Below are 57,157 nucleotides of genomic sequence, written 5' to 3'. Positions count from 1 at the left end.
GACATCGGCCTTGACTCGGATGAGGTTGGTATCGACGCAGTCGATCGTCGCCTCGATCACGGTGGTGAGATTGGGCATGGGTCGGAGAGGGCGCCGATTCGCGCGACGTCGTTTTGATGTGGCGCTCATCATACGCCAACGCGTTTGGCCGACCGCCCGGCATGGCCGGGTGGCGGATTGCCCGGCGCGTGGCACTGAAGTCCGCGCGCAGCCGGAGCCTGCTACCGGCGGCCCGGCGTTATTTGCGTTCGGGTGCGCCGGCCGCCGCTTCCCGATACGCGCTCGGTGTCTGCCCGGCCCAGCGCCGGAACGCGCGCGTGAAATTCGCCGGGTCGGTGAACTGCAGCCGCTCGGCGATCGTCTTCAGGTCGAGATCCGACGCCGCGAGCAACTGCTTCGCGTCGCGACACCGTGCTTCGTCGAGCAACTGCCGATAGCTCGACCCGGCTTCCTCGAGCCGGCGCCGCAGCGTGCGCGTCGATACGAGCAGCGCATCGGCGAGCGTGTCCGGCCCAGGGTAATCGCCTGCTGCATGCGCCAACTCCGCGCGCACGCGTTCCACCAGATCGCCTTCCTCCTGGCGTACTTGCGCATACTCACGCTCTACCTGCACGAGCGCTTGCCGGTGCGCGACTTCGTCGGCGAGCGGCAGCGGCCAGTCGAGCACGTCGCGCGCGATCCACAGCGCGTTGGCGGCACAGCCGAATTCGACCGGCGGCAACTGGTCGCGATAGCGTGCGAAATAGGGCGGCTCCGGCCACGCGAATTGCAGCGCGATCGGCGGCGACGCGCGCCCGGCCCATTGCGAGATGTTCTGCGCGAGCCCGGTCAGCACGAACTCGAACATCACGTGATGCTGCAGCACGGGGCTCGCCTGCACGCCGTGCAGTTCGAGCGTCGAGCCGCGCTCGTCTTCTTCATAGGTCAGGCGATATTGGCGGTTGCGCATCCGGAAGTAGCGCTGCGTGACGGACAGCGCCTCGCGGATGTCCCGCGCGGTCAGTGTCGCGTAGCCGAGAAAGCCGTGCACGGTCGGCTTCAGCAGCAGCCCGAACGCGAGCCCGATGCCCGGATCGCCGCCGATCTCGATCGCATTGAGCACGAGCCGCCCCCATTGCGACGGCGCGACGCGCGCGTCCGGTTCGGCCAGTACCGCATCGCGCAGGCCCGTGCCGGCGCGCACGGCGGCCAGGTCGACCCCGCGTGCGGCAAGCGCCTGCAGCAGCAGGCGTGTATAGGCGACCGGAATCGTCGGCCGGCGCAGCCCGAGGCGATCCTTGGCGAGCGGGGAAGTCATGTCGTTTTGGCCGGAAATGACAAGCATTATGGCTGTTTGCCCCCTCACGTTCAAGGCGGCGCGCGCCTACGATGTCACGCATCGCTTATTGGCACGCTCATCATGACCACGACCTTTCCCCACCTGCTCGCACCGCTCGATCTCGGCTTCACGACGCTGAAGAACCGCGTGCTGATGGGCTCGATGCACACGGGCCTCGAGGACAGCCGCAAGACGCTGCCGCGACTCGCCGAATATTTCGCCGAACGCGCACGCGGCGGTGTCGGCCTGATCGTGACGGGCGGTTTCGCGCCGAACGTGGCCGGCTGGACCAAGCCGTTCGGCGGCACGCTGATGACGTCGGCCGCCGCGCGGCGGCATCGCGAGATCACGGACGCCGTGCACGCGGAGGACGGCAAGATCGCGCTGCAGATCCTGCATACCGGCCGCTACGGCTATCACCCGTTCGCGGTCGCGCCGTCAAAGATCAAGTCGCCGATCTCGCCGTTTGCGCCGCATGAGCTGAGCGCGCGCGGTGTCGAGCGGCAGATCCGCGCGTTCGTGCGTTGCGCGAAGCTCGCGCGTGAAGCCGGGTATGACGGCGTCGAGATCATGGGCTCCGAAGGCTACCTGATCAACCAGTTCATCTCGATGCATACGAACAAGCGCACCGACCAGTGGGGCGGATCGCACGAGAACCGCATCCGGCTGCCGATCGAGATCATCGAGCGCACGCGCGAAGCGGTCGGCCGCGATTTCATCCTGATCTACCGGCTGTCGATGCTCGACCTGATTCCCGACGGCAGCGACTGGAGCGAAACCGTGCAGCTCGCGAAGGCCGTCGAGCGCGCGGGCGCGACCATCATCAACACGGGGATCGGCTGGCACGAGGCGCGCGTGCCGACGATCGCGACGTCGGTGCCGCGCGGCGCGTTCGCGTGGGTGACGAAGAAGATGAAGGGCGAGGTCGGTATTCCGCTCGTGACCACCAACCGGATCAACCGTCCCGAAGTGGCCGAGCAGATCCTCGCGGACGGCTGCGCGGACATGGTGTCGATGGCGCGCCCGCTGCTCGCGGATGCCGAGTTCGTGGTCAAGGCCGCGCAGGGCCGTGCCGACGAGATCAACACCTGTATCGGCTGTAACCAGGCGTGCCTCGATCACGCGTTCAAGAACAAGGTCGCGTCGTGCCTGCTGAATCCGCGCGCGTGCCACGAGACGGAGCTGAAATACACGCCCGCACCGCAGCCGAAGCGCATCGCGGTGGTCGGCGCGGGGCCGGCCGGGCTCGCGTGCTCGACCGTGCTCGCGCAGCGCGGCCATCAGGTCGACCTGTTCGACGGCGCGGCGGAGATCGGCGGCCAGTTCAACATGGCGAAGCGGATTCCGGGCAAGGAGGAGTTTCACGAGGCGCTGAGTTACTTCGGCCGCCAGGTCGAGCTGACCGGCGTGAACCTGCACCTGAACCGCCGCGTCGACGCGAGCGAGCTGATCGCGGGCGGCTACGACGAGATCGTGCTCGCGACCGGCGTCGCGCCGCGCGACCCCAAGATTCCGGGGCAGGACGGGCCGAATGTGCTCAGCTATATCGACGTGCTCGCGGGCAGGCAGCCGGTCGGACGGCGTGTCGCGGTGGTCGGCGCGGGCGGGATCGGCTTCGATGTCGCCGAGTATCTGGTGCAGGACGGCGAATCGCCTGCGCTCGATCTGGAAGAGTGGAAGGCCGAATGGGGCGTGACCGACCCGGCCGCGACGCGTGGCGGCGTGACGCGTGCGCAGGTCACGGCGCCCGCGCGTGAAGTGACGCTGCTGCAGCGCAAGGCTGCGCCGCTCGGCAAGGGGCTCGGCAAGACCACCGGCTGGATTCACCGCGCGACGCTGAAGATGAAGCAGGTGAAGATGATCGGCGGCGTGAACTACGAGCTGATCGATGCGCGCGGGCTGCACGTGTCGTACGGCGAGCAGCGCACCGATCACGAGCTGATCGAAGCCGACACGATCGTGCTCTGCACGGGGCAGGAGCCGCAGCGCGCGCTGCTCGCACCGCTGCAGGCGGCCGGGCGTTCGGTGCACCTGATCGGCGGCGCGGATCTGGCCGCCGAACTCGACGCGAAGCGCGCGATCGATCAGGGCGCGCGGCTCGCGGCGCGGCTCTGATTGCTCGATGGCGCGGCTGCGCGTGGCCGCGATGGCATGCGCTTTCCCGGGATTCGGCGCTTGCGCCGGCGCGGCCTGACCGGAAGGCCGCGCCGGCCGCCGGGGTCAGTCGATCTCGACGCGCTGTGTCTCTGTCTCTTCCGCTTCGAGCATCGCCTTGACGATCAGATAGACGGCAGGCAGATCGTCGTCGTCGCGCTTCCAGTCGACGGCTTCCTCGATGTCCGCCGCGACCATTCGGCTGTCGCGCAGCCGGATGAATGCATCGACGACGGTCGGATCGTTGCGGTTCAGGAAACCGGCGTTCGAGAACGCAAGCTCCTCGACATTCAACAGCGCCTGCCAGCTCATCGTGCGGACCGCGGCCGGATGGCTGCGCCGCCGCAGGCCGAGCGCCCGCTGCGCGGGGGCGCCGACGACGCGTTGAAGATCGACGACCGCCTGCCGCGCGGCGCGCTCGAAGTGGATCGGGTTGAAACCGGGTTGCTCGGGATCGAATGCGGATGACTGGAACATGGTCGCCTCACAAAAATCCGTCCGTCGATGGGTGACGGAATTCGGGTCAAATGGTGCAAAAAGCACTGTAAATATATACAGTGTTGGAGGCGGTTTCAAGTCCCGAATGAAGAATCTTGCAGCAGGGCCGGGCGGCCCTGGCGAAGGCGACCGAAGCCGGCAATCGGGCGCCGTCCGGCAAGCCGTCCCCGCCGCCGTGGCGAATCAGGCCGCCGTCGTTGGCTTATACCGATGCCGCAATCGTCTCCCGCAGCCACCGATGCGCCGGATCGCGATGCACGCGCTCGTGCCACAGCATCGACATTTCATAGCCGGGCACGTCGACCGGCGCTTCCACGACGCGCAGCGCGGGCACGTCGCGCACCAGCCGCTCGGGCAGCATCGCGACGAGATCGGTGCTGGCGACGGCCGACATCACGAACAGGAAATGCGGCACGGACAGCACGACGCGCCGCGTGGCGCCCACTTTCGCGAGCGCTTCGTCCGTCACGCCAAAGAAGCCGCCGCCATCGGGCGACACGATCACGTGTTCGAGCGCGCCGAACTGCGCGAGCGTCGGGCGCCGCTTCAGCTTCGGATGCCCGGCGCGGCCGATCAGCACGTAGCGCTCGACGAACAGCGGCAGGCGCCGCATGCCGGCCGGCGAACCCTCGGTCGTATGGAATGCCAGATCGATGCCGCTGCGCTCCGCATCCTGCTCGATGCGCGGCGGTACGAGCTCGACGACGGCCAGCCGCGTACCGGGTGCGGCCGAACGCAGCGTGTTCAGCGCGGGCAGCACGATCGTCGATTCGCCGTAGTCGGTCGCGGCCACGCGCCACGTGTTCGTCGCGGTCGCGGGATCGAACGGCGTGGCGGGAGTCACCGCGCGTTCGATCGCTTCGATTGCGTCCCGCAACGGCTCGCGCAGCGCTTCCGCGCGCGCGGTGGGCCGCATCCCGCGCGGCCCCGGCAATAGCAGCGGATCGCCGAACAGGTCGCGCAGTTTCTGCAACTGCACGCTCACCGACGGCTGCGACATGTTCAGCTTCTCGGCCGCGCGCGTGACGTTGTGCTCGGCGAGCAGCACGTCCAGCGTGACGAGCAGGTTCAGATCGAGTCGTCTGAGATTATTCATGGCTATACCTGGAATATCAGGAATTCATTTCAAATATACCGTCGGCGGCGTCATCCTGCAGTCATTCAATCAACGGAGCGACGAACATGAATGTGCTGATCGTTTATGCCCATCCGGAACCGCGTTCGCTGAACGGCGCGCTGCGCGACTTTGCCGTCGAGCATCTCGAAGCGGCGGGTCACGACGTGCGGGTGACGGACCTGTATGCGATGAACTGGAAGGCGGCGTTCGACGCGAACGACGTGACCGATCGCGCGCCCGACGCGCGTTTCGATCCGTCGCTCGACTCGAAGCACGCGTTCGCGACGGGCACGCAAAGCGAAGACATCGCGCGCGAGCAGGACAAGCTGAGGTGGGCCGATGCGGTGATCCTGCAGTTTCCGCTGTGGTGGTTCTCGATGCCGGCGATCATGAAGGGCTGGGTCGAGCGTGTGTATGCGTACGGTTTTGCCTACGGTGTCGGCGAGCATTCCGACAGGCATTGGGGCAATCGTTATGGCGAAGGGTCGTTCGCCGGCAAGCGCGCGATGCTGATCGTCACGGCGGGCGGATGGGAGTCGCACTACAGCCCGCGCGGTATCAACGGGCCGATCGACGACGTGCTGTTTCCGATTCAGCACGGGATGCTGTATTACCCGGGTTTCGACGTGCTGCCGCCGTTCGTGATCTACCGGACGGGAAAGATGAACGAAGCGCGCTTCGACGAAACGCGCGCGGCGCTCGGCAGGCGTCTCGACGATCTGTGGACCACGCAGCCGATTCCGTTCCGGCGGCAGAACGCGGGCGACTACGAGATTCCGGCGTTGACGCTGAAGGCCGGGATCGCGCCGGAGAAGGTCGGATTCGGCGCGCACATGGAATGACTTCCGGCGGTCGGCCCGGACGATGCGCCCGCCGTTCGCGGGCGCGTCTTCGGTCCGGACGCATGAGATGCCGCGGATCGCGCCGCGGCGATGCCGACGCTCACGCTGGCGGCAGCGAGAAGGTGAAGGTCGAGCCGCGATCCGTGTTGTTGGTCGCCCATACGCGTCCGCAGTGCGATTCGATGATCGACTGGCAGATCGACAGGCCGATACCCATGCCGGCCGGCTTCGTCGTGAAGAACGCGTCGAACAGCCGGTCGATGTCTTCGTCGCGAATGCCGGTTCCGGAATCCCGCAGCGCGACCGCGACGTGGCCGTTTTGTTCCAGATGCGACGTGACGACGAGGTGGCGCACGCCATCGGGCAGGCCGGCCATCGCCTGTATTGCGTTCACGAGCAGGTTCATCAACACCTGTTGAAGCTGGATCCGGTTGCCCGAGATCGGCGGGAGGCCGGCCGCGAGGTCGACGCGCAACGCGATGCCGTGATGCGCCAATTCCCCGTTGAGCAACGCGACGGTTTCCTCGACGACGTCGTTCAATGCCAGCTCGTCGCGCTGCACGGCGGCGGAGCGCGACGTCAGGTCGCGAACCCGCTGCACGATACTGGCGGCACGCATGCTGCTGGAAATCACGCCGTCGAGGCAGGCACGCACTTCGTCGAGCTCGGGCGGATCGCGCGCGATCCAGCGCTGGGCGGTCTGCCCGAAGGTCAGTATTGCCGACAGTGGCTGGCCGACCTCATGCGCGATGGACGAGCTGAGCGCACCCAACATCGTTGCGCGCGCAACGCGCTCGAGTTCGGCACGGGTCGAGCGAATCTGGTCCTCGGCCTGTCGCGCGGCACTGACGTCCATCACCGCGCCGACGTACTGCGCGCTTTGCTGCGCGTCGTCGAGCGGATGGGCGACCAGGTGGGCATGCTTGACGGTTCCGTCGGGCATCAGCAATCGTGCATGGAAATCGAGGCAGCCTCTCGATCGGGTGGCGGCCGTCAGCGCGACCTGGAAGGCGCCGGCGTCTTCGGGATGCAGGCGGGCCGCGAACAGCGCGATGGAGGGCGTGGTCGCGGTGTCGTACTCGAGAATCCGGAATGTCTCCGCCGACCACGAAACGGCGGCGGTCGCGATATTCCAGCCGAAGCTGCCGGTGCGGCTCAGGCGTTGCACTTCGGCGAGGAATTCCTCCTCGCTGCGGCGCAGCGCCTGCTCGGCCAGTTTGCGCTGCGTGATGTCCGTGTTGCTTTCGAGGATGCCGCGCAGTTCGCCGACGGCATCGACCTGCATGGACCATCGGCTCGCGAGGACGAGTATCTTGCCGTCGCGGCTCGTATGCACGAGCTCGCCTTCCCAGTGACCGGTGCCCTTCAGGATGGCGTCGATCTCATCGAGCGGCACGGGGAAGACCGTCTTGAGCAGCGTGTGCGCATGCCGGCCGATCGCGTCGGCGCTTTTCCATCCGTACAGGGTTTCCGCAGCGCGATTCCAGTACTTGATCGTATCGTTTTCGTCGCGCACGAAGATGCTGTCGTTCGTGAGGTCCAGCAGGCGGGCCTGTTCGTGCTGGATGTGCCCGAGGACACGGATATGCCGGATCATCGCGCAGACGATGAGCGTCGTGACCAGGAACGTTGCAAGCGCGACGATGTCTTGTGTCCGGCTGACCGTCAGCGCGAAATAGGGCACCGTGAAATAGTAGTCCAGGAGGGCGCCGCCAAGCACCGCAAACAGGACGGACGACAGCAACGAGCCGAATATCGCGAGGACGACGATCACCAGCCGCAACACGAGGCTGGCGGTCGGATACTCGACATGCCACGCGAGGCATGCCCACGTGGCAGCGGCCACGGCGACGCTGCCGCCGGCGCAGAACAGGACGGCGTACATGAACTGCGCGGGCGTGACGGGCTGCCACTTCAGATACGGACGGACGCCGGACAGGACGCCACGCAATAGCGTCGCGCGAGAAGCGGGCTGGATGGTTGAGCGCATGGCAAGCGAAAGGTGGCGACCTCGGGTACGCGATTGCGGGCGGTGCTTGTTCTGTGAAGTGGGTGATCCGGGTGCGGCGCGGCGAATCGTTCGATCGGTATCCCGATCGCACGCGCGAACGGCGACCGGCCGCGGTGGAGACCGGGCCAGTCAGTTTCGCGGCGCGTGCGCTGCGGGTTGACGGGCAACGGGCAAAGTGCGACCGATTTCCGTGCCGGCACGACACGAGAGAAGTTGCCACGATGCGCCTGAATAGTCCTGAATTTGCCGCTAATTCTTCTTCGCTGGCGGGCAGGCGTCGCTGCACCGCGGCGTCGGGCGCGGATGCGGTGTGGCGGAAAGCGCAGTCTTCGTGGAGTGGGCGGCGGGGCGTCTGGATCAGGCAGGCTTGCCGGAGGCAAAGCCTTGAAACGTATTAAGGGCTGCACCGATACGTGCGCCGCGAACGCCGGCGCAATCGCATCGGAATCCCGTGGTACTTCGTCCGCCTCGGTCGAGACGATGCACCGCGAATTCCACGGCTTGTCGGTCGTTCACCGATCGTCTTCCCGAATCGAAGACGGATGCCGGCAAAGCGCCCGTACCTCGAGCTCCATATACGGAAACAGCGGCAGCTGGCTGAGCAGGTCATGCAATTGCCGCGCGCTTTCGACATCGAAAATCGTGACGGGCTGGGGCGAGCGTGTGTATGCGTACGGTTTTGCTTATGGTGTCGGCGAGTATTCGGATACGCGCTGGGGTAAACCGCAATGGCGAAGGTTCGATAGCCGGCACGCGCGCGATCATGACCGATCGACGCGCCGTTCGATGCGAAGGCGCCCCGGCGGCTCGAAGTAGGTGCCGAAACGCACGAGCCCGGTGTTCTTCAGGTGGCACGTCATCTCGAAGCTGACCAGGATGCCGGGATCGCGGTTGTCGACGATCGCGACGTCGATCGAGCGAATGCGCGGCTCGTACTTCAGCAGCGTCGCCTCCATCTGCTGTTTGAGCAGGTGCGCGGATGCGGGCAGTGCCTTGTAGATGTTCGTGAGATCGGGTAGCCCGTAGTCGGGCAGGTGCTTGAGCGCACCGGCCCGCGTATTGAGAATGCGGCGTAGGTTTTGCTGCACGCTCAGGCATTCGAGCGTCCGGTCGTCGTAGGCGCCGATCGGTTCTCCGCCGATCTGGCCGAGCAGCATGTCGTAGAGGGAGGGGCCGGCGGTCATCGGTTGTTCCATTGTGCGGTGCTGGTTTCGGCGGCCGTCGGCGCATCGACGAAGTCGATCGTCAACGTTCCTTCGGTAGCGGTCGACAGCAGGATCTTTCCTGGCGTAATGCCCGTTGCCATCCGTCCAAGCAGCTCGCGGGACACGACCGGCAGCACGCGCTGGTTCAGGAACGCGTCGACGCTGCGTGCGCCAGATTCACGCGATACGCAGTGCCGCGCGATCGATTCGATCAGATCGTCCGTGCACGCCAATGTCACAGTGTGTTGCCGATGCAGGCGTTCGGCGATCTTGTTCAGCTTGATCCGCACGATAGACGCGAGCGCCGCAGCGCCGAGCGGTCGGTAGACAAGCGTCTGAAAGCGTGCGAGCAATGCGGGCTGGAAGTGCGCGACCAACGGAGGATGAACGGCTTCGCGTAGTGCTGCGTGTGAGATCGCAGGATCCTCGGTCGTTGCGTCGTCGATTTGCGTGCTGCCGAGATTGGAAGTCATCACGATCACGCAGTTGCGGAAATCGATCTCGCGTCCCTCGCCGTCGCGCATCGTGCCGCGGTCGAACACTTGATAGAAAATGTCGAGCACGTCGCGATGCGCTTTCTCCACTTCGTCCAGCAGCACGACGCTGTACGGACGCTGACGCACGGCTTCGGTCAGCACACCGCCGCGTCCGTAACCCACGTAGCCGGGCGGCGAGCCCTTGAGTTGCGATACCGTATGCGCTTCCTGGTACTCCGACAGGTTGATCGTCGTCAATGCAGCTTCGCCGCCGAACAGCAGGTCGGCGAGTGCCAGCGCGGTTTCGGTCTTGCCGACGCCTGACGGCCCGGCGAGCAGGAACACGCCCAGCGGTGCGTGCTCGTTCTTCAGGCCGGCCTTGGCGGTACGCAGGCTCTCCGCCAGCGCACCGATCGCATCGTCCTGCGCAACCACGCGCGCGGCGAGCGTCGCTTCGAGCGCGAGCAGGCTTCGCAGTTCGTCGTCGACGAGATTGCCGACCGGCACGCCGGTCCATTCCGCGACGACGCGCGCGATGGCCTGCGCATCAACGTCCGCGGCGATCATCGGCGACTTGCCCTGAACGGTCGACAGCGCATCGATGGCATTGGAAAGGGCCGCTGGATCGGGCGCGGGGCCGGCCGCGCCGCGAACGGTGCGCAAGACGTCGACGAGTTCGCGTTCTCGCGTGTACTGGCCGAGCAGCATGTCGGCGGTGTCGCGCACGGCGTCGTGTTCCGTGTCGATCATGGCGCACCGCTCGGCGACGTCGCCGATCCCGGCACGGGAATCCGCATCGAGCGCGGCGCGTTCCAGTTCGAGTGCGGTCAGTGTCGCGCGTGCCTGCTGCAGCTCCACTGGCGGCACGTCGAGCGCCATGCGCACACGCGCGGCCGCCGTGTCGATCAGATCGACGGCCTTGTCGGGCAGCTGCCGGGCCGGAATGTAGCGGCGCGACAGCCGCACGGCCGCGACGATCGCTTCGTCGCGGATGTGGACGTCGTGATGCTTCGCATAGCGGCTTGCGAGCCCGCGCAGCATCAGGCAAGCCGTGTCGTCGTCCGGCTCGTCGACCTTGATGATCTGGAAGCGCCGTTCGAGCGCGGCGTCGCGTTCGAAATATTCCTTGTACTCGGCCCACGTGGTTGCCGCGATCGTGCGCAACTCGCCGCGCGCGAGCGCTGGCTTGAGCAGGTTGGCCGCATCGGCACCGCCCACCGCGTTGCCCGCACCGATCAGCGTATGCGCTTCGTCGATGAACAGCAGGATAGGTGTCGCCGATGTCCGCACCTCGTCGATCACGTTCTTAAGTCGTTGCTCGAATTCGCCCTTCACGCCTGCGCCGGCCTGCAGCAAGCCGAGGTCGAGTGTCAGGATGCGCGTGTCGCGGATCGTTTCCGGCACGCTGCCTTCGACCACGCGCAATGCGAGCCCCTCGACTAGCGCGGTCTTGCCGACACCCGGCTCGCCGACCAGGATCGGGTTGTTCTTGCGGCGGCGCGCCAGCACGTCGATCATCTGCCGGATCTCCCGATCGCGTCCGAAGACGGGGTCGATCTCGCCACGGCGGGCCTTTTCGGTCAGGTCGAGCGCAAAGCGCGCGAGTGCGTTGTCGTCGGTGGCGCGAGACGGTGCCTGTCGGGCGTGACGATCGATGGAGGCTTCCGTCGCTGCATTGCCGGTGTGACCGACGGCTGGCGGCGTTTTCGGCGGCAACGTCATTTCATCGGACGCGTTCTCGGATGAACGTCGCCCGATCCGGGGCAGCACGCGTCGGATCTGCGCGCTTGACACCGACAAGAGCGGCCACGCACGTTGCGTGCGCAAGACGTGCGGCGCGTCGACGATCGCCTGCAGCAGATGGCCCGAGCGAATGGTGCCGTCGGAATCGTCCGACATCGCATGCGTCCACGCATCCTCGATCACCGTGGCGAGCTGCCGTGACAGCGCCGGCATGCCGCGCAACGTGCGTGGCATGCGGTTGATCACGTCGATCAACGCATCCCAAACCGCATCGATATCGAGATCGTAGTGGCGCAGGATCGCCGGAATGTCGCCGTCGTCCGCTTCGATCAGTTTCAGCACCCAGTGCTCGACCGCGATCTCGTCCGCGAGCCGGGTTTGGCAAAGGCTTGCTGCGGCTTCGAGCGCGCGTGTGCAATGGGGATTGAGGCGGCGAATGAGATGGGAGGCGTCCCGGAGAGGCGGCGTCATGTCGATAGCGGATCAGGAAGGGAGGAGGGCGTGCGTCGGGCGATGCACATGCGAACCTAGGGGGGCGATTGCGAATGGGCGATCGGCGGAGCGGAACCCGGCGCACGAGCGTGCCGGATTCCACCAGTCGGTCAGCGCATCAGGAACGTTCGTTCCACGTGTCCTTGTGGATAATGTTGCCGTCCTTGTACGACCACGTGATCGTCTCGTAGCGCAGTTCGACGTCTTCGAGATGGTTGTGTTTCTCGTAGTCGGGGTTCTTGATGTCGAGCATCTTCGGCTTCACGGCGACGATCTTCACGTTGTCGAGCTTCGTGTTGAAGTACTCCTTCTCCTTGCCCGCGTCGTCGATCTTGTACCACTTGATCTCGACCGACTTCAGCGTCTGGCCGCTCGTCACCGCCTTGTACAAATACGGCGTCGACGCGTCCGTCTCTTTCGTCAGCGTGATCGGCTTGTGCACGCGCGTGCCGGTGAGCTTGCCCGTGTTGCCGTCGGTCGGAATGTGCACGCCGTGATCGAACGCGACCAGTTCGACGCTGCCTTCGCGATCCTGGACGGTCACCGAACCCTTGATGTCCGCACCGCCGTCGTCCTTGAGCCACATGTAGGCCGGAATTGCCATTTTTTCACTCCTTCTTCTTCGTACTGCGAATTGCCGGAACCGGATTCCGGCGCTGACAAACCCGGGGCGGATTCCCCGGGAACCAAAACGCGTGTTACATCGCGGTGCGGATCGAAGCGGCCGGCGTCGGCATATCGGGCACTAGCGTGATTTCGACCCGGCGATTTTTCGCCCGTCCTTCCGGCGTGGCGTTGTCCGCGACCGGTCGCGTATCGCCGTAGCCCTGAATCGCGAATTGCGTCGTCGGCAAACCCGACGCATCGACGAGCCAGTCGCGCACGGCAGTCGCTCGGTCGATCGACAGTTTCAAGTTGTGGTCGGGGCGGCCCTGGTCGTCCGCATAGCCGGCGACGAGCACGCGCTTGCCGGGATGCGCCTTGATCAACTCAAGCGCATCGACCATCGCGCGCGTGGTGCCAGGCTTCAGTTGCGCTTTGCCGCTGTCGAACAGCGACATGCTGTCCAGCGTGATGACGGCGGGAGGCGGCGCGGGCGGTTCGTAGGAGGCGATCGTTTCGTCGAGCAACGGTAGCAGTTGAGCGCCGCGATACGTGCCGAACGACAGTCGGAGCGGAACGCCGATGCGGGCATACCGGTCGAGTTGGTCACGATCCGACGAAAGGGCTTTGAGCGCGTCGCGCTTTGCGGCGTCCTGCTTGGCGGGGAGTCGGTTGTAGCGCTCGATGTGTTCGCCGATTCGGGTCATCAGCGTTTCGTTGTTTTTCGCGGCGCCGCAGATGGCGGCGGTGGCTGTGCAAGCAATGATCGCGGCGACATGCGCGACTGCGGTGAGGCGTGGTGATCGCCGCGACCGGCGTGGCATCGCGTCGATCAACGGCTGCGGCACCGGCCATGGGGAGGGCGATGCAGGCAGCGCGGCCGGAGCGATACCGATGCGCGATCGGACGTCACGTTCCCATGGCTTGCCGGGGCCCGTCGCGGGACCATGGTCGATCCAGCCGGCGCCGAACAACGGCCAGGACGACGCAGGCTGGCGTCGATCCGTGAGCGTGTCGAATACGGTACGGCGAGTCCATCCGATCATTGATCCGATCCCAGCGGCGCGAGCCGCGGCCGCGCGGCTTCCGTCGGCATGGAGGGCATCGGACTCGGCTGCGTCGATCGCGGAGTCGAAACGGTGCATGTCCGTGATCGGTGAGCCTGCCGATACGCCATACCACTGGGCCGCCGGCTCTGTTGAAACGGCCGTATCGGAAAGTCGCTGATAGATCGCGACGTAGCCCGGCAGCGACGCGCCAAGCATGCGCGACGTGTCTGCAACGGCCTGCCGGATCACGCGTAGGGTCTGCGACAGCACATCGTCGTTCGCATGAAGTACCGGCGCGACCGACAGCACGACGCAATCGGGTGCCTGACCGTCCCGCCACTGGCGGACGGCGACGGCAAGGCGGGGAAGATCCTGGGGACGATCGGCCCGCAACCAGATTGCGCCGTCGCCGACGTGAACGAACTGCGATCGCGACGCGTCGCGATCGAACAAGGCGGGCAAGCCGTCCCCTGTGACGAGGGCGAGCGGCATCCTGGTGCGCAGCGCGACGGGCAGGTCGGCGGTCGCCGCGCCGAGTTGCGCAATCACGTGCACGTTTCGTTCGCGTGCGTGCGTCAATCTGCGTGAATGCAACCAGACGATCAGCGCCGAAAGCGCGACGACGATCGCAATCAATCCCCACATGACGCCGTGGTCGACGGGCAAAACCCATCCGATGACGGCAAGCGCCAGTGTGGCCGATACCATCACGACCGCGCGCAGTGGGTAGCCGAGGCCCGACAGGGCCCCGCGGGCGGCATCGGAGTCGGCGCGTGTTGCCACCGGTGGGAGAACAGTATCGGAAGTCACGGCCGCTTCGCTTTTTGGACGAGCTGTGCCAGTTCCGCGTCGAGGATGCGATCCCACGCGAACCACACGCATATCGCGATCACGCATGCCATGGCTGCAATCGCCCACGGCGACAGGCCTCTGAGCCGGTCTATCAGCCGCGTGTTCGAGCGATCGATGACGAACCCTGGCCGCACGGCCGGTCGCAACTGATCGATCCGCGCGACCAGTGCAGCGACTACGGCCTGACGTTGCGCTTCGCGTTCGTTGGCATCCGCTGACAGGCCCGAGCGGGCCGCATAACGGCCACGAAATCCGAGGCCGAGCACGGCCGCATAGCATTCGAGCAGGTCGACGTTCGGCGCGGGTTCGCGCATCCGGTGCTCGAGGCGCTCGTAGATGCGGGTTCCCGCATCGTGAGTGCCGAAGCGCTCGACCTGTAGCGGTTTGGACTCCCAGTTCCCTTTGTCCGATGCGGGAAGGTAACGCAATGCCGCTTCATCGATCAGCCCGCATTGCGCGAGGACGGCGTCGTCCCGGATATCGGTGGCAATTCCTTGCGCATCGAGTGCCGTCGCGAACTGCGCGATGAGCCGGACGCACTGCTGACGCAGGTTCTCCTGGCTGTCGACCTGCCCACCGTTCGACAGATGGGTGACGAGCAGCGCCGTATCGCGCAGCAGCGCCCGCATTGAGGGTCCGGGCAAGCGGCCGGATGATGGCTCCCGCGCCAGCAGCGCGGATTCGTGACGAGTGGAGACGATGGCATTCATCAGCGCAGCACCGCATAGAGTTCGATCGATGCGTCCGGAATCGACGCGGGCAGGTAGATCTGGCACGCGCGTGCGGCGAGCATCCGCGCATGCGCGGCGTCATGCGCATCGAGCGCGAAATAGTGGTTGTCCAGCCGGACCGGAATGGCGCCGGGCACGCGCTGCACGGCCTTGAGTGGAATGCCGGCCACCGCGGAATTGACGATGTGCTCGACGTCGTCCGGCGCGCCGATCTTGCACAGGCGCGGAAACTGTTCGACGAGTTCGAATGCCGGCAGCGCGGCGTTGACGGACAGGTACCAGTCCGTCGCGCCTTCGACGATGCGCTCGTCGCGGAACTGGCCGGCCCAGGTTGTGGGCGTCGTGTGCGAAAGCCCGATCGACACGACGCGCGACGGGATGATCGTGTCCAGCAAATCGCGGATCAGCGATTCGAGAGTCGCGAAGACGTCATGTGCAGCGGCGTGATCGTAAGGCGGGATGTCGGTCAGCGACACGCGTGTCGAGAACGTGGTCAACGATCCCGCCAACTGCGCGAGTACCTGATACAGGTGATCCGTGGGCTGCGCCGGATGCGACGCGAGGAAGCGCAGTTGCGGCCACGCTTGATGAATGCAGTGCAGGAGCCAGAAGAGCTGGACGTCGGCGACGCCGTATTCAGCCACCTGCTCGATCCGTTCGCTGCGGCGCGCACCGAGGAGCGCGCTCTTGGCGGCGAGGATATCCGCAAGCCGCCGGATGCGCTCGATATGCAGTGCATGACCCGACAGCGACAGACAGGGCGGCACATATCCGCGATCGATCTGGAACTGGCCGCTCGTCGTGCGTGTCAGGCGGGCTATCGCGCATGCCGTATCGTCGGCGTGCGATTCGTAGCCATACAGCAACCGGACCGCGTGGCGCTCGGCGGCGATTTCGGTTTCCGCCGTGCCGTTCAGATCCATCACCTTCACGAATTCCCGGTATGCCCGTCGCGGCCGGGCCAGCGCCGTTTCGTCGAAACGGCAGTTGCTGCCGTTCGCATCGGGCAGCGCGAGTACGGCGAGTACATCGACTGTCTGGATATTGGCTGGAATGTCGCCGACGAGGTCGCGAGCGGGCGGCAGCGTGTCGGTGACGGTCGTGTCGACCGGCGTGCCATCCGGGAAGCGCAGTCGCAGCCGTGTGAGCTTCAGGCGGCCGGAGGCCAGTGCTTCTTCGTCGATGTCGACGTTCAGCGTACCCCAAGGCGATACGGCGATGGCCGACGCCAACTGTTGCAGCGCGAACCCGTTCCAGCGGTCCTGCTGCTGGAAATGCTGCTGCGTAAGAATCAGCCCTTCATGCCAGAGCGGCTTTTCGATCCGCATGGTGTGGTCTATATCGATTAGGAATTATGAGGCGCCGATTCTAACCGTCGTTTTCTGATTTCGTATACCCCGGTATTTATCGAATGGTTGACAATTGTGTCATTGATATCGAGATGTGGGTGTGATTTATTTCGAGATTGTGTGATCGAGCGATGTTCTCCAATGAATGGGTGGGTGGTGCGTGATTTTAATGGGATTGATGTGATTGGTGAATTTTAATTTATCTCATTGGAATCAACGGTTTGTGTGATGTTTTTGGTTGTTTTTGATTGATTTGATACATGTGGGGATCTTGATCTGCTGCACTGGGTGAGTGGATTTTGTATTCGTACTAGTATTATTTTCAAGGCCGTGTGTGTGGTTGGTGGTCGAATTTTTATTTTGGTGGTTTACTTCATATGAAAGTGCGTGATATTTTTTGCCGCCTGATTCGGATGTCGTGCCGCGAATATCCGGATCGGTCGTCCGTCAATACGTGTTGCGGGGTTCGGCAAAGGTGACGTGAACGACGGTGCACCGGCGATTGCGGGTGCGCATCGCGGAGTCTTCAAGCTTCCTGAGATAAGGAGAACGAATTGGATAGCTTTCAGCGAGAGATCCCGAAGAGCCGGGTGTCGATCACCCTTGATCTGCATACGGGCGGGGCGCAAAAGAAGGTCGAACTGCCGCTGAAGTTGCTGGTGGCGGGCGACTTCAGCGCCGGTCGCGAGCAGGCGCCGCTGGCCGAGCGGAAGAAAGTGAACATCGACAAGAACAACTTCGATGCCGTGCTGGCCGACTACGCGCCGGATCTCAAGATCGCTGCGGACAACACGCTGGCGGGCGACGGTTCGGAGTTGCCCGTCAACCTGTCGTTCCGGTCGATCAAGGATTTCGAGCCCGAGCAGGTGGCGCGCCAGATTCCCGAGCTTCAGGCGCTCCTCGCGATGCGCAATCTGTTGCGCGACCTGAAATCGAACCTGCTCGACAACGGCACGTTCCGCCGCGAGTTCGAGAAGGTGCTGAAGGACGACCGCCTGTCCGCGAAGCTCCGTGGCGAACTCGCGCAGATCGCGACCGCCGCGACGCAGCCGGAAGGGCATGCGTGAGCGACGCTGGGCAAAGCGCGCGTTCAGCGCATTCCGCAACATCGTAGTGATTCGATCGCAGACAGGACCCGAGATGAAACCCACTGAAACGCAGCAGACCGGCGCGACCGAGACTGTCGTGCTGGACGCCCCGCATGGGGATATCGACAGCGTCTATGCATCGCTGTGCAGCAAGATCAACCTGAAGCCCGTCAACGAAGCGCGGCCGCTCGAGGCGTTCCGCGACAACGATATGCTGTCCGAGGCGTCGGCCGACGAGCGGATCGCGCGCGGGATGGGCGCATTCCTCGAGCTCGTGGCGAAGGCGAGCCAGCCGGTCGACCGGCTGGACAAGTCGCTGCTCGATTTCCATATCGGCCAGATCGACCGGCAGATCGGCCGGCAACTCGACGCGGTGATGCATGCGACGGAATTCCAGGCACTCGAAGCGCGCTGGCGTGGCCTGAAGATGCTCGTGAGTCGTACCGATTTCCGCAAGAACGCGCGAATCGAGGTGCTGGACGTGTCGAAGGATGCGCTGCAGCGCGATTTCGAGGACACGCCTGAACTGATCCAGAGCGGCCTGTATCGTCTGACGTACATCGAGGAATACGACACGCCGGGCGGCCAGCCGATCAGCGCGATGATCAGCGACTTCGAGTTTGCGAATTCGCCGATGGACGTTGCGCTGCTGCGGAACATCTCGAAGGTGGCCGCCGCCGCGCACATGCCGTTCATCGGCTCGGTCGGGCCGGCGTTCTTCGGCAAGCAGTCGATGGAGGAAGTGGCGGCGATCCAGGACATCGGCAACTACTTCGATCGCGCCGAGTACATCAAGTGGAAGAGCTTCCGCGATACCGACGACGCGCGCTATGTTGGCCTGACGATGCCGCGCGTGCTCGGTCGCCTGCCATACGGCAAGGATACGGCGCCGGTGCGGGCGTTCAACTACGAGGAGGCCGTCAAGGGCCCTGATCACAACAAGTACCTGTGGATGAACGCATCGTTTGCGTTTGCGGCGAACATGGTGCGCAGCTTCGTCAGCAATGGCTGGTGCGTGCAGATTCGCGGGCCACAGGCGGGCGGCAAGGTCGAGGATCTGCCGGTCCACCTGTACGACCTCGGCACCGGCTATCAGCCGAAGATTCCGACCGAAGTGCTGATCCCGGAAACGCGCGAATTCGAGTTCGCGAATCTCGGCTTCATCCCGTTGTCGTTCTACAAGAACCACGACTTCGCGTGCTTCTTCTCGGCGAGCTCGACGCAGAAGCCTGCGCTGTACGAGACGAAGGAGGCCACGGCGAACAGCCGCATCAACGCGCGGTTGCCGTACATCTTCCTGCTGTCGCGCATCGCGCACTACCTGAAGCTGATCCAGCGCGAAAACATCGGCACGACCAAGGATCGCCGTCTGCTCGAACTCGAACTGAACGGCTGGATCAAGGGGCTCGTGACCGAGATGAAGGATCCGGGCGATGAACTGCAGGCATCGCACCCGCTTCGCGACGCGAAGGTGACGGTCGAGGATATTGACGACAACCCGGGTTTCTTCCGGATCAAGTTGTTCATCGTGCCGCACTTCCAGGTCGAAGGGATGGACATCGGGCTGTCGCTCGTGTCGCAGATGCCGAAGGCCAAGAATTGATCAGGCGTTAGTCGCATCAGGCACCCGGGGTGGCGAGAGTCGCCCCGGTGTGCCGCATGTTCGCGCAACCGAGAGATCCCATGTCGATGATTCTGCCTTCGCAGGCTTATGAATTGAAACTGGCGCCGCAACCGGCGCCGTTCTCGATCCTGACGTTCACCGGGCTGGACCGGATCAGTCAGCTGTACCGGTACGAGATCGAATTCACGAGCCCGGTCGCGGGCATTCCGATGGATCAGGTGCTGGGCCGGCCGGCGAAGTTCATCGTCGATCCGGTCGATCCGGATATGGGGTATCTCCAGAAGATGTTCGGGGAGAACGCCGGGCAATTCAGCACGAAGCCGCCGGCATATACGGTGCACGGGGTCATCACCCGGTTCGACGAGCTCGGGACGTCGGCTGACGAGACGCGCTATCGGGTCGTGCTGGAGCCGACATTGGCGGATCTCGATCGCGGCGTGACCAGCCGGCTGTTTCAGAAGCAGTCGGTCGAAGAGATCGTGACCGATACGTTGCGGCATTACGGGTATCGCGCGGGCGTCGATTTCCAGTTCCAGTTGCGAGGCGAGTACAAGCGTCGCGAATACGTGACGCAGTATCGCGAAACGACGTTCGCATTCATCAGGCGTATCTGCGCCGAGGCAGGGATCTGGTTCCGGTGGGAGCAGAAGAAGGATCGTGCGGTGGTCGTGTTCGGCGACGATCTGGATGCTTATGCGCGCAAGCAGCGCACGGTTCCGTATCGTCGTGATTCGGGGCTGGAGAGCGTCGGGGCCGACGGGATCAAGACGCTCGAGCGTGAAATGCAACGTGTGCCGGAAACGGTGCGGTTGCACGACTACAACCACCGGCAGGCCGGTGTGTCGCTGCTGATCGAGGAAAACGTCGCGCGTGACGACAAGACGACGAACTCGGTCGATTATCGCTGGGGAGAGCATTACGAAACACCGGAGGATGGCAGGCGCGTGGCCCGGTTGCGGCACGAGGCTTATCTGGCCGGACAGATCATCTTCAAGGGAACGGGCAATCCGTTCTGGCTCGAAGCCGGCGAGGTGATGCGGGTCGATCCGAATCCGGTCGATGCGAAGCACGGGATTTTCGTGACGTCGGTCGAGTCGCACGGCGGGCGCAGCGAGGCGTATTGGGTGGCGTTCGAGGGGATTCCGTCGGATCGCGTGTGGCGCACGCCGGTGGCGTCTGTCTCGCGGCCGGTAGTCGAAGGGATCTTGCCAGCGCGGATTACGTCGCCGGGCAACTACAAGTACGCGTATCTGACCGAGCAGGGCTGGTACGTGATCAAGCTGCCGTTCGACCTCGATGAATGGAGCCCGGGCGGCACGAGCCGGCCGGTGCGGTTTGCGAAGCCGTATAGCGGCGACAACTATGGACATCATTTTCCGCTGATCGATGGCGCGGAGGTGGCGATTGTTCACACGGACGGTGATCCGAACCGGCCGGTGATCATCGGGGCGATGCACGACAGCGTGCATCCGGATCTGGTCAACAACCTGAACCATACGCGGAACCTGATTCGGACGGCAGCGCGGAATGAGCTGCGGATGGAGGATAAGGAGGGTGTCGAGCATATTCACCTGACCACGCCGAATCAGACCAGTGAGCTGAATCTGGGGAACATGGTCGATGGTGCCCGCAACGAACGAGGCCAGGGGGCCGAGCTACGTACCGATGGACATCTGGCGGCGCGCGGCCCAAAGGGCATGCTGCTGAGTACCGAAGCGCAGGTTGGCGCCTCGGGTCACCAGCTCGACATGAAAGACGCCCAGGAGCAGTTGCTGCGGGCGATCGATCGCATGGAGTCGCTTTCCGAGGCAGTACGAGCCGCGGAGGCGACCGTCGCCGAGCTGCAGCAACAGAAGTCGTTCTATGCGGAAGCGCTCGACGGCTTGAAGCGTGCGGCAGTTCTCGTGAGTGCGCCGTCAGGTATCGGACTCACGTCCGGGGAGCATTTGCAGGTCAATGCGGACCGGAATCTGATTGCGACTGCCGGCGGAAATTTTGACGTCGGAATTATGCGGAACTTCACCGTTGCAGCGGGAAGACAGGTGTCGCTCTTCGCGCAGGCACAGGGGGTTCGGGTCATCGCAGCCAAGCAGGATGTTGTTGTCCAGGCCCGTACGGGTGCGATGGCGCTGTCGGCGTCGAAGGACATGAACTTTACCAGTGCCGATGGCGCGATTCTCGCTGCCTCGCGGGGAGCCCTTACGCTGACCAGTGGGGGGGCCTACCTCAAGATCGACGGCGGCAACATCGAACTCGGATGCCCGGGAGATATCACGCTCAAGTGCGGAAATTTCCACTGGACCGGCCCCGCCTCGCTTTCGGCTCCACTGCCGAGCATGCCAATTGGGCCATGCAAGGAGTGCTTGCTGGATGCGCACCGCGGTGTCGAAGCGATGACGGAGGTTGCTTGATGGCCGGATCCGTGCGTGTGATGCCGGCCGGTGATTCGGATGCGGCATGGGAGGCATGGCGCAATCGATTGTTGTCGCGGTTCGACGCATTCGAGGCCGGCGATGCTTCGGCGTACCTGTACATACTCGCCGATACGCGCGCCAATCCGGATCTCGACAAACTGCTGGTTCAGGTCCCTCGGCTGGAATGGCGCTCGCTGTGGGACGGTACTGTTCTCGAGTCCTACACGGACATTGCCCCCTATCTGATTGCGATCGATCGCTTTGCACTTGATGATCCGCGCGATCTGCAGAGCCGGTTTGTCCGGCGGCTCTGGAAAGAGTCGAGCGGACTGCACATGCTGACGTGGATATGGTCTCCGCTTCCGACGCAGTCTCTGGTTGAGCATTTTCGATCGTTCTGTCGTTATTCGACGCCAGACAAGCGTGCGTATTTCCTGCATTTTTACGATAACCGGATTCTCGCCAGGTTACGGATAGTCTGGAGCGGAGAGCAGGCTCAAATGTTTCTCTCGCCGTGTGCAGAGATCTGGTATCGCGATCGCGAATCGAACGAGATCGTATGGTGCAACGATGCGGGTGTGGCCGATGCAATCGTCGAGAAGGAACAGGTGATGGCAGTGGAGCAGCACATGGCTTTGCTGCGGCTCGGTCGCGTCGACAAGGTCGTGATGCAACTGCGCACGATGTATGGAGCCATGCTTGACGATTTCACGGATTTGACGCTGTACCAACGTGTTTCGGAACAACTTGAACGTGCTGACCGATACCGTATCGCTGACCATGACGACCTGTTGAACTACGTTTCAAAGGGCGTCGTCATTTCGCCGCGATTCGATGAACATCCGCTGATTCGGAAGCGGCTGGCTAGCGCGATGAACGGCGAGCAGACGTATCGGGACGCATTGAGCCGCATCGATGCCGATGTTTTGCGTGAGGCGTCTCGCATCACGTCGGAATCCGAGAATTCGGAGGGGGCCTCGCATGATTAGGCGGTTCTTCGTCATATTGGCCGTAGTGCTAGCACTAGCCGGCTGCGACGCGTTTTCGTCCGAGCGGACCTACGGCGGGGTCAGCGTCATGGGGCTCAACTACACGCCGTTCAATCTGAGCGAGTTCACGATTCGAGACAAATTTGGCAACAGAGCGAGCGGAGGGGGCGATTTGCCGCCGGGTGCGGGCGCCGGGAGGTTGAGTTGTTGCTACAAGCTAAAGGGAACGGATTTCACGGTTGACTGGGAAGTCTATGACCAGGACGAGTTCATGAAAGACCCGTACGCGCCGATCAAGAAGATCCACAAGACGACTGAGGTCAAATTTCCGCCGACAAAAGCCAGAGGCGGAGCGGGGGAGGATGTGCTTGCGGTGCACTTTTATCCAGATGATCACATCGAGTTTGAGATTCGTAACGACATGAGTGGATCGAGGATCTCCTATGCGAAAGTCAATCACTGGTTTCAAACCAGGTACGGGAAGGCGGCCAACCCAGATGATGCGGACATGGCTGTCGCGTTTAGACGCACGGCCCGTGTTGCCGCACAAGGCTGGCTGAAGTATCGGCTGACCGACACAAAGGATCTGGAGCAGTACGTGTACTACACGCAGCTCGTCAATCCAAAATTCGATGAGCATCCGGTGGTGCAGCGGATCTTGAAGGAGACGGAAGGCAAGCCGGGCGCGTTCGGTGCGGCGATGGTGAGCTTGCCGGATGCCGTCGTTCGAGAAATCAAGCAAGGTCGCTTTGATTAGGCATCTTTAGTGGTGGATGCCGATCATTCAGGTCGACACCGGGATCGAGTTTACGAAACGAGGGCTGCATGACGGATTGTGTTCTTGATTTTGAGGTATTCCAGCAATGATTAAACGGGTTGTCGTCTTGTTCGCCGTCGTACTGACATTAGCCGGCTGCGACGCGTTTTCGTCCGAGCCGACCTACCGCGGTGTCAGCGTCATGGGGCTCAACTACACGCCGTTCAATCTGAGCGAGTTCACGATTCGAGACAAATTTGGCAACAGAGCGAGCGGAGGGGGCGATTTGCCGCCGAGTGCGGGCGCCGGGAGTCTAGCTTGTTGCTACAAGCTGAAGGGAACGGATTTCACGGTTGACTGGGAAGTCTATGACCAGGACGAGTTCATGAAAGACCCGTACGCGCCGATCAAGAAGATCCACAAGACGACCGTGGTCAAATTCCCGCCGACAAAAGTCAGCGGCGGAGCGGGTGAGGATGTGCTTGCGGTGCACTTTTATCCGGACGATCACATCGAGTTTGAGATTCGTAACGACATGAGTGGGACGAGGATCGATTACACGGAAGTAGACCACTGGTTTCAGACCAAGTACGGGAAGGCGGCGAACCCGGACGACGCTGACATGGCCGTGGCCTATAGGCGCACGGCACGTGTTGCCGCACAAGGCTGGCTGAAGTATCGGCTGACTGACACGAAGGATCTGGAGCAGTACGTGTACTACACGCAGCTCGTCAATTCGAAATTCGATGAACATCCGGTGGTGCAGCGGATCTTGAAGGAGGCGGAAGGCAAGCCGGGCGCGTTCGGTGCGGCGATGGCGAGCTTGCCGGATTCCGTCGTTCGAGAAATCAAGCGTGGTCGCTTTGATTAGGCATCTTTAGTGGTGGATTCAGATCATCCAGGTCGACACCGGGATCGAGTTTGCGAAACGAGGGCTGCATGACGGATTGTGTTCTTGATTTTGAGGTATTCCAGCAATGATTAAACGGGTTGTCATCTTGTTCGCCGTCGTACTGACGTTAGCTGGCTGCGACGCGTTTTCGTCCGAGCTGACCTACCGCGGGGTCAGCGTCATGGGGCTCAACTACACGCCGTTCAATCTGAGCGGGTTCACGATTCGAGACAAATATGGCAACAGAGCGAGCGGAGGGGGCGATTTGCCGCCGAGTGCGGGCGCCGGGAGTCTAGCTTGTTGCTACAAGCTGAAGGGAACGGATTTCACGGTTGACTGGGAAGTCTATGACGCGGATGAAGCCATCAAGGACCTGTACGCGCCGATCAAGAAGATCCACAAGACGACTGAGGTCAAATTTCCGCCGACAAAAGTCAAGGGCGGAGCTGGGGAGGATGTGCTTGCGGTGCACTTTTATCCGGACGATCACATTGAGTTTGAGATTCGTAACGACATGAGTGGGACGAGGATCGATTACACGGAAGTGGACCACTGGTTTCAGACCAAGTACGGGAAGGCGGCGAATCCGGACGACGCCGACATGGCCGTGGCCTATAGGCGCACGGCACGTGTTGCCGCACAAGGCTGGCTGAAGTATCGGCTGACCGACACGAAGGATCTGGAGCAGTACGTGTACTACACGCAGCTCGTCGGTCCAAAATTCGATGAGCATCCGGTGGTGCAGCGGATCTTGAAAGAGACGGAAGGCAGGCCTGGCGCGTTCGGTGCGGCGATGGAGAGCTTGCCGGATGCCGTCGTTCGAGAAATCAAGCGTGGTCGCTTTGATTAGGCATCTCTAGTGGTGGATGCCGATCATCCAGGTCGACTCCGGGATCGAGTTTGCGAAACGAGGGCTGCATGACGGATTGTGTTCTTGAGTTTGAGGTATTCCAGCAATGATTAAACGGGTTGTCATCTTGTTCGCCGTCGTACTGACGTTAGCCGGCTGCGATGCGTTTTCGTCCGAGCCGACCTACCGCGGGGTCAGCGTCATGGGGCTCAACTACACGCCGTTCAATCTGAGCGAGTTCACGATTCGAGACAAATATGGCAACAGAGCGAGCGGAGGGGGCGACTTGCCGCCAGGTACCGGCGCAGGGAGGTTAAGTTGTTGCTACAAGCTGAAGGGAACGGATTTCACGGTCGACTGGGAAATCTATGACGCGGATGAAGCCATCAAGGATCTGTATGCGCCGATCAAGAAGATCCACAAGACGACCGAGGTCAAATTTCCGCCGACAAAAGTCAAGGGCGGAGCGGGGGAGGATGTGCTTGCGGTGCACTTTTATCCAGATGATCACATCGAGTTTGAGATTCGTAACGACATGAGTGGGACGAGGATCGATTACACAGAAGTGGATTACTGGTTTCAAACCACGTATGGGGAAGCGGCCAACCCCGATGATGCGGACATGGCTGTCGCGTTTAGACGTACGGCACGTGTTGCATCGCAAGGGTGGCTGAAATATCGGCTGGCCGACACGAAGGATCTGGAGCAGTACGTGTACTACACGCAGCTCGTCAATCCAAAATTTTATGAGCATCCGGTGGTGCAGCGGATCTTGACGGAGACGGAAGGCAAGCCGGGCGCGTTCGGTGTGGCGATGGAGAGCCTTCCAAACGCTGTCGTTCAGGAAATCAAGAGCGATCGCTTTGAACGAGATACGTCGAGAGGGCAACGTGGCTGATAAGACTATCCTAGATCCAGCTGACAGAACTCCGCCCGAAGTGCGCGCTGCAATCGGGGAGAATCAGAAGGCGTATCCGAAAGACGACTGTATTCCGTGCGGTGCCGTTATACACGTTGGTTTTTTCTTCGATGGATTTGGCCGTCATCGAGACTACGATGATAAGAATACTTCTCGATACTCAAATATTTGTCGACTCTGGGAAGCTCATAGCGATAACAAGGACCGACGTCGGAGGAAGGAATCCAATCATTTTTGGTATCCGCTCTATTATTCCGGGCTAGGAACGGAGTTGAACAAGGAGGCCCGAGAGGGGCAGATCGTCTCTGCAGCCTTTAAACTTGGAAATCAAGGTGTCACAGCAGCCGGTTCGATCGCAGTCAGCGTCGGCGAGAGCGTAACCGGCATGAAACGGCTTCCCATCAGTCCGAAAGACACTGTCACGGAAGGACTCAAGAAGGGTCTCAAGGAATTTTCGTTTCGGCCGGTCGTGCAGTCTTTCAAAGATCTGGTCGACTCGGTCGAATCGGCGCCGCGCAATATCGGCCGAGTGTTGCAACTGCAGCGTGAAAACCGCTGGCTTCGACGCGGCCGAGCCGCCACTCGCGCAATTCTCTACGACGCGAAGAAGAATTTTCCATCAATCGCCCAAAGCGCCGCCAAATCGGTGTTCTTTGGCGTGGTGATCGACTCGATTCCATGGTTTCGCGACAACCGTGCTGTCGCCCGTGTATTTGGAACAGGCGTCGAGGACCGGCTGGCGGCCGCGATGACGCAGTTTGAAAAATCAATTGCCGACGCTAAGCAGACGACGCCAAAGGTTCAGCGGATCCAGGTATCGATCTTCGGTGCCGACCGTGGCTGTGTTCTTGCTCGGGCGCTGGCGAATGAACTGACCCGGCGATACAAGCGCCCGAGCGATACGAAGCTGGCCTTTGTCGATCCGAAAGATCCCAACCAAACGGCTATTCCGATAGAAATCAAGTTCCTGGGGCTGCTGGATGCCGTGTCTTCGTTGATGGAAGAGAACAAGCTGCTGGGGATCGTGCCGGTTCTTGGCCTGCTCAAACAGAACTACGGAGACCGCGATCTGGCGGTGCCAGCGTCGGTGCAGCGATGCGTGCATTTTGCTGCGGCGCATGAACTGCGTTTCTATCAGCGGCTCGATAGCCTCGAGAATACGCGCGGACTTCAATACCTCTATCCGGGAACGAGCGAAGACATTACCGGTGGGGCACCTCCAGGAACGCTCGGAGCACGCGCGGAACTGCAGCGTGTCGTTTTGCGCGACATGCTCAATGAAGCGGTATCGCATGGTGTCGTGCTGGATACGATGGAGGACTTGGCGAAATGGAAGCCAGACGTGTTTCGGCGATTCACCCTCGCTAATCCCATCTCCGACGGCAAAACCTCCTACAAAATCGGAGAACTGATTGATGCCTACCGCCAGATAGTTCCCTACGTCGCGCGCCTGAACTTTGTCGAACACATGCAGATATTTTTGCGCTGGATGGCAGTTCGCTACCAATCCCCGGCATTTCGCGCAACCGTGACGAACCGCTTCGACGACCTTGCTGCCCGGCATCGGGAGCTCCTGAAGGAACGCAACGACGCCGAGGCCGCGTATCTCGCACTGCGCAACCAGCGGCCGCCGGCGGATAGGGAGACGCTCGGCAAGGCCTATGCGCGCTGGCAGAACGCGGTCTTGCCGGAGATGCTTTCTGGCCGCGATACGGGTATCGAGAAAGCGCGCCCTTCAGTGGGCGTCTGGGAGCGCATCCAGAGCGAGTCCGAAGAGTTGATGCGGCAAGAATCCCGGCAATCCGGGCTGCAGAAATCGGACAATCGGATACGTGAAATGGCTCGAGACGGTTCATTGCCGTGGGACGCCGACCCGGAGTTCAGCACAGCGATGATCGAGGCCTGGATGATGACGCCGGAACAGGAAACGCTGATCCAGGCTTGGAAGTTGGGCCTGAGCGGCAAGAATCCGCTGCCGCTCAAAGTCATGGCGCTGTTTGACCTGCTGGTTCACGACACGATGCTGACGAGCTGGCATGACCATGTGCTCTCGTCGAATCTTTACTTCCAGACCCGCGCCATCGACACATTCGGAAGCAGCGACTATGTCGACGAAGAAAAGAAACGCAAGCGCGACGAAAAGCACGGCGAGCGCGTCAGGCAGGCCAGCGAGGCGATGACACCCGCTGCCCGGTTGCCGGGACGCTTATAACGCAGGATCAGTCGTTCACCGTCGAACTGCGGTGACGAGGCCAGTTTGTTTCGGGGGTACACATGACAGGCATCATTCGCGTCGGCGACAGTCATACCGGCGGCGGCATCGTGACGGCCGGTTCGGCCACGCGCTTTTTCATGGGCCGTCCGCTGGCGCGGCTCCACGATCCTGTGACCTGCCCGCGGCACGGCGACAACCGTATCGCAACCGCGACCTCGGGGGCATTCGATGACGGTCGCGAAGTCGCGCAACACGACGATTTGTGCGAGTGCGGTTGTCGTTTGCTTTCCTCTCTTCCGAACAGCGGGCGCTGCTAATCGATGGCGCTGGATTTCTCATCCCTTCCGCCCGAGAAGCCGATTCCTGACAAATCGCCGTCGCGGTTTCTCTGGGGCGCGGTGTTCGTTGTGCTGACGTCGGCCGGCATATTTGCCGTACTGATGCTTTGGCCGGAAAGCGAACCGACTCACACGCCATGGTTCTGGACATGTGTATCCGTTTATCCGACGGTTTTTTCCGCCTTCGTCGTGTCCCGGCGCTATCGGGCATACGAACTGGAACGCGCGAAAGTCCAGGCATGGAACGATGCAAGCCGGAAGTACAACGCGCAAGCTTTTGCGCGGGAGAGCGTGCCGATGCTTGTCCTGGGAGTAGCCGCGCGTGTTACCGCAGACGATACGAAAACCGGTCTCGACCAGATTGTCGATGGAACGATGAGGTTGCGTGCCAGGGCTTCGGAGCGAAAAGCAAATGAATCGGTTTCGGCAAGATGGTTTGAGCCGATCGAAGCCCGTCTGGCCGCTGACGATGCCGAACGTCATGAGTTGGTTCTTGCATGGTTGTACGAGCGACTGCTGAACGATCTGAAGAAGACATTGGGCGCGCTTCATCCGGATTTACCGTTGCGCGTTTTGCTCGATCTTTCCGGTTATGCCGGAGAGCGCGACGTAGTCGAGCTGTGGCAGCGCGAATGGCGACGTCACGCGTTGCGATTCGCGATAACGGACCGGGTTTCAGCCCCACTCGATCTGATGACGATAGATTCCTGGCTCGACGATCGGAACGGGCCGCTGCATCGGCATGCGGTGTTGCTCGTATCCATCACCCTTAACAAGGTGATTGGCGAGCCACCGGCGAAGGATTCGGCGGAGGCAGGAGTGGGATTGTTGCTGGCTTCCGAGGCGCTTGCATCGCGTTTCGAATTGCAACCGGTTGCCGCGTTCCACCGACCCCGTCGAGCCGGCAATGACAACCCTGACCATGCGCTTACCTACGGGCTTCGTTGGGGCGGTGCCGCGGTGGGTGACATCGGCGCGTTGTGGATGACCGGATTCGACAGCCAGGCGGCCGGTTCCGTGCGCGCGGCGTTAAACGCAGGCAGTCCGGAAGGAGAGAACGGCGAACCCATACAGGAGTTCGAGCTCGATCGAATCGTCGGCAAGGCGGGAACCTCGGCAGGATGGCTTGCCGCTGCTTGCGCAGCATACGTGGCCGGTCAATCGCCAAAGCCGCAGCTGGTCGCACAGCGCGACGCAGCCCATATGTTCATCGCTGTCCTGACGAATCTGAATAACGCATCAACAACACACGCACTCCCGCATGAACCGGATATTCAAACTTGACCTGCTCGGGATCCTTGCTTTTGTCGCCCTTCCCGGGCTGATCGTCTGGATGCGACCGCACTGGATTTCAATATCCGCGGCGGATCGAGGATTGGCGCTGGCCGCTTTATGCGCCATATTCGTGACGCTCTTGCTCATTTCCAGCTTCAGTGATTCGTCCCGGCCGGCCAATGGCTGGCGTGCCGTGAAGAAGTGGGTCGATGATCACGCTCGCCGCGCGCCGGCTCCGTCTGGAAACGGCCCGACGGGTAATGCCGCGATTCGAGCCGAATCGCTTAAGCAGGCCCAGATGGAGAGGCACGGCTGGCGATGGCGCTATCGTGATCGCTGGGTGCTGGTCGCCGGCGACTATCCACTCGTCCGGCGTCTCGCACCCGGGTTGGCCGATACCGGCTATGCGATTCTCGGCAATACGATCGTGCTGTATGCGCGGCAAATTGACGACAAACTCGACACCGAATGGCTCGATCGGATTCGCCGCCTGCGTCGACGTCGTCCGGTCGACGCGATTGTGGCCATTACTCGTCATCGGAGTTCCGGCGATGCGTCGTTCGACGTCGACGAACTCGTCGCGCGGTTTGCTCGCCACGCGCGCACGTTGCGCTGGGCCGCACCGGCTTATCTTCTGGACGTGACGGATTTCGGCAGCGAACGAGCTGGTCCGGACGAAGCGATGGGTTTTACGTGGGCGAACACCCACTTGAATAGTGAGGCGATTGACGAGTCGTTGCGAAATCTCGTCGACAATCTCTCGGACGCCGGTGTCGCACGCCTCGCCTTGAATGCGGATGACCGTTACCCGGCCGAACTGTCGCAGCATGTTTCGAGGTTGCGTGGGGCGTTGTCGGAGTTGCTGCTTCGAACCGCTGAATCCACCGTTTCGAGACATGCGCTTCACGGGCTGATGTTCGCACCTCTATTCAAGGTGCGGGATCTGGCGTCGCCAGATCCCGGTGTGCCGAGAGGCGATTCGATTGATGGCGACTTACGGTCCAATTCTCGACACCGGACCATCTGGCAAACCGTCGCCGATCACAGCCGCAAGGTTCATGGTCGCCGCTTCGGCTTTTCGCTGTCGACCACGGCAGCGTGGATGGCGACTGTCCTGCTCGGTTGCTGGATTGCCGGCACGATGCTGTCCGGCTTGGTCAACCGCGCGACCATCGAAAGTGCGGCAGACACGGTCGTGAATCTCAAGGAAGCCCGGGACCCGACACAGTCCCTGCAGACGCTTACCCATCTCGATCGTCAGATCGATACACTTGAAATCCACCAGCGCACGCGCGCACCGCTGAGAGCCCGTTTCGGCCTGAACCGCGACCAAGCATTGCTCGATGCCCTCTGGCCGCACTATGCCGATGCGGCAAACCGCATTCTCGTCGGCCCGATTCGCCGGCAGCTTGAGGCGCGATTGCATCAACTAGCATCGCTATCCGACGCAGAAATCGCCAGCGGCGGGGATGCCCAGGTAAAGGCCGCATACGACACACTCAAAACCTATCTGATGCTCGCGAAGCCGGAGCGCGCGGTGGCGGCATTCCTGACACCCCAGCTCGTCGCGACGTCCATGCCGGCGCGCCCCGTCAATTCGTCGTTGTCGCCAGGAAGATGGGAGGACTTGCGGCAGCAAGCCATTACATTCTTCACGAACCATCTGGGACCCGGTGCGAAGTCGACGGCGGCTGCGTTGGCAATCGTTCCGGACAGTACCTTGATCGCAGCGACTCGCCAGACGGTGATCGGCGTTCGGGGCATTCAGAATTCGCGTGACGCGGTCTACCAGCAGATCCTCGACGAAGCGGCGCCGAAGTATCCGCCGGTATCGCTTGCCACGTTGCTGGGTGACGCGGCATCCCAGGCCGGTGCAGGTGGCGCGACAAGCCGTGGTTTGTTCAACACGACCATGACCATACCGGGCGTATTCACGCGCGGAGCATGGGACGAACGGATCGCCAAGGCCATCGACGAAGCCGGCGAGCAACACGACGTGGCAAGCGACTGGGTGCTTTCCGACACCAAGGCCGCCGGCCAGCCCTCGTCGACACTAAAGGACGAACTGCGCCAACGCTATTTCGACGACTATGCGCGCGCCTGGGCACTGTTCCTCAACAGCGTGCGCTGGCAACCGGCACCGACGCTTTCCGCCACGGCCGATCAACTGACCTTGCTGGGCGATCCGCAACGTTCGCCGCTCGTCGCGCTGATGAACGCGATCGTCTATCAGGCGGGAACAGGAGCCAACATGCAGTCGCTGTCCGACACGTTGATCAGCAAGGCGCAGCAGCTTGTCGGTGCCGACGAAAAGGATCCGTCGAAGCAGGGCAAACCGCAGCTCGCGCCGTTGGCCGCGGCGTTTGGCCCGATCTTGCGTCTGACCGGCAGCGATCTCGTCTCCGGCGTACCGGCCAACGGCAAAACCTCCGCCGCGCAAATGGCCGCGACCGGTGATCTGAGCCTCGCCCGCTATCTGGAGCGCATCACGGCCATGCGCCTGAAGACGTCGCAGATTGTCTCCAGCGTCGATCCGGATGCGGTTGCGCGACTGGCAGCCCAGTCGGTGTTGCAAGGCAAGACATCCGACATCGCCGACAGTCGCGACTATGCGAGCCGGGTCGCCGCGAGCCTCGGCGAACAGTGGTCCGGCTTCGGCGCACTATTCCGGGCGCCGTTCGATCAGGCATGGCAGGTCATCGTGCAGCCTGCAGCGTCGAGCCTGAACGAGATCTGGCGCGCGGCGATCCTGGCCGACTGGAACAAGTCGTTCGGCGGCCGCTATCCGTTCGCGGATTCGGACAACGACGCGTCGCTGCCCGAAATGGCGCGCTTCATGCGACCCGATGGTGGCGTGATCACACAGTTCGTGACGACGCAGCTGGCCGGCGTCATCGAGCGGCAGGGCGACCGCTGGGTACCCGCGCAGGGCACCGATTCCGGTGCGCTGACGATCGATCCGGGCTTCCTGAGCGGATTGAACAAACTCACGCGCATTTCGACGGTGCTGTTCCCGTCCGGCGATGCACGCGTGCGCTACGAGTTGCAGGCGGTGCCGACGCCGGGCGTCACCGACATGCGGTTCGTGTTGTCCGGCCGCGAATTGCACTACTTCAACCAGAAGCAGGAATGGACGCCGTTCGAATGGCCTGGCCAGTCGCTCGAAAACCTGTCGCATATCGAATGGCAGACCGAGCAGGGTGGTTTGCGGACGGCGCTCGATTCGCAGGGGCGCTTCGGCCTTATTCGCCTGTTCGAGCGAGCGAAGGTCACGCAACAGGACAACGCACGTTACCTGCTGACCTGGACGCCGGATACGAGCCAGGGCGTCCCGCTGAAGGTACAACTGCGCAGCGAGGCGGGCGCCGGCCCGCTCGACGTGCTCCAGTTGCGCAACTTCGTGCTGCCTGCACGGGTTTTCATGACCGGGGCGGCGAGCACCGGGCCGAAGGTGTCGACGGCCAGTCCGCCGCCGTTGCCGGCAGCGGCGATTGCCGCAGCCAGGCACGCTGCCGTGCCGTTGCCACCGGGGCTACCGGGTGCGATGACGTGGCCAGATGAAGCGATGCCGTTGGAGTCCAGGAAGGCGTCCCGTCGGACGACCGCAATAGCGGACGCACGTCCGGGCGTGTCCGTCGAGCAATCGCCAAAGAGCGATCCGCGGATCGCGGTGTCTTCGCTGGCGACGAATTCCGCATCTTCCGATGCCGCCACCAGACCGTTCGGACACGCCCTCCGTTTGCTGGGCGACGCATTTGCGTTCTGAGACCTGCCATGACGCTTGCCAATTTTGTAAAGACACTCGTCGGCGGATCTCGTGTCGATTCGCTACAGGAATCCCGGCAGACCACCTGGGCGGCATGGCTGGCTCCGATACCCGGGGAACAAGCATGCGGCCGCGATCCCGGCTACGAGGATGCGTTCTTCGAACTGAAGGACGAGGCAAACAAGCTGTCGGGAATCGACGATGGACTCATCGTCCGCACCTGCGAGCAGTTGCTCAAGGAAACCGGGAAGGATCTGCGTCTGGTCGGCTACTACACGTTCGCGAGGCTGCGTCAGGACGGCCCGGCCGGCTTTGCCGACGGACTGGAACTGGCTGCTTCGCTAGTCGACCGGTTCGGCGAGGCCGTGCTGCCCGCGCGAGCCGAGGCGAAGCGGGCGGCGATGGAAATGCTGGCGACGTCGCGCGTGATCGACATGCTGGACAGCCGTGGCGACTTTGCGCCACGCGATCTCGAGCGTGCGCTTGCTGCACTCGACGTGCTCGTCGAACAAACAGGAAGCTGGTTGGAAGCTGCGCGGCCGAATTTCCTGTCGTTGGTTTCCCGTTTCGAGCGCAACGACGAACCGGCTGGTAGCGCTAATCCGGGCGCGACCGTGCCGCAAAAGGTCGTTTCTGGTCCCGCGTCGAGCGGGGCGATCGCGTCGGCGCGCGACCTGCTCGATCAGGCACGGTCGATGTCGGCGTGGCTGCGGGATCAGGAAAACGGCTATTTGCCGTCGGTGCGCCTCGTGCGCAGCGTTCGCTGGGACACCTTGCACGACGTGCCACCGGCAGATGCCGCATCGCATACGCGTCTGGCGCCACCACGCGCCGAGCTGCGCCAGCAGATGAAGCGCCTTGTGCTGCAGAAGCACTGGCACGAGTTGCTGGAGCGTGTCGAGGGCGCGTTCATGGAAGGCGTGAATCACCTGTGGTTCGATCTTCAATACTTCCAGCACGTCGCGCTCGATCACGTCGGCATGCCGTACAGCGCGTGGCGCGAACTGCTACGCGCCGACTTTGCGCTGTTTCTCGAACGACTGCCGGGCATCGAACGGCTGGCATTCAGCGACGGCACGCCATTCGCCGACGACACGACGCTCGAATGGATTGCCCGGCACGCGGTCGTGCGTGACCTGGAGGCGGGCGAGACGGTTGCGCCGCTGTCGGTCTCCGCAGATAGCGAAGGCGACGCCACCGGCGACTGGCCTGAAATCGAGACCCAGGCCCGCGAACTGGCGGCTCGCGACGGCATCGAAACGGCTTTCGCTTGGCTTGAAGCGCTACCCGGCATGAAAACCGATCGGCATCGCTACCTGCAGCGGCTCGTGATGGCCCGGCTTGCCGATCATGCCGGCCGTCCCGATGCGGCGCTCGCGCTGCTTGCCGAGCTCGACGCATCGTCGCGGTCGCTGCCGCTGATGCGCTGGGAGCCGGCGCTGACGTTCGAAGTCAAGCAACAACTCGTCAAGGCGTTGAAAACGATGAGCAGCCGCAAAGATGCCGATAAGTCAGCACTCATGCGTCGTGTTGCTGAACTGCAGGCCGAACTGACCGTGCTCGATCCTGCCCGCGCCTTGACCCTTTCGTAACGGATTCCCATGGACAACAATGATTCCATCCTGCGCTACTACGAAGCGGAAATGCGTTATCTGCGCGAATCCGGCAAGGAGTTCGCAAAAGCGCATCCCGATCGCGCGCGTCTGCTCAATCTCGATCGCGTAGGTGATCGAGATCCGTACGTCGAGCGGCTCTTCGAGGGTTTCGCATTCCTGACCGGGCGGCTTCGGCAAAAACTCGATGACGAATTGCCTGAACTGACCGAAGGTCTCGTCAGCCTGTTGTGGCCGCACTATCTGCGGATGATTCCGTCGCTGTCGATCGTGGAGTTGATGCCGTTCGCGGAGAAACTGCAGAAGACCGAAGTGGTGCCGGCCGGCGCACCCGTCAGGTCAGCCCCGATCAATGTTCCTTCGCCAAGTGGTGTCGAGGATTCGGCGCTGCGAACGATCCAGTGCCTGTACCGGACCACACAACCGGTCGCGCTTCATCCGATTACGATTACACACGCCGGTCCGGCCGTGCGCCATGACGGCCGGTCGGTGATCAGGATTGGCTTTGCATTGCAGGGATCCGCACTCCGCAGTGAAACGAACCTGGCTCGCCTGCGTGTGCATCTGAACGCGGATCTGCCGACCGCATTCGCGATGCATCTCGCGCTCACGCGGCAGGTCGACGCGATCCACTGGCGCGTCCCGGAAATTCGCGATGGCGAACCGGTGCCGCTCGTGGATGTCACGATCGAGCCCGCGGGCTTCTCGACAGAAGAGCGATTGTGGCCCAAGGCCGATGCCGCGTTTTCCGGTTATCAGCTTCTGCTTGAGTACTTCACGTTCCGCGAGAAGTTTCTGTTCGTCGACGTGTGCGGGCTCGATGTTGCGAAGCTTCCGGAAGGTGCGACCCGCTTCGAACTCGAAATCGTGCTGAAGCACGCGTATCCGTCGGACCAGCGTTTCAGCGCGGAAAACGTGCGACTGTTCTGCACGCCCGTCATCAACCTGTTCGAACTCGATGCCGAACCTATCGAGATCGATCATCACGAAACCGAATATCGCGTCGTGCCGGCCGGCCATCAGGGCGAGCATGTCGAAACGTATTCGGTCGACGCGATCGCGACATTCGACCACGATACGGCCGAACGATACGAATACGTGCCGTTTGCCACCTTCCGTCACCGCGGCGGCATGCTGCGGCACGAGGCCCCCGAACGCTATTTCCATACGCGCGTGCGTCCGGGCATGTCGGGAATACACGAAACCTGGGTGATTCTCGGTGGTCACGCGTGGGAAACGATGGATGCGCTTCCCGAGGAGAGCCTGTCCTTGCGCGTGACCGGTACCAACGGGATGCTGCCGCGCAAGGGGTTGCGCGAGGCAAGTCTCAACGAGATCGCGGTCAGCACGCAAAGCGTTGCGTGCGTGCGTAATCTCGTGTCGCCGACGTTGCCGCTGTATCCGCCGACGGAGGATCGCTTCCAGTGGCGCGTGTTGTCGCATCTGGCGCCGAACTTCCTGTCGATGATGGACGCGGAAGTGCTGCGAGGCGCCCTGGCGCTTTATGACTGGACCAGCGACGAGCTGAACCGGCGGCGGCTCGCGGGCATTTTGCATGTGTCGCAGGAAATGATCGAAGAGGTGTCGGGCGGTGCCGTCGAGCGAGGCGTTTTGATCGAGATCACGCTGGATTCGCACGCATTTTCCGGCGAAGGCGACGTGATGCTGTTCGGGGAATTGCTGCATCGGTTCTTCGAGGCATACGCGGAAATCAACCTGTTTACGAAGCTGGCGATCGTCAGCCTGCCGTCTCAGCTTCGGACGGAGTGGCCGCGCGGCAAGGTGCAGAGGGCGGCATTGTGAGGCGCGCATTTAATCGGGCCGGTGTCGAAGCGACCGATGCGCAGGAGCTTCCGGCAATTGTCGGGGGCCTGCTGGCGCGTGCGCCGAAGATGAGCTTCATGCAGTTCTGTCGGCTGCTGGAAGCCTGTGATCCCGACGCGCCCGGATTCGGTACGCGCGATACGCTGGAACACGAGCCGGTGCGATTCCGGCCGCGTGCTCGCTTGGGCTTTCCGGCCGGCGAGATGGCCGCGGTCGAGGTCGACGACGAGGATGGCGATGCGCCGCCGACCATCCGCACGACATTCATGGGGTTGTACGGGGTCGATGCGGCGATGCCGTCGCATACGATCGACGAGATCGCGCTGCGCGAAGAGGGATATGAAGCGGTCGAGGCGTTTCTCGACCCGTTCAATCATCGCATCGCGACGCTGCTGTACCGTACATGGAAGAAATACCGCTATCCCGAGCGTTTTCAGGCCGGCGGTGTCGATGATTATTCCCGGAGCCTGTTGTGTCTGGCGGGGTTTGGATGGGGCGACAAACCTGCGCGTGCCGGTTTACCGGCGTCTCGAATGCTTGCGCTGCTCGGTTTGCTGATCCAGCGCACGCGAACGTCCGAAGGGCTTGCCGGCGTTATCGCATTGGCCGCGCCGCGGGCTGGCGTGCGCGTCGACGAGTTCTGGGCGGTGACGACGAGCGCGGGCCGGCCGCGGCCGCTGACGTCGACACGCCCGGCGATTGCAGCTTCACGGGACGATCGGCGCGTCGGACTCGGCGGCGGTTACGTGCTCGGCCGGCGCGTCGCATATCGCAGCCGTGCGGTGCGTGTGACGCTGCGGCCTGACGATGCGCAGCAGGCGCACGATCTGTTGCCGGGCGCGTCGTTGCATCGCGAGTTGATGGCGTTCATTCGGTTGTATGTCGGCGTGAAAGCCGATGTGCATTTGCGAATGGAAGTGTCGTCCCGTTTCGTTCCGGGTCCGGTGGTCGGGGCAGGGCGTGCAGATCCTGCGCCGCGTCTCGGCTGGACCACGGTGTTGCCCTCAGAGAACGCGCGCTTGATCGATATCGCGCTCGGTGTCTACGAGGCATTTCCGACACCTCAATCGAACCTGCATCTCGTGCCGCGCACGATCTGATTCTGGAGCCTTCATGTTCAAACGAATGAGCGCGGCAACTGTTGCCGCAGCGTTGCTTCTGTCGGGCTGCGGTGCCTGGCAGTCCGTTTCGGATGCATCGTCGAATGCCTATCGTGCGGTGTTTTTCAAGCAGGTAAAGGTGTTGAATGTCGATCTCGCGGCACGGGCTGCACTGAATCCGGACGAGGCTGGGCGCGCGATGTCGGTGGCGGTTCGTGTGTATCAGTTGAAGGATCGCAAGGTGTTCGACGGGGCGTCGTATGACGATCTGATGAAGAGCGATCGGGCGGTGCTCGCCCAGGATCTGCAGGCTGACATGTCGACGGTCGTGAGTCCCGGGGCATCGGCAAGCCTGTCTCAGCCGATGCGGGGCGATACGCGGTACGTTGCAGTCGTCGCGTTCTATCGGGCTCCGGGAAACGGCGATGGGTGGAAACGTGTCGTCGAGAAAAGGAGGCTCGACGCCGACAAGCCGCTCAAGCTCGAATTGTCGATGAACGAATTGGTGGGCGGTCGCGATTCCGGAAAGCGCGGGGCGAGTCGATAGCTGACGGTGGAACTTTGCAGTGTCTTGAAATGGCCAACTGGCGGGGCGGACGAGGCGGCCGGATGCGCAGAAACAGTGTACGGACATATCGACACGTACAGTCAAATCAAGTAGTTTCAGGAGATCGACGTGATTCGTCTGCGTAATCGGCCTGCATGCCGGCGCAGCGAATCCGTCTCGACGGAGAACAACAATCATGTCATTCGAACAAGCGGGCCCCACCGAATCGATCGAACACGATGACCGCGCCAGCCTGCTGATGGCACTCGAAGCCGGCGGCTATCTGACCGAGGAACAGGCGGCGCGCGTCACGCAGCGTCTGAAGGACGCACCGGCCGAGCTTCCCGATACCGATTCCGCGCGCGAACTGCTCGACTGGCTGATCGCCGAGGGCTACACGACGTCGGACGCCGAGGCGAAAGCGACGCATGAGTTGCTGGACGGCCGATTCGCTAGCATCGACGCGAAGCTCATCCTGATGAAGATGCTGGAGGAGATCGATCCACCCCGGTTCGAACAGCGTCTGAACGAAACGGTCGCATTGATCCAGCGCGAGCAAAAGAAGAAGCAGATGCTGATTGGCTTCGGCGGTCTGGCTGCCGCGCTGGCGGTGGGCGCCTACCTGTTGTGGCCCGCATCGACGCCCGCGTGCAGCGCGTCGAGCACCGTCAAGACGCTGAATTCGCTGATGTTCGACGCGCGCATGGACATGATGCGCAAGAACCCGATGCAGATGCTTGACAAGGGTAGCACGCCTTTTCCGCGCGTCAGCAACCACCGCGAAGTCGGCTACGACGAAGCCAACCAGGCGCGCGGCTGCCTGGCGGACCTGACTGTCGCCGACGAGCACACGACGCTCGGCTATGTGGTTCGGCACGACGACAAGGACAAGAGCGATTTCGTCGTGCAGACGTTCCCGGCGGAATACGTGACGGCCCGCTATAGCGCGCAGGGCCTCAACCCGAAGCTCGGCGCGCCGCTCGGGCGCGACGTCATCAGCACGGCATTCATGGCGGGCGTCGCGCAACTCGACAAGAGCGTGTCGGAGCGCTCGCCGAGCTACGGCAAGCCGATGCCCGGCAGCGACGAACCGACGACGCTGGCGAGCAGCGTGCTGGGCGTCATACCGTCCGCCGATTGCAAGCAGATCGACGGCGACCATGTGTCGTGTCCGTTGCTGATCGATTATCGCGATCGGCTGCTCGGCGCGATCGGCGCGCCGTCGATGCTGCAGTTGAAGGGCGATTTCACGTTCGTCAAGGATGGCAGCGGCTGGAAAACCGCCGACGATTTCGACAAGACGCTGATGCAGGCGATCGTCGCGCGACGTGTCGCGAAGGTGTACGGCGACGAAGTCGCCGACAAGATGGATGCGCAGAAGTAGGTCGCGCGGCAACCTGATTCACCGCTGCGGATGACGAAATGAAACGGGCGGCCCGCGATACGATCGCAGGCCGCCCGTCTTGTCAGTGCTCGATCGCCTACTTAGCGATCGTCGTCCCGCACCGAAGACGGATGCCGGCACAGCGCCCGCACTTCCATCTCCATATACGGGAACAGCGGCAGCTGGCTCAGCAGGTCATGCAACTGCTGCACGCTCTCGACATCGAAAATACTGACGTTCGCATACTGCCCCGCGATCCGCCACAGATGTCGCCAGGTTCCTTCGTTCATCAGCCGCTGGCACATCGCCTTTTCTTCCGCCTTCAGCGTGGCCGCCTTGACCGGATCCATGTCCGTCGGCAGACGGACGGTCATTTCCACATGAAACAGCATCCTGCACTCCTTGCGTTGTCGATTCGTCGAACGGGAAGTCCGCTCACGCCTGCGCGCGGGCTCGTTCGACTTCGCTGCCCGGCACGTCCTGCTTTTCCTTGAGCAGCGAGAAGTCGAAGTCGATCAGCGCGAACTGCCCGTCCACGCCATACGGCTTGCCTTCCGCGCCTTCCGCCTGCTTGACCGGCGGAATCAGCCCGTCGCGAGTCGCGAACGCGAAGTCATCCCACAGATGCGGATCGCCGTCGATGTTGATCTGCGTCGTCAGCTTACGATAACCGTCGGCCGAAACGAAGAAGTGAATGTGCGCCGGACGATGGCCGTGGCGGCCGAGCTGGTCGAGCAGTTGCTCGGTCTTGCTGCCCGGCGGCACGCTGTAGCCGACCGGCAGTACGCTGCGGAAGCTGTAGCGGCCTTCGGCATCGGTGCGGATCGAGCGGCGCAGGTTGAACGCGGGCTGCGACTGGTCGAAGTACGAGTAGTTGCCGAGATGGTTCGCATGCCACACCTCGACCAGCGCATTCGCGATCGGCGCGCCGTCGTGGCCGAGCACCTGGCCGCGCATGATGAGCGTCTGGCCCGGATCGGTGCCGTCGTCGAGACGTGCATGGCCGAGCGATTCCGGCGCACCGGCGACATACAGCGGCCCTTCGATCGTGCGCGGCGTGCCGCCCTGGATGCCGGCCTTTTCCTCGGCTTCGTCCATGCGCACGTCGAGGAAGCGCTCGAGACCGAGGCCCGCGGCGATCAGCCCGAATTCGCGGCCGGCTTCGTTCAGGTAATTCAGGGCCGTCCAGAACTCGCTCGGCTGCACGTCGAAGTCCTCGATCGTGTAGCAGATGTCCTTCACGATCCGGTTGACGATCGCGCGCACGCGCGGGTTGCCGGGCTTCTCGGCGGCGTCGTCGAAGGTCTTCAGCAGTGCGTCGATGGCTTGCTTGTTCATCTGTGTCTCCGGTTTCGGTTGTCGTGTGGGGTCAACGGGCGTCGCGTCGCATCCGTTCGATGCGGGCCCAGTCGAAGGTGATGCCGAGGCCGGGCGTCGCCGGCAGGTGCAGCTTGAAATCCTCGTAGCGCAGCGGCTCGACGAGGATTTCCTCGGTGAGCAGCAGCGGGCCGAACAGCTCGGTGCCCCATTTCAGCGAGTCGAACGTGCTGAACAGTTGCGCGGACGCCATCGTGCCGGCCGCGCCCTCGAGCATCGTGCCGCCGTACAGTTCGATGCCGGCCGCCGCCGCGATCGACGCGACGCTCGCCGCGCCCTGCAGGCCGCCCGATTGCGCGATCTTCACCGCGAACACGTCGGCCGCGCGATCCTGCGCGAGCGCGAACGCATCGACGGGGCCGTGCAGCGCCTCGTCGGCCATGATCGGCACCTGCGCGAGCTGCGTGAGGCGTTTCAGTCCCGCGCGGTTGGTCGCGGAGATCGGCTGCTCGACGAGGCTCACACCGGCTTCCGCGAGCCGCGCGCCGGCCCAGATCGCGTTGGTTTCGCTCCATGCCTGGTTCACGTCGACACGCACGTCGCCGCGCTCGCCGAGCGCGCGCTTGATCGCGACGACGTGCGCGACGTCGTCCGCGACCGCGTTCGAGCCGATCTTCAGTTTGAATGCACGGTGGCGGCGCGCGTCGAGCATCGCTTCGGCTTCCGCGATGTCGCGCTGCGTATCGCCGCTCGCAAGCGTCCATGCAACGTCCACCGCATCGGTCCGGCGGCCGCCGAACAGCTCGGACAGCGGCACGCCGAGACGCTGCGCCTGCGCGTCGAACAGCGCAGTTTCGATCGCGCACTTCGCGAAGCGGTTGCCCTGGAACAGCTTGCGCGCGCGCGCCATCGCGGCGCCCGGACGCGTCGCGTCCATGCCCTGCAGCAGCGGCGCGAAGTAGGTGTCGATGTTGACCTTGATGCTTTCGGGGCTTTCCTCGCCGTACGCGAGACCGCCGATGGTCGTCGCCTCGCCGACGCCTTCGATACCGTCCGTGCATCGAACACGGACCAGCACGAGAGTCTGGCAATTCATCGTGGCGACCGACAATTTGTGGGGCCGAATCGTCGGCACGTCGACGAGCAGCGTCTCGATGCGTTCGATGGTGGCGGCAGTTGCTATCATGCGATTCCTCCTGTTGGTGCACATGGTAGGAATTCCCGCCCCGCGTCGTCCAACACTCTTTCCGACTACTTCCATACCTTTGAGGCATGAAATGGAATTGCGTCAGCTCCGCTACTTCATTGCCGTCGCCGAGGAAATGAACATCACGCGGGCGGCCGAGCGGCTGCACATGACGCAGCCGCCGCTGAGCCGTCAGCTCCAGGCGATCGAGGACGAGATCGGGCTGCCACTGTTCGAGCGCGGTGCGCGGCCGCTGAAGCTGACGGATGCGGGGCGCGTGTTCTACGCGCAGGCGAAGCGCCTCGTTGACCAGGCCGACGAGCTCGGCCCGCTGACGCGGCGGCTCGCGCAGCTGTCCGAGCGGATCGTGATCGGCTTCGTGCCGTCGACGCTGTACGGCGCGCTGCCGGACGTGATCCGCGCGTTTCGCGAGGCGCAGCCGGACGTCGAGCTGTCGCTGATCGAAATGTTCACGCTCGAACAGCTCGGCGCGCTGAAGGGCGGGCGGATCGACGTGGGTTTCGGCCGGCTGCGGTTCGACGACGACCAACTGGTGCGCGAGGCGCTGATCGAGGAAAAGCTGATCGCGGCGCTGCCGGCCGGGCATCCGCTCGCCGATCCGGCCCGGCCGCTGACGCTCGCGGATATCGCGAACGAGACGCTGATCGTCTATCCGAGCACGCCGCGGCCGAGCTTCGCCGATCAGCAGCTGTCCGCGCTGCGCGACGGCGCGCTGGTGCCGGCGGCCGTGCACGAGGTACGCGAGCTGCAGACGGCGCTCGGGCTCGTGGCCGCGCAGGTGGGCGTGTCGCTGGTGCCGGAGAGCGTGGAGGGGGTGCGCGTGAAGGGCGTGGTCTACCGGCGGTTGCCGGAGCCGGCCGCGACTTCGCCGATCATCATGAGCCGGCGGCTGCACGGCGAAAGCGCCGCCACGGCCGCATTCTGCGCGATCGCTCGGGAGATGATCGGGGCGGCGGCATAAGGGCTGCTGTCCGGGTACGAGTTGCCGCAACTAACGATCTGTTTCGACGCGCCCGTTCGAATTGGAGAGGGGCGCAATGTCACGTTATTCAGGATATTCGGCACGCCGGGCCGCGTGTGTTTCCTGCATGAAACAATTTCAACCGATGCTCGCGGAATGCATCGAAGTCGGCTTAACGAAAAAAAAGATTAACGGCGCGTATCTCGATTATTGACGCGCACGGTTTTTACTATCCCATCATCGACCGATAAATTGGCTGTTTCGCGCTCCGTAAACAAGGGTGGGACAACGGGTTTCCCGTTCCGCATCGACCTGGAACATTCAAGGAGAGCAACGTGGGCCGATTTGAAAGAAGCATTAAGTTCAGAATTTATTTCGCGCTCGCCACGTGCGTCGTATTAATGGTGGCAATCGGCGTATTTGGCATATTCGGCCTGTCGCGGCTGAATTCGAACGTCCATGGCGCTTATGCGGGCAATACGCTGCCGATCAGCGAATTGTCGGAAATTCGCGCCGCCACATTCGGGATGCAGCTTCAGATGCGCCGGGTGCAGGCCGAACGCGATCCGGTGCGGGTCCGCAAAGGAATCGACGAGATTCGTGCCGAGCAGGGCCGTCTCGACACGATATGGAACCGTTACTACGGCGAATCGATCACGAGCGACAAGGAACGCCAGATCGCGGACCGGATCCGTGGCGTGCTGCCCCAGTTCAGAGCGGGTGTCGACGAAGCGGTCACCGCCGTGAGCGGCGGGGACTACGACGCCGCCGCTGCGGCGATCGACAGGCTGTCGCCGGCCGCCGGCGCGCTCAAGCAGGCGCTCGACGACGACATCGCACTGAACATCACCCAGGCGAAATCGTTCGTCGACGATAGCGCGTCGACATTCCGGATCATTTTATGGATTGCGATCGGTGTGATGGGCATCGGCGTGCTGATCGCCGCGTGGGTGTCCGCGCACCTGCTGCGGCACATCTCGACGCCGCTCGGACAGGCCGTGAGCGTGGCCGACGAAATCGCCGGCGGCACGCTGGACAACCCGATCGACATCGATTCGCATGACGAATTCGGCCGGTTGCTCGGTGCGCTGGCGAAGATGGATCGACAGCTCAGTGCGACGGTGCGCGGCATCAAGCGCAGCGCGGAAGCGGTTGCGGTCGCGTCGCGCCAGATCGCGAGCGGCAATTCCGATCTGTCGGCCCGCACGGAAGAGCAGGCCGCGTCGCTCGAGGAAACCGCGTCGAGCATGACGCAACTGACCGAGACCGTGAAGCAGAATGCCGACAACGCGCAGCAGGCAAATACGCTCGCGACGCGCGCGACCGGGATGGCCGATGCCGGCAACGACGCCGTGCAGCACATGGTCGCGACGATCGAGCAGGTCAGCAGCAGTTCCAGCCAGGTTTCCGACATCACGGGCGTGATCGAGGGCATCGCGTTCCAGACCAACATCCTCGCGCTCAACGCCGCGGTGGAAGCGGCGCGCGCAGGCGAGCAGGGGCGCGGCTTCGCGGTGGTCGCGAGCGAGGTGCGCAGCCTCGCGCAGCGCTCGGCGGCCGCCGCGAAGGAGATCAAGGAACTGATCGGCGCGTCGGTGTCGATGATCCGGGACAGCGCGCAGCAGGCCACCGGCGTCGGCGCGACGATGGGGCAGGTGAAGCTGGCGATCAAGCAGGTGTCCGATATCGTCGCCGAGATCGCGGCCGCGTCGCGGGAGCAGAGCCAGGGGATCGAGCAGATCAATCTGGCGATCGAGCAGATGGATACGGCGACGCAGCAGAACGCGGCGCTCGTCGAGCAGGCGGCCGCGGCGGCGCATTCGCTCGAGGAGCAGGCCGGCCATCTGCAGCAGGCGATGTCGGCGTTCAAGCTCGCCCCGAACCCCGTCGAGGCGCCCGCCACGATGGTGTCCGCGCCGGCGCGTCCGCCCGTGCCGGCGAAACCGCCCGCGGTTGCGCCGTTGGCCGGGGCGCTGACCGCGCAGGTGTCGGGCGGGACTGCCGAATGGAACGCGTTTTGATCGGGATAACGGTTCGCAGCCTGCTGCGACGGGGAGTATCCACCCATGAACGTCTTGACGTATCCGACCCGTGCCGCACTCACCCTCGATGCGCTCATCGATGCATGTGCGCGTTTTAATCCGTCGGACCGGGATCAGCGGCTGATCGTCCGAACGCTGGTCATGCCGATGCTCGCCCGGCGGTTGGAGTGGTTGGGGCTTTTGCTGCGCGCGAGTCCGTGCAGCGAGGCCACGCGTACGATGATCGACCAGGTCGAACGCGCGCTGGCGTGCGCGTCGGCGCGGCTCGACGACGTGCGCCGGCCGTCTGCGGATGCTGCGCACGACGCCAAGCCGAGGCGCAGACGGCGGGGGTGAGGGTCGGGGGCGCCGCCGAAAATGCGACCGATCGTCAATTCCGGCGCGGGTGGAAGGTGGGAGTCGGGTCGATGGCGATCGGCAAGACGTCCGCCGAAATGCAACGTGCGGTGTGGAGCGGGGTGTGCGCGTGCCGATGCGGCACCGGCGTCACCGCTTCGCGTCGAGCGTTTCCGACGGCGATTCCCCGAACTTTTCCCGATACGCGATCGCGAACCGTCCGAGGTGGGTAAACCCGCAATCGAGCGCGACATCGGCAATTCGCCGGTCGGACATCGCGCCGCGCAACAACTCGCGTGCATGGTCGAGCCGCGTCGCGCGCAGGTATTGCATCGGGCTCATTCCGCGGAACTGCAGGAACGCGTCGCGCAGGGTCCGTTCGGGCACGTTGGCGGCCTGGACAATATCGGCGAGCTGCAGCGGCTGCGTGTAGTGCGCGTTCACGAACTCCTGCGCGCGCCGCACGAAGCCCGGCGCCGGGTCGCGGTGCGACGCGCGCAGCACGGACGGCGGATGGCCTTCGATCAACAGGTCGATCAGCAGATGCTCGAGCTGCGACGCGACGCGCGGGTTCGCGTTCGCGCGTTCGAGCAGTTCGGGCGAGCGTGCGACGAGCATCAGTTGCTGGCGCCACGCGGCGAGCGCGGCGTCGCTGACATGCAGCACGGGATCGAGCGTCGCGCGCGGGTCGCCCGTCAGCGAGCCGACCGTTGCCGCGTCGATGCGCAGCACGAACTGCTCGCAATCGGCGGACAGCACTGCGTCGAAGGGCTCCCCGGGCGCGCACAGCACGCCGGTCTGGCCGTCGACGCCGAGCTGCCGCCCCATCGCGCGCACCTCGGCCTGGCCGGACAGGCAGAACATCAGCAGGTAGTAGCCGTCGACCGCGTCGACCTGCACGCGCATCGCGTCGCCGAATGCGATCGTGCCGATTCCGAGCCCGCCGAGCCTGACGAAATCCATGTGCGACGCACCATGCGTGCGGCCGTTCGGCAGTAGCGCATGCGGCTGCATCACGCGCGAGATCCGCTCGCGCGTCTCGTCGAGATCGCGGGATTCGAACAGCCGGTGCGCGCGCAGCGCGAGCGGCTCGAACGACGTTGGGGACATGGGCCTCAGCCTTTGTATGAGCGACGCGCGCTTCGATCCGATGAATGGGTCGCGATCGTGCGCAGGGTCGTGTGTGCCGCCATGCTAGCGCAGAAATCCGCCGAAAGTGGATATTGCACCGCCGCAATCGCACTTTCCGGATAGACGGCGAATATTAGCCTTTCAAAAATGGACTCCATCTTGTTAATGAAACGGAACCACAAGGAGTCCGACATGGAGCAGACAGAATCGCCCGTCGTGTTCGCCTCGCGCGATGACGCGTCCGCCGTGAGCTTTCCGCACGACGACGGCTCGCGCGTGCCGTACAAGGTGTTCAGCTCGCAGGCCGTCTACGAACGCGAGCAGGAACGCATCTTCCGCGGGCCGACGTGGAACTTCGTCGCGCTGGAAGCGGAAATCCCGAACGCCGGCGACTTCAAGAGCACGTTCGTCGGCGATACGCCGGTGGTCGTCACGCGCACCGAGGACGGCACGCTTTCCGCGTGGGTGAACCGCTGCGCGCACCGCGGCGCGCAGGTGTGCCGCAAGTCGCGCGGCAACGCGAGCTCGCACACGTGCGTGTATCACCAGTGGAGCTTCGACAACTCGGGCAACCTGCTCGGCGTGCCGTTCCGGCGCGGCCAGAAGGGGATGTCCGGGATGCCGGCCGACTTCGACCCGAAGCAGCACGGGCTGCGCAAGCTGCGCGTCGACAGCTATCGCGGGCTCGTGTTCGCCACCTTCAGCGACGACGTGATGCCGCTGCCCGACTATCTCGGCGAGCAGATGCGCCCGTGGATCGACCGGATCTTCCATAAGCCGATCGAGTATCTCGGCTGCACGCGCCAGTATTCGAAGTCGAACTGGAAGCTGTACATGGAGAACGTGAAGGACCCGTATCACGCGAGCATGCTGCACCTGTTCCATACGACCTTCAACATCTTCCGCGTCGGGATGAAGGCGCGCTCGATTCCGGATGCGAACCACGGGCTGCACAGCATCATCACGGTGACGAAGACGGGTGACGATACGTCGGCGGCGTACAAGCAGCAGAACATTCGCTCGTTCGACGAAGGCTTCCATCTGGAGGACGAATCGATTCTCGATCTCGTGTCGGAATACGACGAGGACTGCACGAACCATATCCAGCCGATCTTCCCGCAACTCGTGATCCAGCAGATCCACAACACGCTGGTCGCACGCCAGATCCTGCCGAAAGGCCCCGACAACTTCGAACTGATCTTCCATTTCTTCGGTTACGCGGACGACACGCCCGAGCTGCGCGCGCTGCGCATCAAGCAGGCGAACCTCGTCGGGCCGGCCGGCTACATCTCGATGGAGGACACGGAGGCGACCGAGCTCGTGCAGCGCGGCACGGTGCGCGACGGCGACGCGACGTCGGTGATCGAGATGTCGCGCGGCAATCCGGACCAGCAGGACACCGTGATCACCGAAAGCCTGATCCGCAAGTTCTGGGTCGGCTACCAGAAGCTGATGGGCTATTGAGGCGGGAGAGCGAAATGACGGAAGACATGAAGACGTGGTTCGAGATTTACATGCTCCAGAACCGCTATATCGGGCACCTCGACAACAACCGGCTCGAAGCATGGCCGACGATGTTTACCGAGGACTGCACGTACGAAATCGTGCCGAAGGAGAACGCCGACCTCGGGCTGCCGGTCGGGATCGTGCACTGCACGAACCAGCGGATGCTGCGCGACCGCGTGGTGTCGCTGCGGCACGCGAACATCTACGAAGAGCATACGTACCGGCACATGACGTCGGGCCTGACGATTGTTGCGGAACGTGACGGCGAGATCGATACCGAGAGCAACTACGTCGTCGTGCAGACGCGCAGCAACGGCGAGTCGAACGTGTACCAGGCCGGCAAGTACTACGACACGGTTGTGCGCACGCCGGACGGGCTGCGCTACAAGACCAAGCGGGTGATCTACGACACGTCGCGCGTGCAGACGCTGCTCGCAACCCCGATCTGATACGGAAGCAAGGAAAAGTCATGACTGAAGCAATGCTCGCCGAGTGGCATCCGCTCGGCGCTTTCGACGAATTCTCCGAAGACGAACCGGCGGCGCGCGTCGCCGGCCAGAAACCGATCGCCGTGTTCCGGATCGGCGACGAGCTGTTCGCGATGCACGACCTCTGCACGCACGGCCATGCGCGGCTGTCCGAAGGCTATGTGGAGGACGGCTGCGTCGAATGCCCGCTGCACCAGGGGCTGATCGACATTCGCACCGGTGCGCCGAAATGCGCGCCGATCACGGAGCCGGTGCGGACCTATCCGATCCGGATCGTCGACGGGCAGGTGGAAGTCAATGTCGGCTGATCCGTTCGTGATCGTCGGCGCCGGCCACGCGGCGCGGCGCACGGCCGAAGCGCTGCGCGAGCGCGACGCAGCGGCGCGCATCGTGATGATCGGCGCGGAGCGCGAGCTGCCGTACGACCGGCCCGCGCTGTCGAAGGATGCGCTGCTGAGCGATGGCGGCGAGCAGCGTGCGTTCGTGCGCGATGCCGCGTGGTACGACGCGCAGCGCATCGAGCTGCGGCTCGGCACGCGTGTCGACGCGATCGAGCGCGACGCGCTGCGCGTGCGGCTCGACGACGGCACGACGCTGCCTTACGCGCGGCTCGTGCTGGCGACGGGTTCGCGGGTGCGCACGTTTGGCGGCGCGATCGACGAAGGTGTCACGCCGCATTACGTCCGCACGGTCGACGATGCGCGTGCGTTGCGCACGCAGCTTTCGCCGGGCCGCCGCGTGGCGGTGCTCGGGGGCGGTTTCATCGGCCTCGAGGTCGCGGCGGCGGCGCGCCAGCTCGGTTGCGACGTGACGGTGATCGATCCGGCGCCGCGCTTGCTGCAGCGCGCGTTGCCGGAAGTCGTCGGCGCGTATGCGCATCGGCTGCATGACGCACGTGGCGTGCTCTTCCAGATGGCAACGCTGCCGCGTGCGATCCGTCGTGCGCCGGGCGGCGGCGCGATCGTCGAAACCGATCGCGGCGACGTGCCGGCCGACCTCGTCGTGGTCGGTATCGGTGTGGTGCCGAATGTCGAGCTCGCGCAGGCAGCGGGGCTCGAGGTCGACAACGGGATACGCGTCGACGCGGGCTGCCGCACGGCCGATCCCGCGATCTTCGCGGCGGGCGAGGTGACGATGCACTTCAATCCGCTGCTCGGGCGTCACGTGCGGATCGAATCGTGGCAGGTGGCCGAAAACCAGCCGGCCGTCGCGGCCGCGAACCTGCTCGGCGCCGACGAAACCTATGCCGAGCTGCCGTGGTTGTGGTCCGATCAGTACGACTGCAACCTGCAGATGCTCGGGCTGTTCGGCAGCGAACGCACGATCGTCGTGCGCGGCGATCCGGCGAGCGGGCCGTTCACGGTATTCGGGCTGGGTGACGACGGCAGGATCGTCGCGGTGGCCGCGGCGAACCTCGGGCGCGACATCGGCGCATCGCGCCGGTTGATCGCGGCGGGGGCGGTGCCCGATCCGGTGAAGCTCGCCGATCCGGCGGTGAACCTGAAGACGTTTCTGTAACGGCGGCAGGCGCGACGAGCAAGGCCGGCGCGGCGGACGGATTGTGTCGTCGCCGACGTCGCCGGCCGCGCGCTTGCAGGACGGTTGCGTGACGTGACGAGCGACGTGATGCGCGGCGGCGGTCGCGTGGGCCCGTCGCGCGTCATGCCGCGCGTTTGTCGGCCGGTGGAAAATCGGGGATATTAGCGGCATCGCCGATTCGTCTGCCGCCATGACGCCTGACAAAGCCCTCGAACTGAAACGAAGCAAGCGCCGCGCGCTGTGGCTGCTGCTGGCCGCCGTCGCGGTGTTCGTCACGACGATCCTGTTGCCGCGTGGCCCGTGGGTCGACGGTTTCAAGGCCGTGGCCGAAGCCGCGATGGTCGGCGCGCTCGCCGACTGGTTCGCGGTCGTCGCGTTGTTCCGCCGTGTGCCGATTCCATTCGTGTCGCGTCATACCGAGATCATTCCGAAGAACAAGGACAAGATCGCCGACAACCTCGCTGTGTTCGTGCGCGAGAAATTCCTTGGCCCCGACGCGCTCGCCGCGCAGATCCGCCAGCACGATCCCGCGCAGAAACTCGGCGCGTGGCTCGGCGAGCCGGCGAACACCGATGCGCTCGGCGGCTATGTGACGAAGCTGATGAGTTTCGCGCTCGACATGACCGACGACGCGCGGATCCAGTCGTTCGTCCACGATGCGTTTCGCGCGGTGATCGACCGGGTCGACCTGTCGCAATCGGCCGGCGCGATCCTCGACACGCTGACGAAGGACGGCCGCCACCAGGTGCTGCTCGACGATGCGATCGAACAGGTGGTCGACGTGCTCGACAAGGAGGAGAACCGCGAGGTGATCGCGGGCTTCATTGTCGAATGGCTGAAGACGCAGTACCCGAAGGTCGAGAAGATCATGCCGACGCAGTGGTTCGGCGAGAACGGCGCGCGGATGCTCGCGAGTGCGGTGAGCCGCGTGCTGGAGGGCGTGGCGGCCGACCCCGAGCACGAGCTGCGGCAGCGCTTCGACCGGACGGTCGTGCGGTTGACCGAGCGGTTGAAGCACGATCCCGTGTTCATCGCGAAGGGCGAGGAGATCAAGCGCTATGTTCGCGACGGCGCCGCGTTCAACGAGTATGTGCGCGACTTGTGGGATCAGTTGCGCGCGTGGCTGAAGGCCGATCTCGCGCGCCCCGATTCGGCACTGCACCGGCAGGCCGCGACGCTCGGCGGCTGGCTCGGTGCGCGGCTTGCGGAGAGCCCGGCATTGCGCGCGTCGCTGAACGAGCACGTCGAGAAGGCGGTGCACGAGATGGCGCCGGATTTCGCGGATTTCCTGATGCGCCATATCCGCGACACGGTGCGCAACTGGGATGCACGCGAGATGTCGCAGCAGATCGAGCTGAACATCGGCAAGGATCTGCAATACATCCGCATCAACGGCACGCTGGTCGGCGGGTTGATCGGGCTCGGGTTGTATCTGGTGTCGCTGGTGCCGCGCTGGGCGGCCGGGTGGTTGCATTGACGCAGTCACACCGGCGAACTGCGGCTGCGGTGCTTACGCGTGCGTGCGCTCGCGCGGTTCGACCTTGCGGTCGATCTCGCTGCGCGTCGGCAGTGTCTTGAGATCGTAGGCGGTCTGCAGGTTCAGCCAGAATTCCGGCGACGTCTCGAAGTAGCGCGCGAGCCGGTAAGCCGTATCGGCCGTGATACCGCGCCGTTCCTTGACGATTTCGTGCAAGCGTGTCGCCGGCACGTTCAACGCGAGCGACAGTGCGTTGACGCTCATGTCCAGCGGAACGAGGAATTCTTCCCGCAGGACTTCGCCCGGATGAATCGGGCGCATTCCATTCTTGAGCATGCAAAGCTCCAGTCAGTGATAGTCGACGATCTCGACCTGGGTCGGGCCATCGTCACTCCATACGAAACAGATCCGCCATTGTTCGTTGATTCGGATGCTGTGCTGACCATCCCGATCGCCTTGCAATGCTTCGAGCCGGTTGCCGGGCGGTGCCCGCAAGTCGCGCAATTCTTTCGCGGCGGCGACCATTTGCAGTTTCCGGGTAGCAACGGTTTCGATCGTACGGAAGCGCTTTGGTGATTCTCCGGCAAACAGCAACCGGGTATCTTTGCATCGGAACGATCTGATCATTACGGGCATGGTATTACGTTTGACGTAATACGTCAATAGGGGTGAAATGATTTCGACGACGCTTACGTCGAAGTGCCTCTACGTGAAATAACCAATAGGAATCCTGATTGATAGGGAATTGGTGAGATCATCACGCGATGGCCGGTGTCGCCAATGCATGCCGGCCGGTTGCCGTCGTCCCGACGAGTATAGGGGCGCACGTTGCCTTTACGGGGCCGATATGCCATTCGGACGATCTATTGCATCAACGACACGCTGGTCGGCGGGCTGATCGGGCTTGGATTGTATCTGGTGTCGCTGGTGCCGCTGGTGCCGCGCTGCGGCCGGGTGGTTGCATTGACGCGGTCACGGACATCGCGCGGAAGGCGGGACGGGCCGTGCCCGCGCGTCATGCGTGCGCTTTCGAGCCGTGCAGTTGCAGGCCGAGCGCCTTGATGACCTTCAGGATGGTGCCGAAGCTCGGGTTGCCGTCGTGCGACAGCGCCTTGTATAGCCCTTCACGCGACAGGCCCGCATCGCGCGCGACCTGCGACATGCCGCGTGCGCGTGCGATTACCCCGAGCGCGTGCGCGATGAAGGCCGGATCGTCGCCGGCTTCCTGCAGGCACGCTTCGAAGTAGTCGGCCATGTCGTCTTCGGTCTTCAGATGGTCGGCCGAATCCCACGGCCGGGTGCTGATCTTGTCCATCGATTACTCCATGTCGAGATGCGCGAGCATCGCGTGCGCGGCGCGTATGTCGGCCTGTTGCGTCGACTTATCGCCGCCGCAGAGCAGGATGACCCAGATCGTTCCGCGCCGGACGTAGTAGACGCGATATCCGGGGCCATGGTCGATCCGCATTTCGACGACCGGCGAGCCGGCGGATTTCCAGTCGCCCGGATTACCCATCGACAGGCGGTCGATGCGCGCCTGGACGCGGCGCTTTGCGACGCGATCCTGCAGGCCGGCAAACCATGCGTCGAAGACGGCGGTGGTCCGGATGCTGAACGTAGGCGCACTGTAGGGCATTGATTGCAGTATGTCAACCATGGTTCACAGGTGTATCGGGCTGTTCCGTTGCCGCTACATTAGGGCCGCCTGCTTCGTTTGGGCGCCAAATGGCCGTTCGGCCGAAGTCGACATTTCCCGAATCCGTCTACAATCAAAAACGTCCTTGCCGCCCGCGCGCTTGCCGCGCGCGGGCGGATCCGTTTGTCCTCCGGAATCCGGAGGCGCCGCCGCGTATCGCGTGTTGCGCGGCGGGCAGTGCCGTGGTTTGTGTCCAGTAGGTAAAGCGTCCGCGTGCCGTAGGCCGGCGCGCGTTCTGAACGCTGCGTGTCCGTAGGCCGGGCAGGCGGCATCAACCGAGAGTCCCCCATGAAAGCATCGGATCTGTTCGTGAAGGCGCTGGAAGCCGAAGGCGTCGAGTACGTGTTCGGCATTCCAGGCGAAGAAAACCTCGATCTGCTCGAATCGCTGCGGCGATCGAAGATCAAGCTCGTGCTGACCCGGCACGAGCAGGCGGCCGGGTTCATGGCCGCCACCTACGGCCGCCTGACGGGCCGCACCGGCGTGTGTATCGCCACGCTCGGGCCCGGCGCGACGAATTTCGTGACGGCCGCCGCGTATGCGCAGCTCGGCGGGATGCCGATGCTGATGATCACCGGGCAGAAGCCGATCAAGTCCAGCAAGCAGGGCCACTTCCAGATCGTCGACGTGGTCGACATGATGCAGCCGCTCACGAAGTTCACGCGGCAGATCGTGTCGATCGGCAACATCCCGTCGGCCGTACGCGAGGCGTTCCGTCGCGCGGAGGAGGAGCGTCCGGGCGCCGCACACCTCGAACTGCCGGAAGACATCGCACACGAGGAGGGTGACGGCAAGCCGATCCCGCGCAGCTACAGCCGGCGGCCGGTGGCCGAGGAAAAGGCGGTCGCGCACGCGGTCGACGCGATCCAGGCCGCGCGCCATCCGCTGCTGATGATCGGCGCGGGCGGCAACCGCAAGACGACCCGCAAGATCCTCGGCGAATTCGTCGACAAGACGGGCATCCCGTTCTTCACGACGCAGATGGGCAAGGGCGTGATCGACGAGTCGCATCCGCTGTGGCTCGGCAACGCGACGCTGTCCGACGGCGACTTCGTACACCGCGCGATCGAGCATGCCGACTGCATCATCAACGTCGGCCACGACGTGATCGAGAAGCCGCCGTTCTTCATGCGCGCGGACGACAAGACCGTGATCCACGTGAACTTCCTCGGCGCGCAGGTCGATCCCGTCTATTTCCCGCAGATCGAGGTGGTCGGCGACATCGCGAACGCGGTGTGGCAGATGACGGAAGCGATCGCGCCGCAGCCGCACTGGGATTTCGCGCGCTTCGCGATGATCAAGGAGCATTTCGACGCCCATCTGGAGAAGGGCCAGCACGATCCGCGCTTCCCGATGTATCCGGTGCGGATCGTCAACGATCTTTACAACGCGCTGCCGGTCGACGGCATCGTCTGTCTCGACAACGGGATGTACAAGATCTGGTTCGCGCGCTACTGGCGCGCGCACGAGCCGAATTCGCTGCTGCTCGACAACGCGCTCGCGTCGATGGGCGCAGGCCTGCCGTCGGCGATCGCGACCAAGATCGTGCATCCGCAGCGCAAGGTGATTGCCGTGTGCGGCGACGGCGGTTTCATGATGAATTCGCAGGAGCTCGAAACGGCCGTGCGGCTGAAGCTCGACCTCGTCGTGATGATCCTGCGCGACGACGCGTTCGGGATGATCCGCTGGAAGCAGGAGAACATGAACTTCCCCGATTTCGCGATGACGCTGCAGAACCCCGATTTCGTCGCGTATGCGCAAAGCTACGGCGCGCACGGGCACCGCGTCGAATCGGCCGACGATCTCGAGCCGCTGCTGCGCGAGTGTTTCTCGTCGCCGGGCGTGCACGTGATCGACGTGCCGATCGACTATTCGGACAACGAGCGCGTGCTGAACCGCGAGATCAAGCGCCTGTCGGCGCAGCTCTGAATTCCCCGTTCACAGGAAGGAGTCGTTCCATGTTGAAGGAAGCCTACCCGTATTACCTCGCCAACGAGGCGGTTTACGCGAACACCGATCTGGAAGTGACGGACAAGTTCAGCGGCAAGGTCGCGACGCGCGTCGCGCTGGCCGATGCGAAGGCCATCGACGCGGCGATCGGCGCGGCAGTCGACGCCGCGAAGCCGATGCGCGAGCTGCCGGCCTACAAGCGGCAGGCCGTGCTCGACCATTGCGTCGCCCGTTTTCGCGAACGCTTCGACGAACTGGCCGAGGCACTGTGCATCGAGGCCGGCAAGCCGATCAACGATTCGAAGGGCGAAGTGACGCGGCTGATCGACACGTTCCGCGTGGCCGCCGAGGAATCGGTGCGCATCGACGGCGAGATCGTCAACCTCGAAATCTCCGCGCGAGCGCAGGGTTATACGGGGTACGTGAAGCGCGTGCCGGTCGGCCCGTGCTCGTTCATCTCGCCGTTCAACTTTCCGCTGAACCTCGCCGCGCACAAGGTTGCGCCCGCGCTCGCGGCCGGCTGTCCGTTCGTGCTGAAGCCTGCGAGCCGCACGCCGATCGGCGCGCTGATCATCGGCGAGGTACTCGCGGAAACCGATTTGCCGAAGGGCGCGTTCTCGGTGCTGCCCGCGCATCGCGACGGCGCCGACCTGTTCACGACCGACGAGCGTTTCAAGCTGTTGTCGTTCACGGGCTCGCCGGCGGTCGGCTGGGCGCTGAAGGAGAAGGCCGGCAAGAAGAAAGTCGTGCTGGAGCTCGGCGGCAACGCGGCCGCGATCGTCGATGCGGATCAACGCGACCGGCTCGACTACGTGGTCGAGCGTCTCGCGTTCGGCGCGTATTACCAGTCGGGCCAGAGCTGCATCGGCGTGCAGCGGATCCTCGTGCATGCCGACCTGTACGACGCGCTGCGCGAGAAGCTGATCGCGAAGACGCGATCGCTGAAGATGGGCGATCCGAAGGATCCGTCGACGTTCGTCGGCCCGATGATTTCCGAATCCGAATCGCGCCGGCTGTCGGGATGGATGGACGCGGCCGTCGCGTCGGGCGCGAAGATCGTCGCGGGCGGCAAGGTCGACGGTGCGATGTTCGAGGCGACGCTGCTGGAAGACGTCGGGCACGAGCAGGACCTCTACCGGAAGGAGGCGTTCGGCCCCGTTGCGATCCTCGAGAAGTTCGACCGGTTCGACGATGCGCTCGCGCGCGTCAACGACAGCGACTTCGGGCTGCAGGCCGGCGTGTTCACCGATTCGCTCACGCATGCGCAGCGCGCGTGGGACGAGCTGGAGGTCGGCGGCGTCGTGATCAACGACGTGCCGTCGTTCCGCGTCGACAACATGCCGTACGGTGGCGTGAAGGATTCGGGCCTCGGCCGCGAAGGGATCCGCTACGCGATCGAGGACATGACCGAGCCGCGGCTGATGGTCGTGCGGCGCCGGTAACGCGGGGCGGGCAGCGCGGTGCCGCGACGG

At 63.5% G+C, this 57,157-nt stretch carries 48 protein-coding genes and 2 pseudogenes (1 of these 50 cut by a window edge); 30 read left to right on the top strand and 20 right to left on the bottom strand.

Annotated features, from left to right (window positions below; genetic code table 11):
- On the bottom strand, window positions 1-60 hold the 5' end (the start) of the coding sequence (locus HAV18_RS07515; protein ID WP_347814737.1) for a hypothetical protein. Its footprint begins 468 nt before the window's first position; 60 of the gene's 528 nt are visible here — the first part of the coding sequence; it begins with the start codon at window positions 58-60; the stop codon falls past the left edge of the window.
- A 178-nt stretch (window positions 61-238) separates the two neighbouring features.
- Entirely contained in the window at window positions 239-1,324 is a 1,086-nt protein-coding gene (locus HAV18_RS07510; RefSeq protein WP_166954376.1) for an AraC family transcriptional regulator, read from the bottom strand.
- Window positions 1,325-1,399: 75 nt separating this feature from the next.
- On the opposite strand from HAV18_RS07510, the gene HAV18_RS07505 reads away from it, so the two are divergent.
- Entirely contained in the window at window positions 1,400-3,433 is a 2,034-nt protein-coding gene (locus tag HAV18_RS07505; protein ID WP_166954373.1) for an NADPH-dependent 2,4-dienoyl-CoA reductase, read from the top strand.
- Between the two features lie 105 nt (window positions 3,434-3,538).
- Here HAV18_RS07505 and HAV18_RS07500 read toward each other — a convergent pair whose 3' ends face one another.
- Window positions 3,539-3,949, bottom strand: a complete 411-nt coding sequence (locus HAV18_RS07500) for a DUF2471 family protein (RefSeq protein ID WP_166954370.1) — start codon at window positions 3,947-3,949, stop codon at window positions 3,539-3,541.
- Between the two features lie 223 nt (window positions 3,950-4,172).
- A complete protein-coding gene (locus HAV18_RS07495) occupies window positions 4,173-5,066 on the bottom strand; it encodes a LysR family transcriptional regulator (RefSeq protein ID WP_166954368.1) in 894 nt (297 codons plus the stop codon).
- Between the two features lie 86 nt (window positions 5,067-5,152).
- On the opposite strand from HAV18_RS07495, the gene HAV18_RS07490 reads away from it, so the two are divergent.
- Window positions 5,153-5,929, top strand: coding sequence for an NAD(P)H-dependent oxidoreductase (locus tag HAV18_RS07490; protein ID WP_166954366.1), 777 nt, complete (start codon window positions 5,153-5,155; stop codon window positions 5,927-5,929).
- A gap of 100 nt (window positions 5,930-6,029) precedes the next feature.
- Here the strand turns inward: HAV18_RS07490 and HAV18_RS07485 are convergent, their stop codons facing one another.
- Together HAV18_RS07485 and HAV18_RS07480 are read right to left on the bottom strand one after the other, a co-directional pair.
- A complete protein-coding gene (locus HAV18_RS07485) occupies window positions 6,030-7,919 on the bottom strand; it encodes an ATP-binding protein (RefSeq protein WP_166954364.1) in 1,890 nt (629 codons plus the stop codon).
- Between the two features lie 533 nt (window positions 7,920-8,452).
- Window positions 8,453-8,587: pseudogene (locus HAV18_RS07480) on the bottom strand (muconolactone Delta-isomerase family protein); the annotation flags it as partial.
- Here HAV18_RS07480 and HAV18_RS39810 point away from each other — a divergent pair.
- A pseudogene (locus HAV18_RS39810) lies at window positions 8,580-8,706 on the top strand (flavodoxin family protein); the annotation flags it as partial. The pseudogenes HAV18_RS07480 and HAV18_RS39810 sit on opposite strands and share 8 nt — an antisense overlap.
- Here the strand turns inward: HAV18_RS39810 and tssE are convergent.
- The 6 genes from tssE to tssK form a co-directional block, all read right to left on the bottom strand.
- Window positions 8,702-9,124, bottom strand: coding sequence for a type VI secretion system baseplate subunit TssE (gene tssE, locus HAV18_RS07470; RefSeq protein WP_166954362.1), 423 nt, complete (start codon window positions 9,122-9,124; stop codon window positions 8,702-8,704). The pseudogene HAV18_RS39810 and the gene tssE sit on opposite strands and share 5 nt — an antisense overlap.
- Window positions 9,121-11,835 carry a type VI secretion system ATPase TssH gene (gene tssH, locus HAV18_RS07465; RefSeq protein WP_166954360.1) on the bottom strand — a complete coding sequence of 905 codons (2,715 nt, stop codon included), beginning with the start codon at window positions 11,833-11,835 and terminating at the stop codon, window positions 9,121-9,123. Before tssH ends, tssE begins: the two co-directional genes overlap by 4 nt.
- Window positions 11,836-11,974: 139 nt before the next feature.
- A complete protein-coding gene (locus HAV18_RS07460; protein WP_006479553.1) occupies window positions 11,975-12,460 on the bottom strand; it encodes an Hcp family type VI secretion system effector in 486 nt (161 codons plus the stop codon).
- 94 nt (window positions 12,461-12,554) lie between these two features.
- Window positions 12,555-14,318 (bottom strand): OmpA family protein, encoded by a 1,764-nt coding sequence (locus HAV18_RS07455; RefSeq protein WP_407062408.1) that lies wholly within the window; start codon window positions 14,316-14,318, stop codon window positions 12,555-12,557.
- A complete protein-coding gene (locus tag HAV18_RS07450) occupies window positions 14,315-15,070 on the bottom strand; it encodes a DotU family type IV/VI secretion system protein (RefSeq protein WP_166954358.1) in 756 nt (251 codons plus the stop codon). Before HAV18_RS07450 ends, HAV18_RS07455 begins: the two co-directional genes overlap by 4 nt.
- Complete coding sequence (tssK, locus tag HAV18_RS07445) at window positions 15,070-16,419, bottom strand: type VI secretion system baseplate subunit TssK (protein WP_166954356.1); 1,350 nt, start codon at window positions 16,417-16,419, stop codon at window positions 15,070-15,072. The genes HAV18_RS07450 and tssK overlap by 1 nt, the downstream gene beginning before the upstream one ends.
- Window positions 16,420-16,994: 575 nt before the next feature.
- Here tssK and tssB point away from each other — a divergent pair.
- The 17 genes from tssB (at window position 16,995) to HAV18_RS07360 (ending at window position 40,035) form a co-directional block, all read left to right on the top strand.
- Window positions 16,995-17,507, top strand: coding sequence for a type VI secretion system contractile sheath small subunit (gene tssB / locus HAV18_RS07440; protein ID WP_034185094.1), 513 nt, complete (start codon window positions 16,995-16,997; stop codon window positions 17,505-17,507).
- A gap of 73 nt (window positions 17,508-17,580) precedes the next feature.
- A complete protein-coding gene (tssC, locus tag HAV18_RS07435) occupies window positions 17,581-19,131 on the top strand; it encodes a type VI secretion system contractile sheath large subunit (RefSeq protein ID WP_166954348.1) in 1,551 nt (516 codons plus the stop codon).
- An 80-nt stretch (window positions 19,132-19,211) separates the two neighbouring features.
- Window positions 19,212-21,563 carry a type VI secretion system Vgr family protein gene (locus tag HAV18_RS07430; protein ID WP_166954346.1) on the top strand — a complete coding sequence of 784 codons (2,352 nt, stop codon included), beginning with the start codon at window positions 19,212-19,214 and terminating at the stop codon, window positions 21,561-21,563.
- Entirely contained in the window at window positions 21,563-22,555 is a 993-nt protein-coding gene (locus HAV18_RS07425; protein ID WP_166954344.1) for a DUF4123 domain-containing protein, read from the top strand. Before HAV18_RS07430 ends, HAV18_RS07425 begins: the two co-directional genes overlap by 1 nt.
- Entirely contained in the window at window positions 22,548-23,312 is a 765-nt protein-coding gene (locus HAV18_RS07420) for a DUF3304 domain-containing protein (RefSeq protein ID WP_166954342.1), read from the top strand. Before HAV18_RS07425 ends, HAV18_RS07420 begins: the two co-directional genes overlap by 8 nt.
- Before the next feature lie 106 nt (window positions 23,313-23,418).
- Window positions 23,419-24,183 carry a DUF3304 domain-containing protein gene (locus HAV18_RS07415; RefSeq protein ID WP_208101859.1) on the top strand — a complete coding sequence of 255 codons (765 nt, stop codon included), beginning with the start codon at window positions 23,419-23,421 and terminating at the stop codon, window positions 24,181-24,183.
- A 106-nt stretch (window positions 24,184-24,289) separates the two neighbouring features.
- Entirely contained in the window at window positions 24,290-25,054 is a 765-nt protein-coding gene (locus HAV18_RS07410; protein WP_208101857.1) for a hypothetical protein, read from the top strand.
- Between the two features lie 106 nt (window positions 25,055-25,160).
- The gene (locus HAV18_RS07405) at window positions 25,161-25,952 is read left to right on the top strand and encodes a hypothetical protein (RefSeq protein ID WP_208101855.1); all 792 of its coding nucleotides are present in this window, start codon (window positions 25,161-25,163) and stop codon (window positions 25,950-25,952) included.
- 292 nt (window positions 25,953-26,244) lie between these two features.
- Window positions 26,245-28,185 (top strand): DUF2235 domain-containing protein, encoded by a 1,941-nt coding sequence (locus HAV18_RS07400; RefSeq protein ID WP_243771573.1) that lies wholly within the window; start codon window positions 26,245-26,247, stop codon window positions 28,183-28,185.
- Window positions 28,186-28,247: 62 nt separating this feature from the next.
- Window positions 28,248-28,505 (top strand): PAAR domain-containing protein, encoded by a 258-nt coding sequence (locus tag HAV18_RS07395; protein WP_166954338.1) that lies wholly within the window; start codon window positions 28,248-28,250, stop codon window positions 28,503-28,505.
- Window positions 28,506-28,508: 3 nt separating this feature from the next.
- Complete coding sequence (locus HAV18_RS07390; RefSeq protein WP_166954336.1) at window positions 28,509-29,810, top strand: hypothetical protein; 1,302 nt, start codon at window positions 28,509-28,511, stop codon at window positions 29,808-29,810.
- The gene (locus HAV18_RS07385; RefSeq protein ID WP_166954334.1) at window positions 29,788-33,567 is read left to right on the top strand and encodes an ImcF-related family protein; all 3,780 of its coding nucleotides are present in this window, start codon (window positions 29,788-29,790) and stop codon (window positions 33,565-33,567) included. The genes HAV18_RS07390 and HAV18_RS07385 overlap by 23 nt, the downstream gene beginning before the upstream one ends.
- Before the next feature lie 8 nt (window positions 33,568-33,575).
- Entirely contained in the window at window positions 33,576-35,159 is a 1,584-nt protein-coding gene (gene tssA, locus HAV18_RS07380; RefSeq protein ID WP_166954332.1) for a type VI secretion system protein TssA, read from the top strand.
- Between the two features lie 9 nt (window positions 35,160-35,168).
- Complete coding sequence (gene tssF, locus HAV18_RS07375) at window positions 35,169-36,983, top strand: type VI secretion system baseplate subunit TssF (RefSeq protein ID WP_166954322.1); 1,815 nt, start codon at window positions 35,169-35,171, stop codon at window positions 36,981-36,983.
- 56 nt (window positions 36,984-37,039) lie between these two features.
- Window positions 37,040-38,104, top strand: a complete 1,065-nt coding sequence (gene tssG / locus HAV18_RS07370) for a type VI secretion system baseplate subunit TssG (RefSeq protein WP_347814753.1) — start codon at window positions 37,040-37,042, stop codon at window positions 38,102-38,104.
- Window positions 38,105-38,117: 13 nt separating this feature from the next.
- Complete coding sequence (gene tssJ, locus HAV18_RS07365; protein ID WP_166954320.1) at window positions 38,118-38,651, top strand: type VI secretion system lipoprotein TssJ; 534 nt, start codon at window positions 38,118-38,120, stop codon at window positions 38,649-38,651.
- A gap of 196 nt (window positions 38,652-38,847) precedes the next feature.
- Entirely contained in the window at window positions 38,848-40,035 is a 1,188-nt protein-coding gene (locus HAV18_RS07360) for a hypothetical protein (RefSeq protein ID WP_166954318.1), read from the top strand.
- Between the two features lie 101 nt (window positions 40,036-40,136).
- Here the strand turns inward: HAV18_RS07360 and catC are convergent, their stop codons facing one another.
- The 3 genes from catC to HAV18_RS07345 are packed head-to-tail and all read right to left on the bottom strand — an operon-like array spanning window position 40,137 to window position 42,538.
- Window positions 40,137-40,427 carry a muconolactone Delta-isomerase gene (gene catC / locus HAV18_RS07355; RefSeq protein WP_059706458.1) on the bottom strand — a complete coding sequence of 97 codons (291 nt, stop codon included), beginning with the start codon at window positions 40,425-40,427 and terminating at the stop codon, window positions 40,137-40,139.
- A 43-nt stretch (window positions 40,428-40,470) separates the two neighbouring features.
- Complete coding sequence (gene catA, locus HAV18_RS07350) at window positions 40,471-41,373, bottom strand: catechol 1,2-dioxygenase (protein WP_166954316.1); 903 nt, start codon at window positions 41,371-41,373, stop codon at window positions 40,471-40,473.
- Window positions 41,374-41,404: 31 nt separating this feature from the next.
- Entirely contained in the window at window positions 41,405-42,538 is a 1,134-nt protein-coding gene (locus HAV18_RS07345) for a muconate/chloromuconate family cycloisomerase (protein ID WP_166954314.1), read from the bottom strand.
- A 91-nt stretch (window positions 42,539-42,629) separates the two neighbouring features.
- Here HAV18_RS07345 and HAV18_RS07340 point away from each other — a divergent pair, with 91 nt between their 5' ends.
- The 3 genes from HAV18_RS07340 to HAV18_RS07330 all read left to right on the top strand — a co-directional run bounded on the left by HAV18_RS07340 (window position 42,630) and on the right by HAV18_RS07330 (window position 45,898).
- On the top strand, window positions 42,630-43,520 hold the full coding sequence (locus tag HAV18_RS07340; protein ID WP_166954312.1) for a LysR family transcriptional regulator: 891 nt from the start codon (window positions 42,630-42,632) through the stop codon (window positions 43,518-43,520).
- Window positions 43,521-43,855: 335 nt separating this feature from the next.
- Entirely contained in the window at window positions 43,856-45,541 is a 1,686-nt protein-coding gene (locus HAV18_RS07335) for a methyl-accepting chemotaxis protein (protein WP_166954310.1), read from the top strand.
- Between the two features lie 45 nt (window positions 45,542-45,586).
- Complete coding sequence (locus HAV18_RS07330; RefSeq protein WP_166954308.1) at window positions 45,587-45,898, top strand: hypothetical protein; 312 nt, start codon at window positions 45,587-45,589, stop codon at window positions 45,896-45,898.
- 150 nt (window positions 45,899-46,048) lie between these two features.
- Here the strand turns inward: HAV18_RS07330 and andR are convergent, their stop codons facing one another.
- Window positions 46,049-47,008: an anthranilate 1,2-dioxygenase regulatory protein AndR gene (gene andR, locus HAV18_RS07325; protein ID WP_166954306.1), complete on the bottom strand. Its 960-nt coding sequence runs from the start codon at window positions 47,006-47,008 to the stop codon at window positions 46,049-46,051.
- 213 nt (window positions 47,009-47,221) lie between these two features.
- Here andR and andAc point away from each other — a divergent pair, with 213 nt between their 5' ends.
- From andAc to HAV18_RS07300, 5 genes are all read left to right on the top strand, one after another.
- Window positions 47,222-48,493 (top strand): anthranilate 1,2-dioxygenase large subunit AndAc, encoded by a 1,272-nt coding sequence (gene andAc, locus HAV18_RS07320; protein ID WP_166954304.1) that lies wholly within the window; start codon window positions 47,222-47,224, stop codon window positions 48,491-48,493.
- A 14-nt stretch (window positions 48,494-48,507) separates the two neighbouring features.
- Window positions 48,508-48,984 (top strand): anthranilate 1,2-dioxygenase small subunit AndAd, encoded by a 477-nt coding sequence (andAd, locus tag HAV18_RS07315; RefSeq protein ID WP_166954302.1) that lies wholly within the window; start codon window positions 48,508-48,510, stop codon window positions 48,982-48,984.
- A 20-nt stretch (window positions 48,985-49,004) separates the two neighbouring features.
- Window positions 49,005-49,331, top strand: a complete 327-nt coding sequence (andAb, locus tag HAV18_RS07310; RefSeq protein ID WP_166954300.1) for an anthranilate 1,2-dioxygenase ferredoxin subunit AndAb — start codon at window positions 49,005-49,007, stop codon at window positions 49,329-49,331.
- Window positions 49,321-50,541 (top strand): anthranilate 1,2-dioxygenase system ferredoxin--NAD(+) reductase, encoded by a 1,221-nt coding sequence (andAa, locus tag HAV18_RS07305; protein WP_166954298.1) that lies wholly within the window; start codon window positions 49,321-49,323, stop codon window positions 50,539-50,541. The genes andAb and andAa overlap by 11 nt, the downstream gene beginning before the upstream one ends.
- Before the next feature lie 211 nt (window positions 50,542-50,752).
- The gene (locus HAV18_RS07300) at window positions 50,753-52,039 is read left to right on the top strand and encodes a DUF445 domain-containing protein (RefSeq protein ID WP_166954296.1); all 1,287 of its coding nucleotides are present in this window, start codon (window positions 50,753-50,755) and stop codon (window positions 52,037-52,039) included.
- A 33-nt stretch (window positions 52,040-52,072) separates the two neighbouring features.
- Here HAV18_RS07300 and HAV18_RS07295 read toward each other — a convergent pair whose 3' ends face one another.
- From HAV18_RS07295 to HAV18_RS07280, 4 genes are all read right to left on the bottom strand, one after another.
- Entirely contained in the window at window positions 52,073-52,375 is a 303-nt protein-coding gene (locus HAV18_RS07295) for a HigA family addiction module antitoxin (protein WP_166954294.1), read from the bottom strand.
- A 12-nt stretch (window positions 52,376-52,387) separates the two neighbouring features.
- Entirely contained in the window at window positions 52,388-52,675 is a 288-nt protein-coding gene (locus HAV18_RS07290) for a type II toxin-antitoxin system RelE/ParE family toxin (protein WP_279573900.1), read from the bottom strand.
- Window positions 52,676-53,054: 379 nt separating this feature from the next.
- Window positions 53,055-53,354, bottom strand: a complete 300-nt coding sequence (locus HAV18_RS07285) for an addiction module antidote protein (protein ID WP_039344756.1) — start codon at window positions 53,352-53,354, stop codon at window positions 53,055-53,057.
- 3 nt (window positions 53,355-53,357) lie between these two features.
- Entirely contained in the window at window positions 53,358-53,675 is a 318-nt protein-coding gene (locus tag HAV18_RS07280) for a type II toxin-antitoxin system RelE/ParE family toxin (RefSeq protein ID WP_166956626.1), read from the bottom strand.
- 348 nt (window positions 53,676-54,023) lie between these two features.
- On the opposite strand from HAV18_RS07280, the gene HAV18_RS07275 reads away from it, so the two are divergent.
- Complete coding sequence (locus HAV18_RS07275; protein WP_166954292.1) at window positions 54,024-55,664, top strand: acetolactate synthase large subunit; 1,641 nt, start codon at window positions 54,024-54,026, stop codon at window positions 55,662-55,664.
- Window positions 55,665-55,693: 29 nt separating this feature from the next.
- Entirely contained in the window at window positions 55,694-57,127 is a 1,434-nt protein-coding gene (locus tag HAV18_RS07270; protein WP_166954290.1) for an aldehyde dehydrogenase family protein, read from the top strand.
- Window positions 57,128-57,157 lie beyond the last annotated feature (30 nt).

The sequence above is a fragment of the Burkholderia sp. D-99 genome (assembly GCF_011605345.1).
GTDB lineage: Bacteria > Pseudomonadota > Gammaproteobacteria > Burkholderiales > Burkholderiaceae > Burkholderia.
This window is presented reverse-complemented; position numbering and strand designations above follow the sequence as displayed.

What these genes read in the sequence shown, in the direction of transcription:
- HAV18_RS07510 (WP_166954376.1), bottom strand. Translation starts at nt 1,324, where the DNA reads ATGCTTGTCATTTCCGGCCAAAACGACATGACTTCCCCGCTCGCCAAG.
- HAV18_RS07505 (WP_166954373.1), top strand. Translation starts at nt 1,400, where the DNA reads ATGACCACGACCTTTCCCCACCTGCTCGCACCGCTCGATCTCGGCTTC.
- HAV18_RS07500 (WP_166954370.1), bottom strand. Translation starts at nt 3,949, where the DNA reads ATGTTCCAGTCATCCGCATTCGATCCCGAGCAACCCGGTTTCAACCCG.
- HAV18_RS07495 (WP_166954368.1), bottom strand. Translation starts at nt 5,066, where the DNA reads ATGAATAATCTCAGACGACTCGATCTGAACCTGCTCGTCACGCTGGAC.
- HAV18_RS07490 (WP_166954366.1), top strand. Translation starts at nt 5,153, where the DNA reads ATGAATGTGCTGATCGTTTATGCCCATCCGGAACCGCGTTCGCTGAAC.
- HAV18_RS07485 (WP_166954364.1), bottom strand. Translation starts at nt 7,919, where the DNA reads ATGCGCTCAACCATCCAGCCCGCTTCTCGCGCGACGCTATTGCGTGGC.
- tssE (WP_166954362.1), bottom strand. Translation starts at nt 9,124, where the DNA reads ATGACCGCCGGCCCCTCCCTCTACGACATGCTGCTCGGCCAGATCGGC.
- tssH (WP_166954360.1), bottom strand. Translation starts at nt 11,835, where the DNA reads ATGACGCCGCCTCTCCGGGACGCCTCCCATCTCATTCGCCGCCTCAAT.
- HAV18_RS07460 (WP_006479553.1), bottom strand. Translation starts at nt 12,460, where the DNA reads ATGGCAATTCCGGCCTACATGTGGCTCAAGGACGACGGCGGTGCGGAC.
- HAV18_RS07450 (WP_166954358.1), bottom strand. Translation starts at nt 15,070, where the DNA reads ATGAATGCCATCGTCTCCACTCGTCACGAATCCGCGCTGCTGGCGCGG.
- tssK (WP_166954356.1), bottom strand. Translation starts at nt 16,419, where the DNA reads ATGCGGATCGAAAAGCCGCTCTGGCATGAAGGGCTGATTCTTACGCAG.
- tssC (WP_166954348.1), top strand. Translation starts at nt 17,581, where the DNA reads ATGAAACCCACTGAAACGCAGCAGACCGGCGCGACCGAGACTGTCGTG.
- HAV18_RS07430 (WP_166954346.1), top strand. Translation starts at nt 19,212, where the DNA reads ATGTCGATGATTCTGCCTTCGCAGGCTTATGAATTGAAACTGGCGCCG.
- HAV18_RS07425 (WP_166954344.1), top strand. Translation starts at nt 21,563, where the DNA reads ATGGCCGGATCCGTGCGTGTGATGCCGGCCGGTGATTCGGATGCGGCA.
- HAV18_RS07420 (WP_166954342.1), top strand. Translation starts at nt 22,548, where the DNA reads ATGATTAGGCGGTTCTTCGTCATATTGGCCGTAGTGCTAGCACTAGCC.
- HAV18_RS07415 (WP_208101859.1), top strand. Translation starts at nt 23,419, where the DNA reads ATGATTAAACGGGTTGTCGTCTTGTTCGCCGTCGTACTGACATTAGCC.
- HAV18_RS07410 (WP_208101857.1), top strand. Translation starts at nt 24,290, where the DNA reads ATGATTAAACGGGTTGTCATCTTGTTCGCCGTCGTACTGACGTTAGCT.
- HAV18_RS07405 (WP_208101855.1), top strand. Translation starts at nt 25,161, where the DNA reads ATGATTAAACGGGTTGTCATCTTGTTCGCCGTCGTACTGACGTTAGCC.
- HAV18_RS07395 (WP_166954338.1), top strand. Translation starts at nt 28,248, where the DNA reads ATGACAGGCATCATTCGCGTCGGCGACAGTCATACCGGCGGCGGCATC.
- HAV18_RS07390 (WP_166954336.1), top strand. Translation starts at nt 28,509, where the DNA reads ATGGCGCTGGATTTCTCATCCCTTCCGCCCGAGAAGCCGATTCCTGAC.
- HAV18_RS07385 (WP_166954334.1), top strand. Translation starts at nt 29,788, where the DNA reads ATGAACCGGATATTCAAACTTGACCTGCTCGGGATCCTTGCTTTTGTC.
- tssA (WP_166954332.1), top strand. Translation starts at nt 33,576, where the DNA reads ATGACGCTTGCCAATTTTGTAAAGACACTCGTCGGCGGATCTCGTGTC.
- tssF (WP_166954322.1), top strand. Translation starts at nt 35,169, where the DNA reads ATGGACAACAATGATTCCATCCTGCGCTACTACGAAGCGGAAATGCGT.
- tssJ (WP_166954320.1), top strand. Translation starts at nt 38,118, where the DNA reads ATGTTCAAACGAATGAGCGCGGCAACTGTTGCCGCAGCGTTGCTTCTG.
- HAV18_RS07360 (WP_166954318.1), top strand. Translation starts at nt 38,848, where the DNA reads ATGTCATTCGAACAAGCGGGCCCCACCGAATCGATCGAACACGATGAC.
- catC (WP_059706458.1), bottom strand. Translation starts at nt 40,427, where the DNA reads ATGCTGTTTCATGTGGAAATGACCGTCCGTCTGCCGACGGACATGGAT.
- catA (WP_166954316.1), bottom strand. Translation starts at nt 41,373, where the DNA reads ATGAACAAGCAAGCCATCGACGCACTGCTGAAGACCTTCGACGACGCC.
- HAV18_RS07345 (WP_166954314.1), bottom strand. Translation starts at nt 42,538, where the DNA reads ATGATAGCAACTGCCGCCACCATCGAACGCATCGAGACGCTGCTCGTC.
- HAV18_RS07340 (WP_166954312.1), top strand. Translation starts at nt 42,630, where the DNA reads ATGGAATTGCGTCAGCTCCGCTACTTCATTGCCGTCGCCGAGGAAATG.
- HAV18_RS07330 (WP_166954308.1), top strand. Translation starts at nt 45,587, where the DNA reads ATGAACGTCTTGACGTATCCGACCCGTGCCGCACTCACCCTCGATGCG.
- andR (WP_166954306.1), bottom strand. Translation starts at nt 47,008, where the DNA reads ATGTCCCCAACGTCGTTCGAGCCGCTCGCGCTGCGCGCGCACCGGCTG.
- andAc (WP_166954304.1), top strand. Translation starts at nt 47,222, where the DNA reads ATGGAGCAGACAGAATCGCCCGTCGTGTTCGCCTCGCGCGATGACGCG.
- andAd (WP_166954302.1), top strand. Translation starts at nt 48,508, where the DNA reads ATGACGGAAGACATGAAGACGTGGTTCGAGATTTACATGCTCCAGAAC.
- andAb (WP_166954300.1), top strand. Translation starts at nt 49,005, where the DNA reads ATGACTGAAGCAATGCTCGCCGAGTGGCATCCGCTCGGCGCTTTCGAC.
- andAa (WP_166954298.1), top strand. Translation starts at nt 49,321, where the DNA reads ATGTCGGCTGATCCGTTCGTGATCGTCGGCGCCGGCCACGCGGCGCGG.
- HAV18_RS07300 (WP_166954296.1), top strand. Translation starts at nt 50,753, where the DNA reads ATGACGCCTGACAAAGCCCTCGAACTGAAACGAAGCAAGCGCCGCGCG.
- HAV18_RS07295 (WP_166954294.1), bottom strand. Translation starts at nt 52,375, where the DNA reads ATGCTCAAGAATGGAATGCGCCCGATTCATCCGGGCGAAGTCCTGCGG.
- HAV18_RS07290 (WP_279573900.1), bottom strand. Translation starts at nt 52,675, where the DNA reads ATGCCCGTAATGATCAGATCGTTCCGATGCAAAGATACCCGGTTGCTG.
- HAV18_RS07285 (WP_039344756.1), bottom strand. Translation starts at nt 53,354, where the DNA reads ATGGACAAGATCAGCACCCGGCCGTGGGATTCGGCCGACCATCTGAAG.
- HAV18_RS07280 (WP_166956626.1), bottom strand. Translation starts at nt 53,675, where the DNA reads ATGCCCTACAGTGCGCCTACGTTCAGCATCCGGACCACCGCCGTCTTC.
- HAV18_RS07275 (WP_166954292.1), top strand. Translation starts at nt 54,024, where the DNA reads ATGAAAGCATCGGATCTGTTCGTGAAGGCGCTGGAAGCCGAAGGCGTC.
- HAV18_RS07270 (WP_166954290.1), top strand. Translation starts at nt 55,694, where the DNA reads ATGTTGAAGGAAGCCTACCCGTATTACCTCGCCAACGAGGCGGTTTAC.